Consider the following 54,842-nt stretch of genomic DNA (forward strand, 5'->3'; position numbering starts at 1 on the left):
TATCTTCCTGCCCCTGATCGCGGCGCTCACCGAACAGATCGGCTGGCGAACTGCCCTCACGCTTGTTGTCGGCATCCTGCTGGTCGCCATGCTTGCGGTCCTCGTTCTGATGCGTGACCGCCCCGCCGATCTGGGACTCACCCCTTATGGCGGCACCGCCATCGTCGCGGCCCCACCGCGCGGCAGCATGCTGTCACTTCTCACCTCGCCGATCGCCGCCTTGCGCGACGCCGCTAAGACCTCGGTGTTCTGGGTGCTGTTCCTTACCTTCTTCGTCTGCGGCTTTTCCACCAATGGCCTGATCCAGACCCACTGGATTTCCATCTGCGGCGATTTCGGCATTGCGGCAGTAGGTGCCGCCGGCATTCTCGCCGTCATCGGCATATTTGACTTCGCCGGCACCATCAGCGCCGGCTGGCTCTCCGACCGTTTCGACAATCGCTGGCTGCTGTTCTGGTTCTACTTCCTGCGCGGTCTGTCGCTGCTTTACCTGCCATTCAGCGGGTTCTCGCTAGAAGCGCTGGCGCTGTTTGGTGTCTTCTACGGCCTCGATTGGGTCGCGACCGTCCCGCCCACAGTCAAGCTGGCCGCCGAGCGCTTCGGCCCCGAAAAGGCCGGTCTGGTGTTTGGCTGGGTCTTTGCCGGCCATCAGCTCGGAGCCGCCAGCTCTGCCTTCTTTGCCGGCGCGTCCCGCACCCAGTTCGATAGCTACATGCCCGCCGTCTTCATCGCCGGCGCCCTCTGCGTCATCGCGTCCCTGCTGATCCTGACCGTCGAGCGTCCAGCTTCGTTCAAGGCAAGGCTCCAGACGGCCTGACGCAAGCACTCGTTAACCCCTGTGGCAGCTTGGCGGGAGGAGTTCACCTTCCGCTAAGCTCCGTAGGGGAGATTGCTGCCACAGGCGGGGGCATGGCATGAGCACGACTAAAGCGTCGAAGTGGCAGTTTTCTCACAAGGTCATGCTGCCGGTGGTGCTGGCCATTACCATCACCGTGGTGGCTGTCGCAGGCTTTGTGGTTTGGTCGACGGCCCGAACCGACGATCATGCCCTGACGCGTGAAACGGCGCTGGTCGCCAACGCGCTGGCCGATCAGTTGAAGGCCATGCCCACCATCCAGGTGGATTACGCGGTGTGGGACGAAGCGCTCACCGCCGTGGCGGAGGGCGACACTGCTTGGCTGGACGAAAATATCGGCGGCGCGGTCTATACGGCCTATGGGCAGCAGCGCAGCTACGTTCTCAATTCCAAATTGCGTCCGGTCTATGCCATGCGCGACGGCGGCAAAGTGCCCGCCAAGGCCTTCGAGCCGGTACGCGCCGTCGTCATGCCGCTGATCGACAAGCTCCGCTCGCTGGACGGCATCGCCGCGACATCGGCCTATAATAACAGCGTAAACGGCACCGCGCCGTCCGCCACGGACGTGGCCCTGCTCGATGGCCACCCGGCCATGATCAGCGTCATGCCCATGCTGTCCTACTCCGGCGACATGACCGAGGAGGCCGGCAATGAGCCGATCCTGGTTTCGGGCATGTTGCTGGAAGACGATTTGGCCACCCAGCTCAAGAACCAATACCTGTTCAACGGCGCCCACTTTGCGCTCACCGCCGACGTGACGGGAGGGGAGGCCGCATACCCGCTTCGCAACAATGCCGGCGACACCATCGCCTGGTTCAAGTGGCAGCCCGATCGGCCGGGCGCCCGCATCCTGCAGGATACGCTGCCCGCTCTGCTCGGCGCCTTCGTTGTAGCCGGCATCATCATCGCGCTGCTGCTGCGCAATCTCCAGCGCGCCTCCACCCAATTGCAAACCGAGCGCGCCGAAGCCCAGCATCGCGCCCTGCACGATCCGCTGACGGGCCTCGGCAATCGTGCGCTGTTCCGCGATCGCCTGCACCAGGCCGTCAGCGCCATGCAACGCGGCGAGCCGCAATTGGCGCTGCTGGCGCTCGATCTCGATCGCTTCAAGCAGGTCAACGACACCCTTGGCCACGAAGCCGGCGACGAATTGCTGCGTCAGGTTGCCGGCCGCATCGCCAGCATGTTGCGGCCCACCGATACCCTGGTGCGCCTCGGCGGCGATGAGTTCGCCATCATCCAGACCGGCATCTCCACCCATGCGGATGCCGCCGACCTGGCCCAGCGCGTCATCGACTCCTTGCAGGCGCCGTTCCATCTCTCCGGCACCAGCGCCCAGATCGGCGTCAGCATCGGCATCGTGACGGCGCCGGACCTGGCCCAGACCGAACCCGAACTCGCCTCCCGCGCCGACGACGCGCTCTATCGCGCCAAGGCCAACGGCCGCAACTGCTTCAGCCTCTATGCCGTGCCGGCCAACGAACCGGCCCGGCTCGAACAGGAAATCCGCCAGGCCTTCAGTGTTCGCATTCGCAACGCCGATGCGGCCTGACTATTGATTTCACGACGTTCGTTCGAGCAGGCTTTCGCCGCAGTCGGTGACGGTGACTGTCCCCGGTCGCGGTGAAAAGCCCAGGACGCGCCGCGCCTTGTCTGAGCTGAGGCGGAACTTCCGGCCAATCAGCGGCGCCAGTGTCCGCACGCTTGGCAGGAATGGCAGCAGTAGCCGGACCACAAGGGTCGGCAATTGGCGGGTCGGCGTTTTGCTGCCAAGGCTGCCGAGATTGGTGCGCAGTGTACTGGCGATTTCGTCCATCCACATGAAGTCGCCGGCGGCGATGAAGCGCTCGCCAGCGGCCTCCGGCGAGGTCATGGCTCGAATGTGCAGGTCGGCGAGATCGCGCACGTCCACCACCCAGAATCCGAGCTTGGGCATGGCTCTTGGCCGCCCCTCCAGCAGGTCCTGCAAAATCTTGACCGATCCCAGATTCTCCGCGCTCAGGATCGGGCCGAAGACGGCGCCGGGCAGCACGGTGGTGAGTTCGGTCATGCCGCCGCTGGTCTTCATGAAGTCCCATGCCGCGCGCTCGGCGAGGATTTTCGATACCCGATAGGCGTCGAACTGCGGATCGTCCGGGTCGGCCCAGATCGTCTCGTCGCTGATCCGGTCGGTGCTCAATGGCGGCCTTGCGGTGGCCGCCGCCGAGGTCATCACCACGCGTTTGATCCCGGCGCCGACTGCTGCCTTGAGCACTCGGATTGTGCCATCGCGCGCCGGCTCCACAAACGAGTTCCTATCGCCGGGAATGCCGCCGCCCAGTGGCGAGGCGACGTGCAACACGTAATCGCAACCCGCCATGGCTTCATCCCAGCCGGCGTCCCGCGTCAGGTCGGCAGCCACGAAGGATAGTCCGTCGGTATTGGCTCCTGCGGCAGCGATGGTCGCGCGCAAAGCCGGCGCTTTGGACAGGCTGCGCAGCGTCGTGCGCACCAGATAGCCGCGCTGCAGCAAATCCACGATGCACCAACCCGCGACAAATCCCGTGCCGCCAGTGACCAGAACGGTTTCAGGCATTTGAGCTCTCCAGACCCTCACCAGAGGGTATCGTTGACCTTATATCTACAGGTGTATACCATGAGCGAAGCCATAAGTCTACACCCATATACATGAGGCCCGAATGGAAGAGCCAGCCCACCGACCGCGCAACGCGACCGCCACGCGCGCCGCGATCCTGGCATCGGCCCGAACCGCTTTCGTCCGCTCCGGCTATGAGGGCGCCGGCCTGCGCGAGATCGCCGAAGGCGCCGGCGTGACGGCGATGATGGTCAATCGCTATTTCGGCTCGAAAGAGGGGCTGTTTTCGCAGGTGCTGGCGGCGGCCAATGCCGATCCGATCATCGCCACCGAGGAAATCCTGCACGCGGCCGACCGGGATCGCCGCATCGCCGCGGCTTTGGTTCAGGTGACGACGCCCGAAGCTACCGCGCTGGATGGTTTTCTCATCATGCTGCGATCGGTATCCAGCCTCGGGGCAGCGGCGATCGCGCGTGATGTCATTGAAAGCCAGCATCAGCGCAATGTCACCGCCGCGCTATCGGGTGCGTCCGCCGCTCAACGGGCGGCGTTGCTGATGTCATTGGTCGCCGGCGTGCAGATCATGCGCCAGGTCATCCAGCTCAAGGCGCTGACCGATGTGGAGCCGGAAGCGCTCGCCGACCTGCTGCAGCCGCTGATCAGCGCGCTGATGGACGAAAAAGCCTAGCGCTCGTCCAGCCGCGGCATCAGCTCGACGAAGTTGCAGGGCTTGTGCCGGTAATCGAGCTGGTGGGTCAAAATGCCTTCCCAGGCATCGCGGCAGGCGCCGCGCGAGCCGGGCAGGGTGAACACGAACGTCGTGCCGATCAGCCCCGCCGTCGCGCGGGACTGGATCGAGCTGGTGCCCACCGTGGTGCCCGAATACTGGTGGAACAGCACCGAAAACCCCTCCATCCGCTTGTCGAACAACGGCTCGATGGCCTCGGGCGTGACGTCGCGCCCGGAAAAGCCGGTGCCGCCGGTGGTCAGGATCACATCGACTTTCGGATCGGCGACGAAATTCTGCACTGCCGCGCGGATCAGTTGGATGTCATCGCGCACCACGACTCGCTCGGCACACTTGTGCCCATCGGCCTCGAGAAGCGATTTCAACAGCGCGCCGCCGGTATCTGTTTCCAGCGTCCGCGTGTCCGAAACGGCGATGACGGCGATGGTCAGCGGGACAAAGTTGCGGTCTTCAAACCGAGCTGACTTGAACATCGCTTTTCTCCGCTTCTTCGCTTTCCGCATCGTTTGGCGGAATGTCATCACTATCAGCGCGCGGGTCGAGCGCAACCGATTCCGGGGTCACCTGCTTGTCATTGCCCATCGGCTGGAACGGCGCGCGACCAGCCGCTGCCGGGGCGCTGCGCACCCGCATGCGCAGGAACGCCGTGACCGCCAAAGCGCCATGGAAAGCCGCCGTGACGATGAACAACCCCACCGGCGCAAACGCGCCCATGATGAACGACGCCACTGCCGGACCGATCGCCAGCCCTACGCCCAGGATCAGCAGCATGCCGCCGGCGATCTTGGCGAATTCCCCGTCCTTGGCAAAGTCGTTGGCGTGCGCCACCGCCACCGCATAGATCGGGTTGGCACAGAAGCCGTAGAGCGCGAACAGCACATACATCATCCAGCCTGCGGAGGGATTGATGATGACGGTCAGCCCGCCGATCACCGCCGCCGACCCCGAAAGGCCGATCAGCACGATGCGCCGGTCGATCCGGTCGCTCAGCCGCCCGAAGGGGATTTGCGCCACAGCGCCCAGAATAGCCGCCAATGCAAACAGGAAAGCGATGCCGCTGGCATCCAGCCCCTGCTCATAGCCATAAACCGGCGCCAGCGTGCCGAACGAGCCATTGGCCATGCCCACCGAAAAGGCCGCAATCGCCGCGACCGGCGAGGTCTTGTAGAGGAGCCGCACATCGAGCCGGGCCGAGGCGAGCGGGCGCGGCTGCGGGCTCGAGGTCAGCGCTGTGGGCAGCACGGCGCAGATAAAGCTGATGGCGCCGAGCACGAAGGGGATATAGCCGGCGGTGCCGGTCATCGACATGGCGATCTGCCCCAGCGTCGAGGCCGCCATGTTGATGGTGACGTAGATCGAGAACACCGTGCCGCGGCTCTTGTTGTCGGCCACCTCGTTGAGCCAGCTTTCCACGATCATCGCCGCGCCGGCAAAGCAGAAGCCCGAGAGCGCGCGCAGCACGATCCAGCTCCAGTCGTGAATCATCATCAGGTTGAGCAGGATGGTGACCGTGCCGATGGCCGCCATCACCGAAAATGCGCGGATATGGCCGACTTTGCGCACGATCAGCGGCACGCTGATCGAGCCGGCGACGAAGCCGACCGACCAGCCGGTGCCGATCAGGCCCAGCGACAGCAGCGAAAACCCTTCCTCGGCTCCGCGCACCGAGAGCAGCAGTCCCTGTAGCCCACCGCCGAACATCAGCAGGGCGGATCCCAGGAACAGGGCATAAATCTTGATTACGGAGGACATGGACGCTTCCGGCTGGGATTTGAAATCATCACGCAATGGTGACCATACCCCGGTGTCATTGTTTCGCACGGCAAAAGTGCGGCGGGACGCAAATTTGTTTTGGGCGCCTAGCGTGGGGGACGAAGCCGGCCAGCTAGCTACCCAATCCCCAACGCATCCAGCTTCATCCGCAAACTCAGCATGTCCCGCCAGGCCTGCTGCTTCGCCGCCGGATTGCGCAACAAATACGCCGGATGCAGCGTCGGCATCGCCTCGACGCCATGGCGGCCAACCGTCAGCTCGCTCCAGCGCCCGCGCATCTTGAGAATGCCGATACTGGTGTTGAACACCGTCTGCATGGCCGGACCACCCAGCGTCAGGATCACCTTGGGGGCCACCAGTTCCACCTGCCGGTGCAGGAAGGGCAGGCAGATCGCCAGCTCCTCGGGCGTCGGCGTACGATTACCCGGCGGCCGCCAAGGCACTGTATTGGCGATATAAACCTTGGTGCGGTCCAGCCCGATGGCGCCCAGCATCCGGTCCAGCAATTGTCCCGATTTGCCGACGAACGGCTTGCCCTGCCGGTCCTCTTCGGCCCCCGGCGCTTCGCCAATCAACATGATTTGCGCGTCCGGATTGCCGTCGGCGAAACACAATTGCGTGGCGCGCAGTTTCAGGCCGCACCCGTCATAGTCGCGCACGATGGCTTCGAGTTCGGCCAGGTTTTGTGCCGTTGCGGCGAGCCCGCGCGCTTCGCCCGGATCGGTGGCGAAAGCGGCGGCCGCAGCGGGCGCCGCCTCGGCCAGCCCCTGTGCCATGGGCCGCGATTCTGTCGCTGGTACAGCCACTTCGGCGGGTCGTGCCGGGGGACGTTGGGCGAACCGGTTGACCGGCTCCTCGCCCACCGCCACGTCCACTCCGGCAGCCCGATACCAGTCGAGCACCGACAGCAATTCGCTGGGATTGAGCGGTCGATCTTGAGCCATGGGCCGACTTATGTCACAGCACTGGACGGCCTGCCAGATGCGGCGGGCTGCCGCAACAGCACAATGTGACTGCCTGCACGATGCGCCGAGCTTGCGCGACAGCCGCAAAATCGACACTGTTTGCGCGAAAACCGGCCTGCACCGGCCAAGGAGAACTGAGCCTCGTGACCAAGCTTTTCAACCGTCTCGCGCGCCCCGCCGTTCTGGCGCTGGCTCTGGGCAGTCTGGCAGCGCCCGTCCTGGCGCAGCAAAGCCCACTGCCGCAGCAGGCGATGAACATGCTCTCACTGCTCGGGCCCAGCGAGACCGGCAGTTATTTGGCGGGTCAGCAGGCCCTCAAGGAATTGCGCACCAAAGAGGCCGCAACCTATTTCATGGAGGCGGCGCAGGCCGATTGGGACAATCCGATCCTGGTCGAGCGCGCCTTTATCGGCTTTGCGGCCGATGGCCAGATCGGCCAGGCGGCCTCCACCGCCAAGCATCTGCTCGAACTCGATCCCCACAATGAACTCGCCGAGCTGGTCGTGGCCACCGAGGCGCTCAAGGAGCGTCGCTACCCGGCGGCCGAATCTACCCTGTCCGGCATCGGCCAGGACAGCTTCACCGCCATCACTGGCGGCATCCTGCGTGCCTGGGCCATGGTGGGCGACAACAAGGCCAAGGAAGCCGAAACCACGCTCGACAAGCTGGGGCAAGGCGGTCTTGAAGACTTCCTGCTGTTCCACCGCGCGCTGATGGCGGAGGCCGCCGGCGATACCGACAAGGCGATCGATCTCGCAGGCCAGGCCTTCGATGCCGAACCCAATGTCGCCCGCGTCGTCGAAGTCTATGCGCGCATCCTCGCCAATGCCGGCCATTTCGACCAGGCCAAGGAAGCCATCGCCAAGTTCGAAGGCCAGGGCCTCAATCACCCCGTCGTCACCATCGTCAAGAACATGATCGATGCCGGCCAGAAGCCAGGCGTGTTCGCCTCCAGCGTACAGGTCGGCGCCGCGGAAGTGTACCACGGCATCGGCGTGGCCCTGTCGCGCGATGGCAGCATGGACCTGTCGATCGTGTTCCTGCGCCTCGCGCTCTACCTCGATCCGCAGGCCGACGTGATTTCGTTGGCGCTCGGCCAATTGCTGGATCAGGCCGGCCAGAACGAGGCCGCCAATGCGATCTATGACGGCGTCCCCGCCACCTCGCCGATGAAGCCGACCGCTGTCGTGCGCATTGCGCAGAACTTGGACACCATGGGCGACCGCCCCGAAGCGCTGCGCCGCCTCGGCAATATCGTCGCCACCCGCCCCAATGACCTCGACGCCGTTTCGGTGATGGGCGATCTGCTGCGCTATGACGAGCAATATCCCGAGGCCGCAGACGCCTATACCAAGGCCCTGGCGATCAGCGGCGGCGAAAGCCCGTCGGATTGGCGCTTCTACTATGTACGCGGCATCGCCTATGAGCGCGCCGGCGTCTGGCCCAAGGCCGAAGCCGATTTCCTCGAGGCGCTCAAGCTCAATCCCGACCAGCCGCAGGTGCTGAACTATCTCGGCTATAGCTGGATCGACAAGGACATGCACTTCGACGAGGCGCTGGAGATGATCCAGAAGGCCGTCGCCGCCGTGCCGCAGGATGGCTACATCGTCGATTCGCTGGGCTGGGCCTTCTACAAGCTCGGTCGCACCGACGAGGCGGTGACCACGCTCGAACAGGCCGTGCAATTGCTGCCTAACGATCCAGAGATCAACGACCATCTCGGCGATGCCTATTGGAAGGCCGGGCGCGAACTGGAAGCCAAGTTCCAGTGGAAGATTGCCGCCTCGGTCGACACCATCGGCAACGTCAAGGAACGCACCATTCCCAAGCTGGCCAATGGCCTGACAGCCAGCGCTGCGCCTTAACGGCGTGCTGAGCGTCCAGGCAGCACCCGCCAAGGTCAATCTCGCGCTGCACGTAACCCGGCGGCGCGAGGACGGCTATCACGACCTCGAAAGTCTTGTCGTGTTCGCCGACGTGGCCGACGATATCGAAGCGCTGCCGGCCAAATCCGACACGCTGGTTATCACCGGCCCCTTCGCCAAGGCGCTGGGCAATGGCGATAACCTGATCACTCGCGCCGTTGCCGCTTTCCGCGCGCAATGGCCCGGAGCCGTCGAACAACCGCTGGCCATGACGTTGCGAAAGAACCTGCCGGTTGCCGCCGGAATTGGTGGTGGTTCCGCCGACGCCGCCGCTGCCCTGCGCCTGATGGTGAGCTTGTCGAACACGCCCATCCCCTTGCCTGAGCTGTCGGCACTGGCCCTGCGGCTGGGGGCCGATGTTCCGGCATGTCTGCTCTCGGTGCCGTTGGTGGCGCGCGGCGTTGGCGAAATCCTGTCGCCGCTGCCCGAATTTCCAACCCTGCATATCGTGCTGGTCAACCCGCTGGTGCCGGTCGCTACCGCCGATATCTTCCGGCGCCTGCGCGCTCACGACAATTATACGCTGCCCGCCTTGCCTTCGCCGCTGACGCGCCCGGCCCAGCTCGGCATCTGGCTGGCCGAAACCCGCAATGACCTGCAGCCGCCGGCGATCAAGCTTGTTCCCGCGATTGGCGATCTGATTGAATTACTGGGCCTAACCCAGGGCTGCATCCTGGCCCGCATGTCGGGTTCCGGCGCCACGGTGTTTGGCCTCTTCGGCTCCAGCGGGCAGGCCCACCAAGCCGCACAGGTCATGCGCGCCGCCAATCCGGACCACTGGGTGGCGGCCGCGCCGCTGATTGTGCCGTAGATTGTGCCACGCCCTCGTGGTTCGAGGCTCGCAAGAACTCGCACCTCACCATGAGGGCTACTTTGAAATCGAGCTCCCAGTAGTCCTCATGGTGAGGTGGGAGCGGAGCGACCCTCGAACCACGAGGGCGTGGCACGACGCCTAGTAAGCCCGGCGCACGCTGAATTCGACGACTTCGGCCAAGAGCGTTTTCATTTCCGACGCTGGCAATACCGCCAGCGCATCCACGGCCGCCCGCGCGTGGGCGTCGGCCCGCTCCAAGGTGCGCGTCAACGTGTTGTAGCGGCCCATGATGGTCACCACGTCGCGAACCTGCGCCTCGCTGGCGTCCGCATGGCCGAGTGCCGCCGAAATCAGCGCCTGCTCGGCAGGGGTGCCTTCGGCCAGGGCCAGAATTACCGGCAGCGTCATCTTGCCTTCGCGCAGGTCGTCGCCGGTATTCTTGCCCATGGCGCCGCTTTCGCCGCGATAATCGAGGACGTCATCGACCAGCTGGAACGCATTGCCCAGCTCAAGCCCATAGGCCTTGAGCGCCAGCCGTCCGGTATCGTCGGCGCCGCCCGCCATGGCGCCCACTTCGCAGGCTGCCTCAAACAGCGTCGCCGTCTTGGCGCGGATCACTTCGGCATAATCCTCGGGCGTGGTCGCCAAATCGCCGGTCTTGGCAAGCTGGAACACTTCGCCCTCGGCCATCGCCGCGGCGGCGGCTGCCAGCACACCGAGCGCCGCGATATCCTTGGTCTCGACCATCATCATGAAGGCTTGGCCGAGCAAAAAGTCGCCCACCAGCACGCTGGCCTGGTTACCCCAGATCATCCGCGCTGCCGGCTTGCCGCGGCGCATGTCGCTCTCGTCCACCACGTCGTCGTGCAGCAGCGTGGCGTTGTGCATGAACTCGACCGCAGCCGCGAACTTGATCGCGCTGCCGACACCGCCGCCGAACAAGGCGGCCGCCGCCACCGTCAGCATCGGACGCAGCCGCTTGCCGCCGCTCTCGATCAGATAGCGCGCCAGCTCGGGCACCATTTCGACATGGGAATCGGCGCGCTCCAGGATCAGCGCATTGACCTTGGCCATATCGGGAGCCGTCGCCGTCAGCAGGCGCTCGATCGCGTTGGCGCTGGGAGCCTGTTTTGTTTGCGTCGCCACTGACACCGGCACATCATCCTCGTTTGACCGCATTCGGCAATTCTGGTTGAGCACCTTGTGCCCAGGCATGTAAACTGGCGCCAAACCGGCCATTTCGGATGCGATGTCCCTAGACCAGCCAAACGTCTTTGTAAAACACCAAACGCTTACGCGCGACGCCTTTTTGGGCGGCAGGATCACTGTGTCGCAGCCCCGCCACGGCTTTCGCGCCGGGCTGGACAGCGTACTGCTCGGCGCCGCCGTGGCGAGCGATAGCACTGCATTGCTGGACCTCGGCTGCGGTGTCGGCACCGCCGGCCTCGTGGCGCTGGCGCACAACCCGGCGCTGGCCGCCACAATGGTCGATCAAAATTCCGACATGCTGGCTTTGGCGAGGCTCAATGCCGAAGAGAACCATTTTGCCGCCCGCACCACGGTGATCGAGGTCGATGTCGCCGCCAAGGGCGCCGCCCGCCTCGCCGCCGGCTTGCGCGAGAACGCCTATTCCAGTGTCATCGCCAATCCGCCCTTCTTCGACAGCGCCGGGGGCACCCTCGCCAAGGACGGCGCCCGCGCTGATGCCCGGCATATGGGAGCGGAAAGCCTTGATCTCTGGGTGAAGACCGCCGCTGGGGCTGCCGCCGCGGGGGGCGAAGTCATTTTCATATATCCCGTCGAATCGCTGCCGCCGCTGCTGTCGGCCTTTGCCGCCCGCTTTGGTGCCATCACCATACTGCCGCTCAGCCCGCGCGCCGATGTCCCGGTCACCCGCGTGCTGCTGCGCGCCGTCAAGGGCTCCCGCGCGCCGCTGACCATGCTCTCCACCCGCGCCCTGCACGATGTCGAGGGGCGCGCCTTTACCCCGCAATTCGACGCAATCTTGCGTGGGACGGCGCGGCTCGTCTGGTAATTGGCCGCGATGCGCCCTAAATCTGGCCGCAGCAACATCGGAGCGGGCATGGCGCAGACACCGGCAAAACGGGGCAATTGGTTCAAGCGCCTCATTGGGCGCGACAAGACCGTCATTCCCGTCATCCGCCTGCAGGGCGTCATCGCCGCCGACCAGCGTCAGGGCCGGCTCAACATTGCCAATGTGGCGCCACTGCTCGCCCGCGCCTTCGCCATCAAATCGGCGCCCGCCGTGGCCATCATTGTCAATTCTCCCGGCGGCTCGCCGGTACAGTCGCGGCTGATCTCCAAGCGCATCCGCGACCTGGCTAACGAGCACAACAAGCCGGTGCTGGTTTTCGTCGAGGATGCCGCGGCCTCGGGCGGCTATTTCATCGCGGTCGCCGGTGATGAAATCTTCGCCGATCCATCCTCCATCGTCGGCTCGATCGGCGTCATCATGGCCGGCTTCGGCTTTGTCGACGCCATCGGCAAGCTCGGCATCGAACGCCGCGTCCATACCGCCGGTCGCAATAAATCCACCCTCGATCCCTTCCAGCCCGAAAAGGCCGAGGACGTTGAGCGCATCAAAACCTTCGAATTGGACATCCACCAGGTGTTCATAGACCACGTCAAATCTCGCCGTGGTGCCAAGCTCAAAGGCGCCGACGATGCCCTGTTCACCGGCGAGTGGTGGACCGGCCTGCGCGGGCTCGACCTCGGCCTGATCGATGCCATCGGCGACGTGCATGAAGTGCTGCGTAGCCGCTATGGCAAGGACATCGTGCTCAAGCTGATCGAACCAAAGCGCGGCCTGATCAATTTTCCCCGCTTCGGCTTTTCCGCGCAAAGTCTGGTCGGGGACGTTTCCGCCAGCATCGAGGACCGCGCCGTCTGGGCGCGGCTGGGCCTCTAGATGACCGCAATTTTCATCCGCCTCGCCATCTATGTCGGCATCGCACTGATCATCTATCTCGGCGTCCGCAAGATCTGGCGCGACTGGACCGGCACCTTCAAGAAGGACGAGGAGGAAGCCCGCCGCGTTCGCCGCGAACGTGATCTGCGCGAACGCGCCCAACCCGGCGTCATCGATCTCAAGCGCGACAAGGACGGCACGTTCCGGCCAGGGGACAAGGAGTAGGGCAGGGGCCACAATGCCGATTGACCCCTCGCGGCCTCCCCACTAGGTTCCGGCCGACATTCAGCCGGACCTGACCCATGACCGATCGCCCCTCCTATATGGACCCCCGGAACTCGTTCCAGGGCCTCATCCTGACGCTGCAGCAGTTCTGGGCGGAGCAGGGTTGTGTCATCCTGCAGCCCTACGACATGCAGATGGGCGCCGGCACGTTTCACACCGCCACCACCCTGCGCGCGCTTGGCCCCAAGCCGTGGAAGGCCGCCTATGTGCAGCCCAGCCGCCGCCCCAAGGATGGCCGCTATGGCGAAAATCCCAACCGGTTGCAGCACTATTACCAGTTCCAGGTCATCCTGAAGCCGTCGCCGTCCGACATGCAGGAGCTGTACCTGCGCTCGCTGGCCGCCATTGGCCTCGATATCGCGCTGCATGACGTGCGCTTCGTCGAGGACGATTGGGAAAGCCCGACGCTGGGCGCCTGGGGCCTCGGCTGGGAATGCTGGTGCGACGGCATGGAAGTCAGCCAGTTCACCTATTTCCAGCAAGTCGCGGGCTTTGAATGCTCCCCGGTCCCAGGCGAAATCACCTATGGGCTGGAACGCCTCGCCATGTATGTGCAGGGCGTCGAGAACGTCTACGACCTCAACTTCAATGGCGGCACCGGCGACGACAAGGTCACCTATGGCGACGTGTTCCTGCAGAACGAGCAGGAATTCTCGAAGTACAATTTCGAGGCCGCCGATACCGACATGCTGTTCCGCCACTTCAAGGATGCCGAGGACGAGTGCAAGGCCATCCTGCTCAAGGGCGCCGATGGCAACCGGCAGACCATGGCCGTCCCCGCCTATGAGCAGGTGATCAAGGCATCGCACAACTTCAATCTGCTCGATGCCCGCGGCGTCATCTCGGTTACCGAACGCCAGAGCTACATCCTGCGCATCCGCGACCTGGCCAAGGCGTGTGGTGCGGCGTGGTTGGAGACGGCTGGCGGTGGGGCTGAATAGGGTACGCAACCGTACTCCTGTGGTAGCGCTCATGCAGGACGCTAAGTTATTGCAGTAGCATGTCGCCATGTTTGGCGACGTTGCTCATAATGTCGTCTTGGACGGAGACAAGAATGGCAGTTAACTTGCTCGAGCCTGATCCGTTTAATAAGGCATCGCTAGCGCCTGTTGGGGATGCAGCGGTAGTGCCAATCTATGCTGCTGTTGGATATGCATTACACCGTTGGGAAGGGTGCGAGACTAGTATCGCAACCGTCTACTCTTCTCTTGTGAAGCCAAAAGGCGGGAATCATGTACTCATGCGTTCCTTTGGCACGATCACAGCGCCAAGCACGCGCCAGGAGATGATCAAATACGCCAGCGAGGCCTACTTCGAACAACACGAGAATCCGGCGCTGTTGGCGGAACTTAAGGCCTTTTTGAAGCTCTATCAAAATGCTGGGCAGCGGAGAAATGATATCGCGCACGCGGTGGTGGAGGCGGAAGGGGCATACGCTATAATCGACAATAAGGCAGTGCCACTTCCCGATGAGTGGTTTCTGGTCCCATCAATCTTCACGACAAAAAAGCGAGAAACTAGGATGAGAGGTCCCAAGTATCGGTTCTCCAGTCGAGAAATTAGACATTACGCTGATTGTTTCGAAGCCTTGGGCGAAAAGGCAGGAAAGCTGTCAACGGCAATTCGGAAATTTTACTCGTCGTTTCCAGAGAAGTATCAATCCGATTGGTCATGAGGATGGCAAGTCGAGCGTCGACAATCGCGCCACGGCGACAATCGGTTAGTTCAGCGCAATGCTCCCCGCGCTGCGCGAACTTGTCCGATACCGCTTCGGTGCCATCCCGATTGTGCGCTTGAACGCATTGCTGAACGCGCTTTCGGACGCATAGCCCAGCGTTCGAGCCAGCGCGGACACGGGCACTTCGCTGTCGCGCAGGTCGCGCTCGGCCAGCCGCATGCGCCAACCCAGCAGATAGGCCAGCGGCGCCACGCCAACTGCCGTCTTGAAGCGCAGCGCAAACGTCGTGCGCGACATTGCTACCGCCTTGGCCAGTTCGCCCAGCGTCCAGCTTCGGGCAGGATCGCCATGCATCAGCCGCAGCGCCGGGGCAATCCGCTCATCGCCCAGCGCCTTGAGCCAGCCCTCTTCCATCGGCTCGGCGCTCGCCAGATGCGCCCGCAGCGCCTGCACGAACATCAATTGCGCCAGTTGCGCGGTCGCCACCGCCGCACCCGGCCGGTCCACCGCCATCTCGCGCACAATCTGGTCGACCACCCAATTCAGCGCCACCGCTTCGGCCGAGACGCTGCGCACATGGATCATTGGCGGCAGCACGTCGAGCAGGATGCTTTGTCGCTTCGGATCGGCCGCCACATGCCCGCCGATCATGAGAAAATCCCGCCCGGCGTCGCGTGCGACAATCATGCCGGCCATTCCGTCCAACGTTGCCGTGGCCATTTCGGGCGTTAGCGTCCGCTCGCTGGTCAGGACGAACGAGCGGCTGCCATTGACCAGGATGACATCGCCAGTCGCCAGTCCAACCGGCGCCAGCCCGTCCATGATCACCCAACAGCGCCCCTCGGCCACTGCCATGAACTTGATTACGTCGGGTCGTTCGAAGCGTCGCGCCCAAGCCCCGCCGCCAACCAAGCTGCCCGAAAGCAAGCAGCGCGCATTGACCAGATCGAGAATTTCAGAAAGCGGATCGGAACTCATTGCGTACGATCGCTCAAAAATCACGGACTTTCAAGCATTGGGAATCCGGGTGCTGAGGCATAGATCCTGCTGCGAAACGACAGGAGACCACAATGTCCACTCTTCAAGCGCCCATCGGCTCGGGCTTCGGTGCCGCCACCACCGCCCAGGAAATCGTCGCCGGCACCGATCTGTCCGGCAAAATTGCTATCGTCACCGGCGGTTATGCAGGCATGGGGCTGGAAATTACCAAGGCGCTGACCGCTGCCGGCGCCACAGTCATCGTCCCCGCCCGCGATCGCGAAAAGGCGCAGCTTTCACTTGGCACCGTGCCCGGCGCCGAGCTGGAATCCCTTGACCTGATGGATGCCGCATCCATCGATGGCTTTGCCAGCCGCTTCCTCTCCTCCAACCGTCCGCTGCACATTCTAATCAACAATGCCGGCATCATGTATCCGCCGCTGCAACGCGATGCGCGCGGCAATGAATCCCAGTTCTCGACCAACCATCTCGGCCACTTCCAGCTCACCGCCCGCCTGTGGCCGGCTCTACAGCGCGCCAATGGCGCCCGCGTCGTCTCGGTCTCCTCAATCGGCCACCACCACGCCAGCGTGGATTTCGATGACCCGAACTTCCTCACCCGCGCCTATGATCGGGGCATCGCCTACGGCCAGTCCAAAACCGCCAATGCCCTGTTCGCGGTCGGCCTCGATGCCCGCGGTGCCGCCCATGGCGTGCGGGCCTTCGCCGTCCATCCCGGTGGTGTCATCACCGATCTGGTGCGTTACATCTCGCCCGCCGATCTGCTGGCCTCCGGCTATGTCGATGCGCAGGGAAAGGCGATCATCGATCCGGCCCGCAATATGAAGACTGCCGCCCAAGGCGCCGCCACCAGCGTGTGGTGCGCCACCAGCTCGCAACTCGACTTCATGGGTGGCGTCTACTGCGAGGATTGCGACCTCGCCGTTGCCACGGCCGCGGATTCCACAACCCTGCTAGGAGTCCGCCCCTGGGCCATCGATCCCGCCCTGGCCGATCGCCTCTGGACCCTGAGCGAAAGCCTCACCGGCGCGGCATTCCTCTAACTCTTCCTCGATTTCTCGGTAGAATTGACCAAGCGGCAGAATTAATGCCGCCGCGGCAAGAATGGTGCGTGCCGAGGCCCCAAATCCCGTTGCTTCCCTTCGTCCCCAATGCCACTGTCCCGCCGGGGCATTGGGGCGAGATTCCGCCTCGCATTGGAGGCGTTTATGACCATCTGGATTATTCTTGCTGTCGTCGTCGTCGCGGTCGTCTATGCCATCTCCATCTACAACAGCCTGGTCAAGAACCGGCAGTTGGTGCAGGAGGGATGGTCGGGCATCGATGTGCAGCTCAAGCGCCGCACCGATCTCATCCCCAACCTTATGGAAGCCGTCAAAGGCTACATGTCGCACGAGCGCGATACGCTGCAGGCGGTGACCGATGCCCGCGTCAACGCGCAGAGCGCCGCCAATGCCAGCCCCGAGGAACGCGCCAAGGCCGAAGGCGCCCTGTCGGGCGCGCTGGGCCGCCTGATCGCGGTGGCCGAGGCCTATCCCGATCTCAAGGCCAGCACCAATTTCCTGGAATTCCAGCAGGCGCTGCAGACCATCGAAGACGAAATCCAGCTCTCGCGCCGCTACTACAATGGCGCCGTGCGCAACCTGAACACGACGGTGGAAAGCTTCCCGTCCAACCTGATCGCCAACAATTTCAAGTTCGAGAAGGCTGAGTATTTCGAGCTGGAAAACCCCGCCGATCGCGCCGTCCCGACCGTCAAGTTCTGACGCCATGCGCCCCATCGCCCGGCTTCTGCTTGCGCTGCTTGTCGGCCTGCTCCTGGCGCTGCCCGCCGCGGCGCGCGAGGAAATTCGTGCTTTCACCGCCGATGTGATCCTCGCCACCGATGGGACGGTCAACGTCACCGAAACCATCGATGTGCAGGCCGAGGGTGACGAGATCCGGCGCGGCATCTACCGCGATATCCCCGTCACGCTGCTCGGGCCCGAGGGCGGCAAGATCCGCCCCGGCTTTGATGTCCTGTCTGTCACCCGCGACGGGCAGGACGAGGCGTTCCGCATCGAGCGCATGGGCGATTTCCAGCGCATCTGGATCGGCGATCCCGACGTCTTCCTCAATCCCGGCAAGCATCGCTACGTCATCAATTACACCATGACCCGCATGGCGCGTACCTTCGAGGGCCACGACGAGCTCTATTGGAACGCCACCGGCAATTACTGGATTTTCCCGATCGTCAACGCGGTGGCCAATGTGACGCTGCCCGAGGGCGCAGTCATCGCCAACAGTGCGGGCTATACCGGCCCCGTGGGCTCCACCGAACAAGCCGTTACCATCACCCGCACGTCGGACAATACAGCGACCTTCCGCACTACGCGCCAGCTTGGCGCCGGGGAGGGGATGAGCTTCGTCGTGGCCTTCCAGAAGGGCGTGCTGGTCCTGCCGACCGGCCTCGAAGCGTGGCTGCAATGGCTCTCCGACTTGCGCGAGGTCATTTTCCCCGTCATCGCGGCGCTCCTGGTGCTGGCCTACAATTTCCTCGCCTGGTCGCGCGTTGGCCGGGACCCGGAAAAGGGCACCATCATTCCCCTGTTCCATCCGCCCAAGGACTTCTCCCCCGGTCTCACCCACTACGTGCACAAATGGGGTTTCGATAAGTCCGGCTGGACCGCCTTCACCGCGACCATTTTTGAGCTCGGCGTCAAAGGGCTGGTGACCATCGACAATTCCGGCGACCACCTGCGTGTCACGGCCACCGGCAAGCAGCCCGATGCCCCCCTGCCGTCCGGCGAACAGATCGTTTTCGGTTATTTTGCCGCCGAGGGCGACGTCACCGTCGACAAGTCCACCGGTCTGGCCTTGCAGAAGAAACGCGGCGAATTCGTTTCCGCCATCGAAAAGGAAAACCGCTCAACCTGGTTCAAGGGCAATGTCGGTTATGCGGTGCTCGGCTACGTGCTGGCGTTCGCGCTGCTCGGCGCCATGGTGCTGTTCGATGTCCTCGATCCGCTCTGGCTGATCGGCTCCATCATCATCGGCGTCGTTCTGGGCCTGTTTGGAACCTCGTTCAGTTCGATCTGGAAGGGCGGCATTTTCACCAAGCTGTTCGCCGCCTTCTGGGTCACTGTGGTGGCTTTCAATATCTTCGGCTTTGCGCTCGATTCCCTCACACAGATGACGGTCAATACCGCCGCCATCGCAGCGATTTCCATCGTCCTGATCACCGTGGTCTTCGCCGTTCTGATGCGCGCGCCCACCATTCAGGGCCGCAAAGTCATGGACCAGATCGACGGCTTCAAGATGTATCTGGAAACCGCCGAGAAAGAGCGCCTCAACATTGCCGGCGAACCGCCCATGACCGTGGACCGCTTCGAACGCATCCTGCCCTATGCCATCGCGCTCGGCGTGGAAAAGCCCTGGAGCGACCATTTCGAGGCCGAACTCGCCCGCAACGCCGTCAGTGATGCCACCGGCGGTTATTCCCCGCTCTGGTATAGCGGCGGCAGTGGTTTTGGCGCCGGCAACATGGCCAGCAATATCTCCAACACCGTCAGCGCCGCCGCAGCCGGCATGACCGCCGCCATGGTCGCGGCGCAGCCGGTGCAGGCGTCATCGTCCGGGTTTAGCTCGGGTGGCGGCGGAGGCGGATCGTCCGGCGGTGGCGGCGGCGGCGGTGGCGGCGGCGGGTGGTGACATGGCGCCACGCCCTCGTGGTTCGAGGGTCGGCTGCGCCTCCCGCCTCACCATGAGGACTACTGGAACGATGAGGGCTGTTGGAACACCGCAGTTCTATCAGTAGCCCTCATGGTGAGGTGCGAGCCCTTGCGAGCCTCGAACCACGAGGGCGTGGCACGATACCCCACCTGCGCAATGGACATCCGTCTCCCCCCAAGCTAACAAACCCGCGCCTCTAACGTCTGGTGCGCTGCTATGCCCGAATTGCTGCTCGAACTTTTTTCCGAAGAGATTCCCGCCCGCTTCCAGCGTCGCGCGGCCGAAGATCTGAAGAAGGCCGTCACCAATGCGCTGGTCGATGCGGGCCTAGTCTATGAGGGCGCCCGCGCCTTCGTCACCCCGCGCCGCCTGGCGCTGACCGTGACCGGCCTGCCGGCTCGCTCGCCCGATACGCGCGAAGAGAAAAAAGGCCCCAAGGTCGGCGCGCCCCAGCCTGCCATTGACGGTTTTTTGCGCGCGGCCGGGCTGACCACCATCGATCAGGCCAAGATCGAAAGCGATCCCAAGAAGGGCGATTTCTACATCGCCCAGATTGAAAAGCCCGGCGCCGACGCCGCCACGCTGCTGTCCGCCATCCTGCCCAAGATCCTCACCGATTTTTCCTGGGCCAAATCCATGCATTGGGGCAGCGGCAGCTTCAATTGGGTGCGCCCGCTGCGCGCCATCACCGCCACTTTTGGCAGCGAAAACGAAGACCCCGTGGTCATCCCCTTCGCTAGCAACGAACTGACCTCCGGCCAGACCACCTTCGGCCACCGCTTCCTCGCGCCAGACGCCATCAAGGTGCGCCGCTTCGATGATTACGTGACCGCGCTCGAACGCGCCAAGGTCGTGCTCGATCTCGATCGCCGCAAGGAAATCATCAAAGCCGATGCCGACAATCTCGCCTTTGCCCAGGGCCTGACCGTCATCGCCGACGAGAACCTGCTCGAGGAAGTCGCGGGCCTAGTCGAATGGCCCGTCGTCATGATGGGCGCCTTCGATCCGGAGTTTCTGAAGCTCCCCGAAGAAGTCATCATCGCCACCATCCGCATTAACCAGAAGTGCTTCTGCCTGCGCGATGCGTCGGGCAAGCTGGCGCCCAATTTCATCATCACCGCCAATACCATCGCCAGTGATGGCGGCGCCGTGATCACCGCCGGCAATGAGCGCGTTATTCGCGCCCGCCTCAGCGATGCCGCCTTCTTCTATCAGGGCGATCTGGCGACGCCGCTGGAGCATGGCCTGCCCAAGCTCGAAGACACCGTATTCCATGCTAAGCTGGGCACCCAGTTCGCCCGCGTCGAGCGCATCGTCAAACTGGCCGGCGAAATCGCCCCCATGGTCGGCGCCGACGTGGAGCGCGCCAAGCGCGCCGCCATGCTCGCCAAGGCCGATCTGACCACCGGCATGGTCGGCGAATTCCCCGAGCTGCAGGGCCTGATGGGCCGCTACTATGCCACCGCCCAGGGCGAGCCCGCCGATATCGCCAATGCCGTCGAGTTGCACTACAAGCCCCTCGGCCCCACCGACAAGGTGCCGACCGATCCCACCGCTATCGCCGTCGCCCTGGCCGATAAGCTCGACCTCCTCACCGGCTTCTGGGCCATCGACGAAAAGCCCACCGGTTCTCGCGATCCGTTTGCGTTGCGCCGCGCTGCTTTGGGCATAATCCGCATCATCGCCGAAAACGGCCTGCGCTTCCCGCTCAAGGTCGAGCCCGATCTGCTGGCCTTCTTCCACGACCGCCTCAAGGGCACACTCCGCGATGCCGGCGCCCGCCACGATCTGGTCGATGCGGTGATTTCGGCCGACAGCGACGATATCCTCGAAATCATCCAGCGCGTCGGAGCGCTCAGCGAACTGCTGTCCTCCGACGACGGCGTCAACCTGCTCGCCGGCTACCGTCGTGCGGCGAACATCCTGGCCGCCGAGGAAAAGAAGTTCAACCTGACCTATAACGGCGCGGTCGATCAAGGCCTGCTACGCCTGCGCGAGGAGACCGATCTGGCCTTCGTGGTCGATGCCGTCCAAGCTGCCGTATCGGCCCATGTCGGCCGCAACGACTACAAGGGCGCCATGGCCGAACTCGCCACCCTGCGCGGTCCGGTCGATGCCTTCTTCACCGCCGTCATGGTCAATGATGAAGACTCAATGGTCCGCGTCAACCGCCTGAACCTGCTCAGCCGCCTGCGCGACACCATGCATCTGGTGGCCGACTTTTCGAAGGTCGCGGGTTAAGGCAGCTTCGGGTGCTGCATGGCATGTCATCGCCCCACCCACTGTCCTTCCCGCGGGCTTGACCCGCGGGCCTTTCACCCCACCAGCTGGACGACGCGTTTGCCGCGAGTGGCCCGCGGGTCAAGCCCGCGGGAAGACAGGAAGAGGGGTGATCGTTAAGATCCCACTCAACCCTACCGCACTGGCAACGCGCACAGCACGCTGCCCATATTGGTGGTGAACATGAACGACGCCTCGCCCTTGGCGTCGGTAGTGAAGCTGCCCGTCAGCCCGATATCGGCCAGTGGCCCGCTGAGCGCGTTGACGCTATTGCCCGACGAGGCCACCTGGCCGCTGCCGCCCACCGTGGACTTCGAGTCGAACTGATAGTCGCCAGCCACCTGCAAGGTCAGGATGCCGAAGGCCTTGCCGTTCATGTCGACGCATTGATAAACGCCTGGCGGCGGAAACTGTGCCAGCGCGGGCAACGTTGCGACGAGTATGAAAGCAGCGACGAGCATGATTTTCTTCATGCCCAGGATATTGCGCCCCGGGCCGCGCAATGCCAAGTCACACTGGCGCTACAAAAGGATCGACGATGAGCATCGGACTTCTTGCCCTCCTCGATGACGTCGCCGGCCTGGTCAAGGTCGCCGCGGCCTCGCTTGACGATATCGCCGGACAGGCCGCCAAGGCCGGGGTCAAGGCCGCCGGCGCGGTGATCGACGATGCCGCCGTGACGCCAAACTACGTGCAAGGCTTCAAGGCCGACCGCGAACTGCCGATCGTCGGCAAGATTGCCTGGGGATCGATCAAGAACAAGCTGTTCTTCCTCTTGCCAGCCGCCTTGATCCTGAGCCTGTTCGCTCCGTGGCTGATCACCCCATTGCTGATGATCGGTGGTGCCTACCTTTGCTACGAGGGGGCCGAGAAGGTCTTCCATGCCCTGGCGCCCCACAGTGCCGAGGCCCATGAGGCAGCGCTTGAACCGACCGCGATCGATCCCAAGACAATGGAAGATCAACAGGTCGCAGGCGCGATCAAGACCGATTTCATCCTGTCGGCCGAAATCATGACCATCATCCTGGCCGCCATCGACGTGCCGGATTTCTGGACCCGTGCGGTGATCCTGGCCATTGCCGGCATCGGGATCACGATTGCGGTTTACGGCGCCGTGGCGCTGATCGTCAAAGCCGACGATTTCGGCCTCTGGACCGCCAAGAACGCCCGCACGGGTGCCGGGCGGGCTACCGGCCGCGGCATCGTCGTATTCATGCCGGTCTTCATGCAGGTTTTGAGCGTCATCGGGACCGCCGCCATGACCTGGGTCGGCGGCAGCATCGTCGCGCACGGCCTCGATCAATTCGGCCTCAACGGTCCCGAGCTCGTCATCGAAGCGGCCGCCCATTGGGCCGAGCATGCGCTGCCGGCGATCGCCGGCTTTGCGGGCTGGTTCGCCACGGCGCTGGTCGACTTCATTTTCGGCCTGGTGTTGGGGGCGATCATGATCCCCGTCGCCGGCTACGTCATCGCGCCGCTCTGGAAGACCATCAAGCGGATGTTGCCGAAGCGGGCCAAGGCCTAAAGTCAGGTTCCGAACATCTAACGCAACATGTTTTGAGTTGAGCATCCCCCACCCACCGTCCTTCCCGCGGGCTTGACCCGCGGGCCCCTCGCCCCAGCACCAAGTGCTTGTCGAGAGTGACCCGCGGGTCAAGCCCGCGGGCAGATCGAGTGTGTGGAGGCTGCAGAGGAACGAAGCGCCAGCGTATGCGCTCACCCCCTAAACCGGTGGCATCAGCGGATCACGCTTCTTCTGCTTGAACGGCGCCATGCCTTCATTGGCCAACTGGTCCGCGCGCTCGTTGAGGTCATGCCCGGCGTGGCCCTTGACCCATTTCCACTCGATGGTGTGGCGCTTGGTCGCCTCGTCCAGCGCCTGCCACAGTTCGAGGTTCTTCACCGGCTTTTTGTCGGCAGTCTTCCAGCCGTTTTTCTTCCAGCCCTTCATCCAGCTCTGCACGCCATTCTTGACATATTGGCTGTCGGTATGGATTTCGACGGTGCAAGGGCGCTTGAGGGCATTGAGCGCCTCGATCGCCGCCGTCAGCTCCATCTTATTATTGGTGGTGAGCTGTTCGCCGCCCTTGAGCTCTTTAGTCTTGTCGCCATATTGCAGGATCGCGCCCCAGCCGCCGGGGCCTGGATTACCCGAGCAGGCCCCGTCGGTGTGGATGATGACGGTCTCGCTCATGCCGATAACTGGCCTTTATGCATGATGTGGCATTGCGTCTGCTGTCCGTCGAGCTCGCCAACGTGGGTGCGTACCATGCCGATCTTGGTCAACACCGCCAGCGAAGGCGCGTTGCGCACATCGGCGAAGCCGAGGAAATACATCCAGTCGGTTTCCCGAAAGATCCAGTCTCGCAGTGCGCTGGCCGCCTCGGTCGCATAGCCGTTGCCGTGATATTCGGGGAACATCGCATAGCCGATTTCCGGCTCACCGCGCTCACCGTGCAGGCCAAATCCTGCGCGCCCCACCAGGATACCGTCACTCTTGCGCCGCACGCGCAGCTTGCCCATGCGATGGCCGGCGAAATTGTCCAGCCAGAGCGCCACCCGTGCTTCGCATTTCGCTCGATCCCACGGCGACCCATCCGCCTTCAGATAGCGCGACACATCGGGATTGCCATGCAGGCGCAGCAGGTCATCGACCTGCTCCATCGTCCAGCCGCTGAGCACCAGCCGCGCGCTCTCGATCAAATCCAGGCTCATTGGCCAACGGCCGCCGCGATGGTGCGCAATTCGCGCGGAATGTTGAAGGCGATATTTTCCCGCGCCGTCACCCGCGCCTCCACTTTGATGTCATAGCGCTGGGCGAACGCCTCGATCACTTCGTCCACCAGCTTTTCCGGCGCCGAGGCCCCCGCCGAAACCCCGAGCGTGCGAATACCCTCAAGCCGGCTCCAGTCGATCTCCGCCGCCCGGTCCACCAGCATCGATACCTTGCAGCCGGCCCGTTCGGCCACTTCCACCAGCCGCAGCGAGTTCGACGAATTGGACGAGCCCACAACGATCATCGCATCGACTTCCGGTGCCACCGATTTGATGGCTTCCTGCCGATTGGTCGTGGCGTAGCAGATGTCTTCCTTATGCGGCCCGTTGATTGCCGGAAACTTTGCCTGCAAGGCGCGGACGATCTCGCGCGTATCATCCACCGACAGCGTCGTCTGGGTCACGAAGGCCAGTGTCTGCGGGTCGCGCGGCGTAAACCCAGCCACATCCGCGACCGTTTCGATCAGCGTGATCGCGCCGGCCGGCAATTGCCCCATCGTGCCCACCACTTCGGGGTGTCCCTTGTGCCCGATCAGCACGATCTCGTGGCCCTCGGCAAAATGCCGCTGCGCCTCGACATGCACCTTGCTCACCAGCGGGCAGGTGGCATCGAGGAAGAACATGTTCCGCGTCCGCGCATCGGCCGGCACGCTCTTGGGCACGCCATGGGCCGAAAACACCACCGGCGCCCCGGTGTCGGGGATCTCGTCGAGCTCCTCGACAAAGATCGCGCCCTTGTCGCGCAGGCCATCCACCACATATTTGTTGTGCACGATCGCATGGCGCACATAGACCGGCGCGCCATATTTCTCCAGCGCCAGCTCAACGATCTGGATGGCACGATCGACCCCGGCGCAAAATCCGCGCGGGGCACACAGCAGAATGTCGAGATGTGGCCGCTTTTCCATTCCAGTGAGATGCTTTCTGATCATGGCCAAGTCAAGTCTTGTTGCGGTGACCGGCACTGATGGGCATTATGCAATGCAATTGAAGACAAGGACTTATCGGTGAGTTTGGCGCAGGAAATGTTTGCGATTGCCCCCGCGGTGGGGAAGGCAAACCTGTCGGCCAGCCAGCTCAAGCTGCTCGCCGGCAAGGCCCGCTGGATTTTCCGTGTCGGCGAAACCGGCTTTCCCACCATCCCCACCATTGCCATCACCCGTGGCGCCTGGGAGGCTTTGCAGGCCGAACGCGCCCGCAAGGACACGCGGCTGCGCACCCATTGGATCGCCTGCCTGTTCAAGCTGGTGGGCGAGGATGCCAAGCCGCCGACGCTGGTGGTGCGCACCTCGGCCAGCCACCACAATGGCGGCCTCATGCCCGCCAAGACCGGCATCAGCGCGCCGGCCAGTCCCGAAGATTCGGTCGATCCCAGCCGCCCGTTGGCCAAGGCCATCAAGAACGCGTTTGATTCCTACGGCTTCGGCCAGGCCTGGTCCGGGCCGCGGCAGGACGATGACCGCTCGCGACAAATCGTCCTGGTGCAGACTGCCGCTAGTGGCGAGCTGGAACAATTCCTGACCCGCAATGCCGTCACCGGCGCCCTCGGCCCGGCCCCCGTCGATGGCTCCGCGCTGCCGCGCCTGCCCGAGGACATCCACGCGCTGGTTAGCCTGCTCGACGCCAAGGCCGGCCGCCACATGACCTGCCTCGTCGCTATTCAGCGTGGCCAGGTGCAGTTCGTCTCCGCGCGCGGCATTCAGGCCACCCCGGCCGCCGAACTCGAAGCCGCTGTCGACCGCGTATCGCGCAAAGTCTGGTCGGCCCAGAACGCCGTCAGCCGCGTCGATCCGGCCCGCATGGCCCAATTGCTGCATCCGCGCCTGCGCTCCACCGAAAACGCTGCGCCCATTGCCATCGGCCTTGGTGTGGCACCTGGCGCCGCCAGCGGCATCATCGTCTTCAATCCCGAGGACGCGGCGCGCCTGCGCGCTCGCGGCAAGCACTGCATTTTGGTGGTGAACGAAACCGGCCCCGCCGATATCGAGGGCATGAAGGCCGCCACCGGTATCCTGACCGCCCGTGGCGGCATGTCCAGCCATGCCGGCGTCATCGCCCGCATCACCGGCAAGCCCTGCGTTGCCGGTGTGCGCAACCTCTCCGTCGATGCCACCGAGATGGTCGCCCGCATCGGCGACCGCGAATTCCGCAGCGGCGACCGCCTCACCATCGATGGCAGCGACGGCCACGTCTATGCCGGCGTACTGCCGCTGGCGCAGCCGCATATCGGTGGCGCTATCGGTAAGCTGCTCGGCTGGTCCGATGCCTCGCGCACCATCGAAGTGCGCACCAATGCCGAAACCGTCGAATCCGCCCGCACCGCGCTCAGCTTTGGTGCCGAGGGTATTGGCCTGGCCCGTTCCGAGCACATGTTCTTCTCCCCCGAGCGCATGGTGGCGTTGCGCCGCATGATCCTTTCCGAGGACGAAGACGATCGTGCCCGCGCCGTCGATGGGCTGGTGGGCTTTCAGACCGGTGATTATTCCGACCTGTTTTCGACCATGAAGGGCCTGCCGGTCACCGTCCGCCTGTTCGATCCACCGCTCCACGAATTCCTGCCGCGCACCGATGAGGATATCGAGGAAACGGCGCAGTCGCTGGGCCTTGCCGTGCGTGCTTTGCGCCTGCGGCTCGAGCGAATTGCCGAGATCAATCCCATGCTCGGCCATCGCGGCGTGCGGCTGGCCATCACCTATCCAGAAATTCTGCAGATGCAGATGCAGGCTGTCATCGCCGGTGTTCGCGCCGCGACCGAAACGCAGGACAAACCAGTCGAGTTCGAGGTTATGGTCCCCTTCGTGTCGACCGTCAGCGAAGTCGCCTGGGTACGTGACAAGGTCAACACCATCATCGCCAATTCGGGTGTGCTGCGCTCTGGCAAGGTCAAATTCTCCTTCGGCACCATGATCGAGCTGCCACGTGCCTGCCTCCGCGCTGGCGAGATCGCCCCGCTGGTGGATTTCTTCTCCTTCGGCACCAACGACCTGACCCAGACCACGTTCGGCATTTCCCGCGATGACGCGCCGACCTTCCTCGCCGCCTATCAGCGCAAGGGCATTTATGAGCGCGACCCCTTTGTCAGCATCGACGAGAAGGGTGTCGGCGAGTTGATCGCCATGGCAATCGCCCGCGGCCGCGCCACCAATCCAGGCCTCAAGATCGGCATTTGCGGCGAACATGCCGGCGATCCAGCCTCGCTGCGCTTCTTTGCCGGCCTGGGCATCGATTACGTGAGCTGCTCACCCTATCGTGTTCCGGTCGCCCGGCTGACCCTGGCGCAGGCCTTGGCTTAACTAACGCCGTCACACCCCCTATATACACTGGGCGCAGCGCGGCACGAGACCGCGCACACGATAGGGATGTTGCTTTGAAACTTTTGCCGGTTCTGGCGCTGCTGCTCTTGCCTCTGCTGCCCGCAACTCCCGCCTTCTCCCAGGCGAATGGCGCGACCTGCGCCGCCGTCACCGACGATCCCGAACGACTGGCCTGCTACGACGCCATCTTCCGCGCCGCCCCCGGCGATACCGCCAACAGCGTGTCGTTCAATTCCGAGCAATTGATCCCCGCCCGCCCCAGCGGCCGCCAGCCCGCAGTGATGACCGTGGCCTGTGCCGCCAAGGCGCTCTCGGTCAAATTTTCTTTTGCGGGCAATACCATGTCGCCGATCGGCAGCGACGCCGGCATCAGCCTGCAGCTCGATTTGCAGGCCGCCCGCAACCTGACCTTGCCGACCACCGACGCCAACACCGCCCTGCTGGTGACCCGCGACGCCAAGACCTTCCTCGAGTCTTTCCAAGGCGCCACCAACCTGACCGTCCGTGTCACCCCCGTCAGCACCCGTTCCCTCACCGTGCGCTTCCGCGTCCAGGGCCTCGACCAAGCCATCGCCCCCATCATCGCCGCCTGCGAGTAGCGGGTGGCCCCTCTGCGACAAAATCCCCCGCCACATCCGTGCCCGCATTTCCCCACGCTGTCGTCACATCCTCCGTTTACCGGCTGCTAACCCTAATCAGACATCATCACGATCGTCGGCATTTTAGCGTCACTTTCGCCGGCGATTAGTTTTGTTGCGTAAGTGTTGAGTAGCGTTGATGGCCCATCCACACCGGCCCGTCGTCCGAAAGGGCGCGGCCAGAGCGGTTGCTCGGCGACACCCTTTTGCCCGTCTGTTGGCATTGGGCGTCATCGGCACAATGAGTTTTGCCGGCCTCACCGCTGCCGCCCACGGACCCGCGTCCGGAGATTTGGGCGATCTGGGCAAGCCCATGCCTGCGCTCGCCGAGGCCAGCATGGCCAGTTCCAGCACCGACGCGATCATCACTGGCTCGGTCAATACCCTGGCCGATACCGCCAGCTTCTCTGGCCCCAACCGCGCCGAAAAATCCGATCGTCACCGGCCCACGCCGACTGCGATGGCTATCGCCATGAGTTTTGAGCGTGCCCGCATGCACATCGCCGACCTGCGCGTCGGCCCCGTCGATCCGGCCAAGCCTGCCGCGACCACCCAGCTTGCCGACGCCGATCCGATCATCGTCGGCAAGGGTGAGGACCAGCCGCGCATTTCCGTCGCCGCGCTCGATCCCGCCATGGATTCCGATGCCCTGCGCGCCATTGCGGGTCTGGCCCCCGAGGCGGCCGCGACCCCAATGCCGATGCTGGCCTCTGACCAGTTGGCCTATGCGCGCGCCAATGCGCCCGCCACCGGCGCTTATGCGGCCGGCGCCGTCATGACAGCCGATGCCAAGCAGCTTTGGTGCCTGTCATCGGCGATCTATTTCGAAGCGCGTGGCGAGAGCTATCGCGGGCAGGTGGCGGTGGCGCAGGTGGTGCTCAACCGGGTCAAGGATCATCGTTATCCCAATACCATTTGCGGCGTGGTCTACCAGAACCAGACGCGACGCAATTCCTGCCAGTTCTCCTTCGCCTGCGACGGCATTCCCGAACGCATCAACGACGAGAAATCTTGGGCTCAGGCGCAGGATATCGCCAGCAAAGTTACCGCAGGCGAGCTCTACCTGACCGAAGTCGCCGATGCGACGCACTACCACGCCAGCTATGTCCGCCCCGCCTGGGCTCCCCGCATGACCAAGGTCACCCAGATCGGGCTGCACATCTTCTACAAGTTCAAGCGCGGCTGGCTGTTCGGCTAATTGCGGCTTCGCTGAAGGTCAGCAGCTCGCTGTATGCCGCGTAAACACGCAGGTCACGTCATTGCTAATGAAGGTCGAGTGGTTGCGGCCACGGATATGAACGAACGAGTTGCCGCGCACCAGCGGCAGCACCGTCCAGTGCCGGCCAATGCCGAGGACGGAAATCGCGCCGGCATTGTCCGACGGCACTTCGTTCACCGCGATGCCCGGATACTGGATATTGTTGGAAAACATCGCGTCGGTTGAATAGGTGCCCGTGGCGGTGGTGGTGATGTCCACATAGCTGACGCGGCCGAACTCGATCTTCTTGACCCGGCTCTTGCTGGTGGGTGTGGTGTCGACCCAGTCCTCGTACTGGACGTCGTAGGCGCTGCCCTCGAACTTCACCAATCCATCCGGATCGATGCCAGTGCGGCTTTCGTCGGCGAAGACTGAAACAATGGCGCCCGGCCCGATTGCGGCGACGCCCATGCCGCAGAGCACGCCTACGGCCATTCCCAACAGCACTTTACGATCTGGCAGACCCATGGCTCATGTCCCGAAATGAAGCGAACGCTCACGCCTTCTTAACACTTCATTAGCCATAGGTGCCCCGTCAGGGCAAAGTTCATCCTTTGTTAGGGTTAATCTCCGCCGGATTTTTGAGGCTGGTTAGAGAGATATGGCGTGGAACGCGGCGACGAAGCGGTCATGCGCTTCGCGCGTCGGCCAGGGCCGGATCAGCCGGTCGAAAGCGTCCACGTCAAAGGTCGGCATGCTGGGCTCGCCGAAGAATTTGCGCGCTTCGGGCGGCGCGAAACCGGCCAGATGCACCGCTTCGAAAAATGCCGCCTCGCGGTCGGCCTTCTTGATCAGCTTGGTCAGCGCCGCGCTGGGTATCGCCGGCAGCGTGAAACGCAGGTGGATCGCGCCGAGCAGCCGATTTTCCACGTCCTTGTAATTGCCGCCCATGGCGGCTTTGAACGGGGAGATGATGTCGCCCATCACATATTCGGGTGCATCGTGCAGCAGCGCCTGCAATTGCGCGGCGCCGTCGGCATCTGGATTGTGGGCGCGGAACAATTCCAGCACCAGCACCGAATGCTGTGCCACCGAAAAAGGATAATCCCCAATCGTCTGCCCGTTCCAGCGCGCCACGCGCGCCAGCCCATGGGCAATATCGCTTAGTTCCACGTCGAGCGGGGAGGGGTCCAGAATATCGAGCCGCCGTCCGGACAACATCCGTTGCCAGGCGCGGTCTTTTCCGCGTGCCATGCTGCCCCCAAAACTGATTGAGCCTTGAGGGTAGGGCAGGGGCCGCGATTCTTCAAACTCCGACCCGTCCCGCAGGGCAAATCGCTCCAGTGGAGCGACTTAAGGGGAGGAGGCCATGAGAGCTATGCTCTAATGGCCGAGCCGGGCACTCAACCACGCCCACCGCTCCTTCCCGCGGGCTTGACCCGCGGGCCTTTGGCCACACCACTGATTACGTGTTGCGGGCCGCGACCCGCGGGTCAAGCCCGCGGGCAGATCGAGTGTGTGGAACGGGTCTGGCCGTTAAGCCTCCTCGACGCTGACCTCGCCGAACGCGTAGGTGGCCCAGCCCGGCAGTTCCAGCGCCACCGCCTTCCCGTCCACCACCGCTTCGATCCCCGGCCCAAACCGATCCAGCCGCAAAATCCCCACTGCGGCGCCATCCACCACCCGGCCAATGGTCCCGCTATCGCGCCCATTCGCCAGCACCGGCGCAGCCGTCTCCACCCCACGCACGATCACCGGCCGTCGCCGCGCCGTGCCGCGATGCTTCATCCGGCTCACCACTTCCTGGCCCACATAGCAGCCCTTGTCGAAGTCGATGCCATCGAGAATATCCATGCCGATATCGTGGGCAAAGACGCTGTCCGGCGCGAAATCCTGTCCCAGTTCGGCGATGCCCGCCGCGATGCGCGCGCGCGCATAGTCGCTGTCGTCTGCTACCCAGCCCTTGGCCTCGTCGGCGCTATCGATCACCCGATAGCCGACGCGTCCTTGATGCACGATCTGACCCGACTCCGCCTCGCTGGCCCAACCCGCGCGATGGCTCGCGCGTAGATCATCGATCACCACGTTGGCGCGCAACCGATACATCTTCATGCGTTTGAAGAAATCATCCGCCACTGAGGCATGCACATCGAGCCACAACGCCTCTTGCGCCCAGCCCGCGAGCCCCTCGGCCAGCACTTTCCCCTGCGGCGACAGCAGCGCCCACCAGGCCGCCATGTTCCCAGCGCTGGGGATTGGCCCGGTCACCACATCATTGAGCAATTTATGCGCATCCGGCCCAGAAAACCGGAACACGGCACGATCGGCACGCAAATGGATGGTCATGTTCACTTGCCCCTGAGGCGCAGCTTCCGCTAAATCGGCCACAACGATTGGCGAGCGGACCCAAGACATGGCGCACTACGAGCAGATTTTCAAGAACGGTACGCTGGTCAACCACGATGGCACGGGCCTCGCTGATATCGGCATCCGCCATGGCCGCATCGCTGCCCTTGGCAATCTGTCAGGCGATACTGCCGATCACATTACCGATTGCCATGGATTGCACATTCTCCCCGGCGTCATCGATACCCAGGTGCATTTCCGCGAACCCGGCCTGACCCACAAGGAAGACCTGGAATCCGGCTCGCTCTCGGCCGTGATGGGCGGCGTCACCGGCGTGTTTGAAATGCCCAATACCAATCCGCTGACCACGACGCGCGAGACCTTCGACGCCAAGATCGCCGCCGGCACCAACCGCATGCACTGCGATTTTGCCTTCTATATCGGCGGCACCCACGAAAATGTCGGCGAACTTCCTGTGCTGGAACGGCTCCCGGGTTGCGCCGGCATCAAGGTGTTCATGGGTTCATCCACCGGCTCGCTGCTGGTGCCCGATGATGACGGCGTCGAAGCTATTCTCCGCGCCATTTCTCGCCGCGCCGCCTTCCATTCCGAAGACGAATACATGCTGGAGGAGCGCAAGCATCTGCGCGTTCCCGGTGATCCGTCCAGCCATCCGGTCTGGCGTTCGCCCGAAGTGGCGCTGAATTCGACCAAGCGCCTGGTCGCGCTAGCCCACAAGACCGGCAAGCGCATCCATGTGCTGCATATCTCGACCGGGGAGGAAATGGTCTTCCTTGCCGACCACAAGGATGTCGCCAGCGTCGAGGTGACGCCGCACCACCTGACCCTGGACGAAACCGCCTACACCAAGCTGGGCACCTATGCCCAGATGAACCCGCCGGTTCGCGACGCCGCCCACCGCGCTGGCATCTGGGCCGGGGTGGACAATGGCGTCGCCGATATCCTCGGCTCCGATCATGCTCCGCACACGCGCGAAGAAAAGGATCATGCCTATCCGGCATCCCATTCCGGTATGACCGGCGTGCAGACGCTGGTGCCGATCATGCTCGACCACGTCAATGCCGGCCGCATGAGCCTGGCCCGGTTTGTCGATATGACCAGCGCCGGGCCGAACCGCCTGTTCGGCATCGCCAACAAGGGCCGCATCGCCGTGGGCTATGATGCCGACCTGACCATTGTCGATCTCAAGCGCACCGAGACCATCCGCAACGCCGACGTCAAATCCCGCGCCGGCTGGACCCCCTATGACGGTGTCTCCGTCACCGGCTGGCCCGTCGGCACTATTGTCCGCGGCAACACGGTGATGTGGCAGGGGGAATTGGTCAGCCCGTCGCTGGGGCAGCCGATGCGGTTTCTGGAGGCGTTGCGCGCCAGCGCTGACTGATCACAAAACCCAACCACCCACCTGGTCATCCCCGCGCAGGCGGGGACCTCCGTTTTTTTGCAGAGCAGTCCAACAGAGGTTCCCGCCTGCGCGGGAATGACTCCGTGGGGTAAGTGTCTGGCTGTCCCCTTCTCAGTCCCCCGCCACAAACGCGCTCCAGTCGCCGTTCGGCTGAATGAACACGCGCCAGTAATACCATCCGCCCATATCCGCCAGATCCACGACATGGTCCGACGGCATCAGCCGATAGGCGTCCACCATCTGGCCCGGCGTCAACGTGGTAACATCTGCTACCGCCAGATAGGGCCACACATAGCTCGGCTCGGCGCTGGTCGCGCCGATCATCGCATAGGGCGCTTCCAGCATGTCGCGCAGGATCGCCAGCGTCTCCAGCCCCGTGCCGTCCACCGATTCGGTCTTCAAATAGGCGATCGCATCGTCCGGGCCGCCAAAACTCACCTGTGGCGGCGTCTTCTGCGCCGTGATGATGGCGCGCAGCCCTTCGATGTCGCCCGACTTTGTCACGGCGATCAGCGCGGCGCGCTTGTCCTGAACCGCCTGCGGCAGCTTGGATAGGTCGTCGCTGATCACCAGGTCCGCATACGGATCGTAGGGCGCCGCATCCTCCGCCAGCGCCACTTGCCCCGCCGCAAAAACCAACAATCCCGCCAAAGCCACTCCACGCATCCGCAATCCTCCAAGGCCCCTTGGCCCGGATCATCACCAGATACGCTCGCGCTTCAAGTCTATTGCAGGACGCGGTCCAGATTGTATTCGCCGGTGCGGATGCGCGCGGGCAGCATTTTCACCAGTTCGGCGGTGGCGTCGTCGCCATGCAGCTTGACGAAGGTCGCCAGCGCCGCAAACAGCGAGGCATGGGCCAGGGCGACACTGTCCACCCCATCATCCTCGGCGCTATTCCAGGCCTCGGCCAGGTATTCGAGCGCCAACTGCCGCTCGCCATGGTCGTGGTCCACCGTGCCGATGTCGTCGGCTGCTGGAAATGGGGTCTTGCTGATTGACATACCGGCTGGGTTAGCATGGGTCTGGCGGACGCGCAGGCGAGAAGTAACCCGAAGGTTAACACTGGCCTAGGAATTAGACTTAACGGGGAAACAGGCTATTCGGCGAAGCGCGTATGGATATCGCGCGCCACCTGTTCGGCCTCCGTCAAAAGCCGCGTCAGCGCTTCCTTGGCGGCGGGCGTGCAGGCATGGTGAAACCGCGCGAACGCCGTGTAGCCGCCATTGAACGCCCCGGCCAGGCGTTGCCGCCGGTCCTCGTCGGGCTCATCGAGGTTGATCAGGTCTTCCATCTGCGCGCGCCAATCGGTGGTCCCCGCCTGGCAGAGCGGCTGCAGGAAATAGAGGCTCCCCATAATCTCGGCCAACCGCTCCATCTGCGGCTGATAGAGCGGATCGATGGCCCAGGCCGAGGGGCTTACCAACAGCATTGCCGCCGTCACGAAAGTTCTGAAAAGCTTCAATTGTGCATCCGCATGCTGGCTCGCTTCGTCTCTATCAGCTTCGCTCGAACAGCGCGAATGCCTTGGCAAGCACAAGATCGAGATGCGACGTGGTGCGCAGGGTGCCGATTTCGTCCGCGCCGACCCATTGGGTGCCAGCGATCTCGTCGGATGGCACAATCTCGCCCTCGAAGCCCTGCGTGGCGAACACCGCTAGCCGAAACGCCTTGTCCTTGCCCAGCCACTGCTCCATCACCGGATGCAGCCCAAACACGGTTAGCCCCAGCTCTTCCTTGATCTCGCGGGCGGCGCATTGCTCGATGGTTTCACCCGGCTCGATCCGCCCGCCCGGCAGCGTCCACAAATGCTGGTAGGGCGCGTAGGCGCGCTTGATCAGCAGCACCTTTTGCTTGTGGATAAGGGCGACGCTGGCCGCATTGGCTGGACTGCTCATCATCGCTCCATTTGCGATTCTGCTGGCTCGGCACTACCTGTAACCCAGGCGTAAGGAGACCCCAAGCATGTGCGGACGCTACGCATCCACCCTGCCGCCCGAAATGATGCAGGAACTGTTCAAGACGCTGAACAGCATCGAGCTGATCCCGCGCTTCAATATCGCGCCGACGCAGCCGGTCGCCGCCATCTGGGAAGAATCAAAGCGCCGCGAGGCTCATTTCGCCCGTTGGGGGCTGGTGCCTCGCTGGGTCAAGGACCCGCGCGAATTCCCGCTGCTGATCAATGCGCGGGTCGAAACCATGGCCGAAAAGCCGGCCTTCCGCGACGCCCTCAAGCATAGCCGCTGCATCATCCCCGCCAGCGGCTATTACGAATGGCGGACTAATCCCGACAAGTCCAAGCAGCCGTTCTATATCACCCACGAGGACGGCCAGCCGATGGCCCTCGCGGGCCTCTACGCCACCTGGTCCGGCCCCGAAGGCGAGGAAGTCGACACCGTCGCCACCATCACCGTGCCCGCCAATGGCCAGCTCTCCGCCATCCACGACCGCATGCCGGCAATCCTCGAAGGCGACGCCATCGAGCAGTGGCTCGACGTGAGAGGCACCGATGCCAAGACCGCCTATCAACTGGCACTGCCGCTCGCCGATGGCGCGCTGAAATTCCACCCGGTCTCCACCCGCGTCAATTCCGCCCGCATGGACGATCCCGGCCTGATCGAGCCGGTCGCTGACGTTCGCCCCGAACCCGTCCCCAAGAAGAGAGCCGCCGGTGGCGGTTCGCAGATGGATTTGTTCTAGCCGCCCGCCACATTGTCGCGCCGCCGTGCTAGACACGCCACCACACCATTCGACTGCGAGTCCCCGTGTCCGCCCCCATCCGCCTTGCCGATACCGCCTCCCTCAAGGGCATGGCTCTGGGATTCCTCGCCTATTCGCTGTTTGCCGTGCATGACGCCGTGGTGAAGGGCATCATCATGGAACTGCCCGTGGTGCAGATACTGTTCCTGCGCAGCCTTGTTATCGTGGTCATCACCCTATCCATCGGACGCGCCGGCGTGCTGACCGGCCTGCGCCTGTCGCCCAACAAGCACATGATGCTCTATCGCGCGGCGCTGACGCTGGCCGCCTGGTGCATGTATTATTCCACCGGCCGATACCTGCAACTGGCCGAGATGACGACGCTCTACTATTTCGCGCCGGTGTTCACCATCGTGCTGGCGGTCATCTTCCTCGGCGAACGCCTGACCCTGGCGCGCGTCAGCGCCGCCGCCATCGGCTTTTTCGGTGTCATCGTCGCCTGCAATCCGGTCGGCATGAGCCTGGGCTGGCCGTCGCTGCTGGTGCTCGCCGCGGCGTTCTGCTGGTCGGTGGCGATGATCCTGATGCGCACCATTTCCAAAAGCGAAGGCACGCTGGTGCAGACCCTGGCGATCAACCTTTGCTACGTGGTCGTCATGGGCATAGCCTCGATCTTCTTCTGGCAACCCATGGATGCCCGCAGCATCGCCTTCGTTATTGTCGCCGGTCTCATCGGCGGCGTGGCGCAATATGCGCTGGTGGATGCCGCGCGGCTGGTGCCAGCGGGTGTGCTGGGAACGGTCGAATACTCGGCGCTGGTCTGGGCTTTTGTGTTTGGCTACCTATTCTGGAGGGAAGTGCCGTCCACCTCGGTCTATCTCGGCGCCGCGTTGATCGCGACCGCGGGCTTATTGGTCGCCTGGAACGAGCGCCGTCGCGCGCCCGTCCTCGAAATGCCCTAGCCGCCGATGCCGAAATAGCCCAGCGCGTCGCCGATCTCTTCTTCCTCGTAACCGAGATGCGACAGCAGCACCCGGCCGAGTGCCTCGTACACTTCCTTTGCGTCCTCGAACCGCGACGTGCTGGGCTCGCGCGCCAGCGCATTGAGCGCATCCACCTGCCGCACCAGCAGTTCGTGCACCACCACATGCTCGGCCTGCAGCCGCTCCGCCACCTTGCGGAACGCCTCGCCTTGCTTGCTCAACTCGGGAAAAACCGCGTAATCTTCGATCGAATGGTGCGTATTGACGATCTGGCAGTGCCGCCCGCACAAATTGCCGAACCGCCGGTAATTGCCGATGATCTCCAGGTCCGCCGTCTGCGCCGCGACCTCCTCGACCGAAACCGCTCCCGCCGACGCCCGCTCGATCAACTCGCCAATGGCCTGCATGTTCTCGCGCAGATGGTCGTGGATCATCTTGAGATGTTCCCCCGGCGCCCGCTGCGCCGCCGTCAGCCCTCCAAGCCTGGGCGCCTTGGGGCGCGTGGCATCGTCTAGAAATTCAATATCGAGCAGCATTGGGTCTCCGAAACGGGAAAATGGATTGTTTCCCCGAAATGGGACCAGCGCCGGATCCGATCAAGTAGGTACATTTTAGTGACGATCACCCCAGCATCTTGCCCGGGTTCAAAATCCCCTTCGGATCGAGCGCGGTCTTGATGGCGTGCATCATTTCAAGCGCCACCGGGTCCTTGATCCGCTTGAGCAGGTCGACCTTGAGTTGGCCGATGCCGTGTTCAGCCGAGAACGAACCGCCCAGCTTGAGCACGATCTCGTAGATCGCCTCATGCACGGCGTCGTCCTGGGCCATCACCCATTTCGGATCGGCGCCAATCGGCTGGCTGAAATTGAAGTGGATATTGCCGTCGCCCATATGCCCGAACGGCACTGGGCGAATGCCCGGCATCACCCGCTCCGCCGCCGCCGATCCCTCGGCGATTAGTTGCGGAATGGCCGCGATCGGCACCGACACGTCATGCTTGATCGAGGCGCCTTCGCGCGATTGCACCTCGCTCATCTGCTCGCGAAAAGCCCACATATTGGTGCGGTCGGCGGCAGACTGGGCCATTGCCGCTGTTTCCAGCAGACCCTGTTCCAACCCTGCTTCAAGCGCTGCCTCTAGCGCGCCGGGCTCGGTGCCCTTCATCCGCGACAGTTCAACCAGCGCATACCATGGCGATGGCCCCGCCGTGGGGTCACGCGTCAACATGCCGTGCCGTAACTGGAATTCCAGCCCGATCTGCGGGATCAGCTCAAATGCATTCAGCCGCGAGCCGGCCCGCGCCCGCAGCAGTTGAAACAGCTCCAACGCCATGTCCGGGGAGGCCACGCTGACCAGCGCCGTCTCGTGGTCTTCCGGCTGCGGGAAAATCTTCAGCGTCGCCGCCGTGATGATCCCCAGCGTTCCCTCGGCCCCGACGAGCAAGTCCTTGAGGTCGTAGCCCGTATTGTCCTTCTTGAGCGAAGTGAGCCCCTGATAGAGCCGCCCATCCGCCAGCACCGCCTCGACGCCCATGCACAATTCCCGCGCATTGCCGAACGCCAGCACATTCACCCCGCCCGCATTGGACGACAGCACGCCGCCAATCCGTGCCGAGCCCTGCGAGGCCAGCCAGAGCGGAAACATCGCCCCCTCCGCCTCCGCCGCCTTATGCGCGTTTTCGAGAATGACCCCGGCTTCCGCCGTCATCGTCCCCGCCGCGATATCGATCGCGCGCACCTTGTCCAGCCGTTGCAGGCTGACAATCACCTCGTCGCCGCGCAATGGCACTTGCGCGCCCACGAGCCCGGTATTGCCGCCCTGCGGAATGAGCCCAATGCCCTGCGCATTGGCCCAGCGCACCACCGCCTGCACCTGCGCCACGTCCGCCGGCCGCACGATTGCCGCGGCCGGTGTGTGGAAGCGCTTGCGTGGCTCGTTCAGATAGGGCGCCATGTCGCCGGCATCGGCGATGACCGCCGTCGGGCCTAGCAGGCTGCTCAGTTGGGCGGCAATTTCGGCGGTGCTCAGGGCCATGAAATACCTAAATTCTTGCATTGGTTTCGCGAGGCAGTGAACTTGCCGGTCAGGACACCCTGTGCCACAACCGGTATGGTGGCTCCAACGTCGTTAGCATGAAATTGCTCGACAATGTCGAACCCCGGGCGGGCGAATAGTCGCTCGTTTGTAACTATGCTGCGGCAGGCGGGTGCGCGCCTGCAAGAGAGATCGAACATGACCGCCTTGATCTGGCCAGAGATCTATTTCGTTCGCCATGGGGAAACCCCCTGGAACGCCGAGCGCCGCTATCAGGGGCGCAAGGATATTCCACTCAACGAAAAAGGGCAGGGCCAGGCCGATCAGAACGGGGTGGCGCTCGCCGCCCTGTTCGCCGCGCGTGGCCTCGATCCGATGGCCTTCGAATGGCACGCCTCGCCCCTCAACCGTACCCGCGACACCATGGACCGCGTCCGCGCGGGTTTCACCACGCCGCTGCCGCCGGTCAAGTATGACGTGCGCCTGATGGAAATCTCCTTCGGCGTGCTTGAAGGCATGCTGTTCGAGGAACTGCCCGCCAACATGGCACATGCCCCGGGCCGACGCACCGAATCCTATTGGGAATACCGCCCCGAAAACGGTGAAAACTACCGCGACGTCGAGGCCCGCCTCGAACAATTCGCCCACACCATGACGGGCCCCTCCATCGTCGTCGCACACGGCGGCATCGCCCGCACCCTGCGCGTGCTGATCGAGCGCGCCCCCATCCTCGAAGTCATCAACTGGGCGCCTCCGCAGGACGCCATCATGCACTTCACTCCGGGCAAGATGGAGTTGCTGCGCGCCGAATAGGTCTTGATTTGGTGCCAAATTCAGGTCATTTTATGGGTCTGAATTGAGGTGCCAAAATGAATGAGCATTTTCAGCGTGTGGAAGCTGATCTGGTGGTGAGCGTCTCGGAGCTCAAAAAGAACCCTTCGGCCGTCTTCACCAAGGCGTCTGAGAACGCGATGGGTATTGCTGTCCTAAACCACAACAAAGTGGTCGGCTATGTTCTGCCCCCGGACGTTTATGAGGCCCTTCTGGAAGAACTCGACGATTTCAGGCTGGTCGAGATCGTCAAGGAACGAATGAACGAACCAACCGTCTCCGTCGACATTAATGACCTATAATCTGGACTTCACTCGAAGCGCTAGGCGGGAATGGGACCGTATCGACGCTGCCTTGCGCGAGCAGTTCAAAAATAAGTTGGATGAGCGGCTGCGCAATCCAAGGGTGGTTGCGGATGCGATGCGCAGGATGCCAAGCTGCTACAAGATAAAACTTCGGAAATCCGGCTTTCGACTGGTCTATCTCGTACAGGACGAGCGCATAACGGTTCTGGTGCTGTCCGTCGGCAAACGAGATGCCGACAAAACCTATCTCAAAGCGGCACGCGAGCTCGACGACCTCGATTGACCTTCCCGCCGACGGCTCCTAAAAAGCCCGCACGCAAAGGGCCACACCATGTCTTTCAATACCTTCGGACAGCTTTTCCGCTTCACCACCTGGGGTGAAAGCCATGGTCCTGCGCTCGGCGTGGTGGTCGATGGCTGCCCGCCCGGCATCGCGCTGACGCCAGAAATGATCCAGCGCGATCTCGATCGCCGCAAGCCCGGCCAGTCCAAGTTCACCACCCAGCGCCGCGAGGACGACGCCGTGCGCATCCTGTCCGGCGTGTTCGAGGACGAGCGCACCGACGGGTCGCGCACCACCGGCACGCCCATTTCGCTGATGATCGACAATACCGATCAGCGCTCCAAGGATTATGCTGAAATCCGCGATAAATACCGTCCGGGCCACGCTGACTATACCTATGACCAGAAATACGGCATTCGCGATTATCGCGGTGGTGGGCGCACCTCGGCCCGCGAAACGGCCGCACGCGTCGCCGCCGGTGCCATCGCCCGCGCTGTGCTTGCCGGCATCACCATCCGAGCCAGTCTGGTGCAGATCGGCCCGCACAAGATCGATTACGCCAATTTCGATTGGGACCAAGTCGATCAGAATCCGTTCTTCTGCGCCGACGCGACAGCCGCCGCCATGTGGGCCGACTATCTCGATGGAATCCGCAAATCGGGCAATTCGGTTGGTGCCGTCATCGAAGTCGTGGCCGAAAACGTCCCGGCCGGCTGGGGCGCGCCGATCTATGGCAAGCTGAGTGCCGACCTGGCCTCCGCCATGATGAGCATCAATGCCGTCAAGGCCGTCGAAATCGGCGCGGGCTTCGAGGCCGCTAGCCTGACCGGCATCGATAATGCCGACCAAATGCGCGCCGGTCCCGACCGGCCATATTTCCTGTCCAACCATGCCGGCGGCATTTTGGGCGGCATTTCCAATGGCGATCCCATCGTTTGCCGGTTTGCGGTGAAGCCGACATCATCGATCCTGTCGGAACGCCAGACCGTGACGACCGCCAACGAGAACACCGACATCATCACCAAGGGCCGCCACGACCCTTGCGTGGGCATTCGCGCGGTGCCGGTGGGTGAGGCGATGATGGCGTGTGTTCTGGCCGATCACTATCTGCGCCATCGCGGGCAGACCGGTCGCGAGGGCGCGGTGGGGTTTGAGCGGAACTAGTCCCGCGCGAACACCATCACGGTTTCCTGATTGCCGTCGCCGCCGGTGATCGGGGAGGCCACCGACATGCGGTGGGTAAAGCCTTGCGCAGCCATGAAGGCCACGACCTCGCCCAGTGCCTCGGCGATTGCCTCGGCGCTGGTCACGATGCCGCCCTTGCCGACATTCTTGCGGCCGACCTCGAATTGCGGCTTGAACAGGATTACCGCCGAGGCGCCTGGCGCACACAGGCCCAATGGTGCCGCCAGCACTTTGGTCACCGATACGAAGCTGACATCTGACACCAGGACTTCGATGGGGTCGGGGACCTGCTCTGCGCTCAAATCTCGCGCATTGAAGCCTTCGATGTTGACCACCCGGTCACTGCCGCGCAGCCGCTGGTGCAACTGGTCATGACCCACATCCACGGCGTAAATCCTGGCTGCTCCGCGCTCCATCAGCACCTGGGTAAACCCGCCCGTGGATGCCCCGACATCGAGGCAAACCTTGCCGGTCACGTCGATCGCGGCCGCTTCGAGCCCCGCGACCAGTTTCAGCGCCGCACGCGACACATAGTTGGAGGCCGGATCGCTCAGCGCCAGCTTATCGTCCTTGCCGACCATCTGGTTCTGCTTGACGGCGGTCACGTCGTTGATCGTTACCGTGCCGCGCAGGATCGCGTCGCGCGCCCTGGCGCGGCTGGGTACGAGGCCGCGTTGTTCCAGCGCCAGGTCGAGGCGGATGCGTTCGCTCATCCCCCGATCAATCGCTGGATTTTGCCCTCGGCGGTGTCGCTGGCCTCGTCATAGGCGATGGTGCCCTGGAACGTGCCGTCGGCCTTCATCAGATAGACCAGCGCGGTGTGGTCGACGAGATAATACGGGTCACCTGCCTCCCCCTTCTTTTCGGAAAACACGCCGAATGCCTTCTTGACCGCGTCGGTCTGTGCCTGATCACCCACCAGCCCGATGATCGAGGGGTCGAACCCTTCGACATAGCCCTTGACCTTGTCCAGAGTGTCGCGATCTGGGTCGACGGTGACGAAAATGATACGCAAATCATCAGCACTAGCGCCCAATTTCGCTCGCCATGCTGTCGTCTCCGCCAGCGTTGTCGGGCACACATCGGGGCAGAAGGTGTAGCCGAAGAATACCAGGCTCGGCTTGCCCTTAAGGTCAGCCTGCGTGAACTCGCCGCCCTTGGTGGAGGCCAGCTCGAACGCCTGCCCGGTCACGCCGAGCGGGCGGGCGGGGGGCTTGAACAGATAGAGGCCCGTGGCGCCGATGGCGACCAGGACCACGAGGCTCCACAAGACGATGCGGAAGTTGCGCAGGGTTTTTGGGTTTTGGGTCATGCTTTACTTTCTATGGGACGGCCAGCGCCCCCTCATCCGCCCTTCGGGCACCTTCTCCCACGAGGGGAGAAGGGGATGGAGCTGAGAGTTCTCAGTCGTCACCCCTCGCCCCTTGTGGGAGAGGGACCGGGTTTCTGCGTTCAGCAGAAACCCAGGGTGAGGGGGCCTTAAGCGTCCAGCGGCTCCGTTCCGGTCGCCTTGCCGTCGCGGCTCAGAGTGATCTTTTCGATTCGCGCTTCCGCCGTGCGCAGCAGGCCCTCGCAATGGGCCTTAAGTGCCTCACCGCGCTCATAAATTGCGATCGATTCCGCCAGCGGCGCGCGGCCGCTTTCCAGCTTGCCGACGATTTCCTCAAGCTGGGCCAGCGCCGCCTCGAAGCTCAGCGCCTTGATGTCCTCGTTGGCCTCAGCCATGGTAAAATCCTATTCTTCCAGTCGCCCGATGGCGCCGTCCATCAGCATGGCGACGTGGTGCGAAACGCCCCCGGCCAGCCCTTTGAGGTCATAGCCACCTTCGAGCAGTGACACAATCCGGTTGCCGCAATGGCGCTCGGCGACGTCCATCAGCTTGCCGGTGAGCCAGCCGTAATCCTGCGCATTCCAGTTGAGCTGGGCCAGGGGATCGCGCTCATGAGCGTCAAAGCCAGCCGAAATCAGGATCAGGTCGGGCGAAAAATTGATGAGTGCCGGGAAAATCCGCCCGATATAGGCCTCACGCATGGCCTGACCATCGGTATCGGGATCGAGCGGAGCATTGGTGATATTGCCCACGCCGGTTTCGCTCATCTTGCCGCTGCCCGGGTAGAGGGGCATCTGGTGGCTCGAGGCGTAGAACACGCTGGGATCGCCCTTGAAAATGTCCTGCGTGCCATTGCCGTGGTGCACGTCGAAATCGACGATTGCCACCCGCTCGGCGCCATATTTGCGCTGCGCCTCGCGCGCCACCACGGCGATAGTGTTGATCAGGCAAAATCCCATCGGGCTGTCGAATTCCGCGTGATGCCCCGGTGGTCGAATGGCGCAGAAGGCGTTGTCCGCCTCGCCCAGCAAGACGGCATCCAGCGCCGCCAGCGCGCCGCCCAGGGCCGTGCTGACCGTGTCGAGCGAAGTCGAGGAGATGAAGGTATCGCCATCGATCTGGCCGATTCCTTCGGCCGGTCGTGCATCGCGCAAGATGCTCATATATTTTGGCGAATGCACCAGCTCGGCCAGCGTCAGGTCGCCCGATGGGGCGGGTCGGCGCAGTAGCGCGTCGAAACGTGATTTGGCCAGCGCCTCGTCCACGGCACGAATGCGATCGGCGCGTTCGGGATGGCCTGCCGGCGTAACGTGGCCGTCGAAATTGGGTTGGTTGATGAGAAGTGTGGTCACTCTTCTACTCTTCTCGTGGGTTCACTCCGTCTTGACGTGCCGCCGCCCGGTTGTCAAACAGCCCTCATGAGCGCTTTCCTCGATATCGCCGCCGGTGCCGCACTTCTGCGTGAGGGAAAGCTGTGTGCCTTCCCCACCGAAACCGTCTATGGCCTGGGCGCCGACGCTACCGATGCCGATGCGGTGTTGTCGATTTATGAAACCAAGGGCCGCCCGCGGTTTAACCCGCTGATTGTCCACGTCGCTGATCTGGCAATGGCCAAGACCCTTGCCGAGTTCCCGCCGCTAGCCGAGCGGCTTGCCGAATTCTGGCCGGGCCCGCTGACTTTGGTGCTGCCCGCCAAGCCTGGGAATGGCCTGGCCGATGTTGCTACCGCTGGGCTGGATAGCGTCGCTATCCGGGTTCCAAACCATCCGCTGGCGCTGGAATTGATCCGTGCAGCGGGGCGTCCGCTGGCCGCGCCCTCCGCCAATCCATCTGGGCGTCTGTCGCCGACGACGGCGGAGCAGGTGGTGACCGGCTTTGAGGGTCGCGTCCCGGTGGTTGATGGCGGTCCCTGCAGGTCGGGCGTGGAATCCACGATTATCCGCGTTGATGGCGGCCGCTTGATCCAGTTGCGGGCAGGGGCGCTGGCCCGGTCTGACGTCGAAGCTACGATTGGGCAGGCTGTTGAGCTTGCGCCGAAGGACAGCGCTATCGCAGCGCCTGGAATGATGCTCAGCCATTACGCTCCGAGCGCAGGCGTGCGGCTGAACACGGTGCCGGAGGCTGGGGAGGCTTATCTGGCGTTTGGGGATGCGGCGGGTTTCACCGGCCCCACGCGCAACCTTTCACCGTCCGGCGACCTGCATGAGGCGGCGCGGAATTTGTTTTCGATGTTGCATGAGTTGGATGCGTCGGGGGCAGCGATGATCGCGGTCGCGCCGGTTCCAATGGAGGGATTGGGCGAAGCGATCAATGACCGGCTGGAGCGGGCTGCCGCGCCACGTTAGTGCCACGCCCTCGTGGTTCGAGGCTCGTGAAGAACTTGCACCTCACCATGAGGGCTACTGGAACAGCTCATGCCGAAAAGTAGCCCTCATGGTGAGGTGCGCCTCTCGGCGCCTCGAACCACGAGGGCGTGCCACAATCAGTCCCGCACCTTGTACGGCTTGCTTTCCCGCATGAACCGCATCAGGGCTTCGAGGTCCGGATCGCCGCCCGGCGGAAGCACCACCTTCAGGTTCACATAAAGGTCGCCGTCACCGTACAGCCCCTTGCCCTTGAGGCGCAGCGCCTTGCCGGTATCGACGCCCGGCGGCAGGTTTAGCTCGACCGAGCCGCCCAGCGTGGGCACGCGGATTTTGGTGCCCAGCACGGCTTCATAGAGCGCCAGCGCCACGTCGGTGCGCAAATCGGCGCCGTCGCGGCGGAACTGCTTGGACTTCTGGAATTTCACCGTCACCAGCGCATCGCCGGGCTCGCCGAATGGATTGGGCGCGCCCTGGCCTTTGAGCCGGATCTGCTGGCCTTCCTCGACCTTCTCGGGCAGCTTGACCGACAGCACCTTGCCGCTCGGCATCCGCACCGGGACCGAGGCGGCATTGTGGGCGTCTTCAAGCGACACCGCCGCCATGACCACGATATCCTCGCCCTTGCGGCCAGCGCCGCTTGGCTGCTGTGCTGCACCCGCAAACGGGTCCCATTGAGCGCCGCCGGGGCCCGGACGGGCACCGCCGCCGCGCTGTGTGCCGCCGAAGCCGCTCATGAATTCCTTGAGAATGTCCTCGGCCGAAAACCCGCTCTGCGCCGTGCGCCCGCCGCGTGCCGCGCCAGCGGCGCCCGGATTGAAGCCGGCGAATTTCGGATTGCCGTCCGCATCGATTTCGCCGCGATCGAACTGGCCGCGCTTTTCGACATTGTTCAGCAGGTCATAGGCATGCGTCGCCTCGGCAAATTTTTCATGTGCCGCCGGGTCTTCCGGATTCTGATCGGGGTGAAATTTCTTGGCCAGCTTGCGATAGGCGGATTTGATGTCCTTCTCGCTTGCCGAGCGGGTCACCCCCAGCACGGTATATGGATCGCGCATCGTGTCCTGTCGATTGAGTCTTGGCGTTGCTTCGCCATGGTTTCCCGTCCTATATGGCGAGCGTCCCCCGCCTTGTCCAGTTTTACGGCTGTCATCATGCTGCAGACCCTGACCGAACGCCTGTTTGATGATGGCGACCGCACCGATCTCGATCCTTTTGCGCTGTTCGAGGAATGGTTCGCGCTGGCGCAGGAAGCCGAGCCCAACGACCCGCACGCTTTGGCGCTCGCCACCGTCGATGCCGATGGAATGCCCGATGTGCGCATGGTCCTGCTCAACCAGCGCGATACCCGCGGCTTCGGCTTTTTCACCAATTTCGAGAGCGCCAAGGGCGAGCAACTCCATGCCCATCCCAGCGCCGCCATGCTGATGCATTGGAAGTCGCTGCGCCGTCAGGTGCGGGTGCGCGGCCCGGTCGAGGTGGTCACGCCAGCCGAGGCCGACGCCTATTTTGCCTCGCGCCACCGCGGCAGCCAGATCGCTTCGTCCGCTTCCGAACAGTCGCGTCCGCTCGATAGCCGCCAGGCGCTGATGGATCGCGTTTCGGCTCTTGAGGCGCAGGTCGGCGACGGCCCGGTCACCCGCCCGGCGCACTGGTCCGGCTTCCGCATCGTCCCTGTCAGCATCGAGTTCTGGAAGGACGGCCAGTATCGGCTGCACGACCGCGTCCGCTTTACCCGGCAAAGCCCCGATGCGCCCTGGGCAAATACTCGCCTCTATCCCTGATCAAGACATCTCCATCTGTCTTCCAAAACCCCCGGCGCTCGCATAGACAGTATGCGGGGCATCTGGGGACGCGTAATGGTCTTGGATAATGAGGGGGAACGGCCGGTACAGGTCGTTTTTACCGGCACGCGCCGTGAAATGGCAGGCATTCTATTGCGCGGCTATGCGCTGATGCTGCCCACCATTGGGCTTTACCGGTTCTGGGTCACCAGTTGGAAGCGCCGATTCTACTGGTCCAATACCGAAATCGATGGCGATCCGCTCGACTATACCGGCCACGCACTGCAATTGCTGATCGGCTTCATGCTGGCGCTGATCGTCTTCGTGCCGATCTATGCGCTGTTCTTTTATCTCTCGACCCAGAGCGGGGAAGTCGCAGTCACCGGCTATGGCATTGTGGCCGTGGTGCTGTGGTTCCTCACCGGTTATGCGGGCTATCGCGCGCGCGATTTCCGCCTGTCGCGCACCCTGTGGCGCGGCATCCGCTTCGATCAGGCCGGCAATGCCTTCGGCTATGCCTTCCGCCGCTTCGGCTGGACCATCCTGATGCTCCTCACGCTGGGCATCGTCTATCCGTGGATGAGTTCCAATCTCTGGCGCTATCGTTGGAACAACACTTGGTATGGCGACCGCCAGTTCAGCTTCACCGGCCGGGCTCGGGCGCTGCTTGGGCCGTATTACCTGGCCTATGGCGTCGTCGTGGTGGTAGGCAGCGTCGGCGTTTTGACTAGCGCCGGCATGGGCGCTTTCACCCCCGGCGGCCCGAGCGATCCGCTCAGCGTCATCCCCGGCCTCGTGGCTGCGCTGATCTGTGGCGCGTTCATCCTGATCTACCAATCGCGCGAAATGACCCGCTTCTGGTCGCAGGTGCATCTCGGAACCGCCAACCTGGCCGTGACCGTGCGCGCCCGCAGCCTGATCGGCCAATATCTTCTGTTCGGCCTGGCGCTATTGGGCATCTACATCGTCCTCGCCATCGGCGGCATCGTGGTGCTGTTCGTGCTCGCCAGCGACGCCTTTGCGGGCGGCGAGTTCGACACGGCCCTGTTCATGAGCCACCTGCAGGGCAGCGCCGGCGTGCTGATCGCTGTGGTGATCGGCTACCTGCTGATCCTGGCGGCCTTCAGCTTCATGCATGAGCTGTTCATCGGCCTCGGCTTCTGGAAGCTGGTGGCCCGCAACGCCAGCATCAGCGATGTCGCGTCGCTGCGCAGCGTGCGCGCCCGAGGCGAAGACAAGACACTGGCCGGCGAGGGCCTAGCCGATGCTCTCAACGTGGGAGCCTATTGATGAGCGTGCCCGCCCGCTACCAGGATGGCCTCGTCGCGCTGGTTATCGACGTCGCCCTTGATTATGAAAGCGTCGGCAGCGCCGGCAACCTGCTGCTGCGCGATCCGCAGAGCAATGCCATCCTGACGCGCTGGGCGGCCGCCGATATCCATCCCGCCTATGGCCGTAGGAACGAGCTGCGGCTCAGTTCGATTACCCAGAATTCCGGCGCCCGTATCATCGTCACCGGGCCGGCCGAAATCGGCCAGGTCCGCGCCATGCTGCCGGACCTGAGCGCCAAGCATCGTCTGGAGTTCGGCAAGCAACTGCGCATCGGCGCCATCGCCACCGTGGCGCTGGCCACTGTCATCCTCGCCTATCTCTATGGCGTGCCGCTGTTGGCTGCGCGGGTGGTCAATTACGTGCCGGCCGATTGGGAGCGCACCATGGGCGACACCGTCGCCACCCAGATGGAGGCGAGCCTCAAGGAAACCAACAATTTCGCTATCTGCGATCCCGATCCGAACAGCGTCGCCAATGCGGCGATTGCCCGTTTCGGCGCCGCGGCGCTGGGCACCGGCTCGCCGTTTACGCTCGATATCAAGGTGGTCCGCACCGACGTGGCCAACGCCTTCGCGCTGCCGGGCGGTAAGGTCTATTTCTTCTCGGCGCTACTCGACCGGGCGGAGTCCCCCGATGAGTTCGCCGGGGTGCTGGCCCATGAAATCGGCCACGTGGTGCATCGCCATGCCATGGAGGGGCTGATTTCTAGCGCCGGCACCGGCGCCCTGGTGGGCTTCATCCTCGGCGACATGACCGGCATTTCCATCGCCGCAGGTCTGGGCTCGACCATGATCGACACCCATTTTTCGCGCGAGGCCGAAAGCCAGGCCGATGCCTATGCTGCCGACGTCGCCAGCCGCATGGATTTCCAGCCCGCCGGCCTTGCGGACCTGCTCAACCGCGTCGCCGAAGACGACGATTTCAGCAAGGCCCTGGCCCTGTTCAGCACCCACCCGCTCACCGAGGATCGCCGCTTACATCTGCAGGCCCTGACCCACGAAACCCCAGCCGGGCTGGAGCCGCCCTTTACCGCCGCCGAATGGACCGCGATCAAGACCATGTGCGGCGGGCCGCTGAAGAGCCCGCCGCACAAAACCAAGCTAGGCACCTGATGGCACGCCCGCTTTCGGCAAATTGATTCAAACTCGCGCAATGGTTTGCCGCTAGTCTGGCTGAGCTTGGGAGACATCGCGACTTTTGCGCATACTGATCCGAACATCGAAATGGGCAAGTCTGGCGCGCCGCCTCGGCAGCCTGGCTATTCCCCTGACCGTGATCCCGGTGCTGCTGCACCGCGAACGCCTGATCCCCAGCGATATCTTTCTGATCGCGGCGCTTTTGGCCGCGCTAGTGGCGGCGCTGGCGGTCTGCGTGGCGCTGATTGCTTTCGTCCGGCTTTGGTTTGCCGGCGACAAGGGCTGGGGCCTCACCTTTGCGGGCCTGTTCCTGGGGCTGCTGTGCCTGGCGCCGGTCGCCTATGTCGCCATGCTGGCCGTGCGTTATCCGCCCGTCACCGATATCGCCACCACCGATCGCGGCCGCATGCCGCTGGTGCTGGAACCCGACACCACGCTGATGCCGCCGCCCAAACTGCTGTCGCTGGCGCAGATCGACGCCATTTTCCCCAATGTGCGGACCCGCACGTATCCGCTCGATGCCCAGCAGGCCTATGACATCGTGCTGCGCATGGTCACCGACCGCGGCTGGGACATTCGCCGGCAACAGGCGCCCACCACGCCCACCGGCACCGGCCAGATCAATGCCCGCATCGTCACCCTGTTCGGCTGGCGCGAGGAGGCGGTCCTGCTGATCACCGGCACCGCAGAAGGCGTCAACGTCGACATGCGGTCCGCCTCCATCAACGCCGTCCACGATTTCGGCTCCAACGGCCAGCGCGTCGAAGACTTTCTGGTCGCCCTCGATACCGAAATCACCACCCTGCTGCGCGACAACCCCAATGCGGACCAGCCGGTCGAGGCCGATCCGGATGACGGTGCTACTGACGATGGCGCGCCCGTCAACCAGGCGCCGACCCCCAGCCAGCGTCCACCAGCCGCCGAAGACGCTCCCGATGAGATTGTCGATCGAGGCTGAGCTGGCGCTAATCCGCCTTGAGCCGCGCCCCGAACGGACCGCGCCGGACGGTGAGTTTGCCGAGGCCCTCCAGATATTCCACGTGCGCGGTCACGGTCATCCGCGCCGCAATCCGCAGTGCCAGGCCGATATTCGGATAGACCGCCGACACTACCTTGCCGAGGCTATCCGCCCCCGCCTTTACGGCCGCCAAAACCTGCTCGTTGCGCGCCTCGCGATGCGCCTTGAGCGTCCTAGCATAGCCCACCCCATCGGCGATCGGGCCGCCATGCGCCGGTACGTAGTGGGAAAATTCCAGCGGGATCACCTTGTCCAGCGACGCCAGATAATCGGCCATCGATCCGTCCGGCACCGAGACCAATGTCGAATTCCAACCCATGATGTGATCGCCGGTCAGCAATGTCGGCGTTCCCACCAGCCCGAATGCCAGGTGGTTGGCGCAATGCCCCGGCGTCGTGTGCACGCCGATGCGCACCCTGCCTACCTCTAGCACCTCGCCATCGGCCAGCTTTCTGTCCGGCACCAGGTCCCAGTCGCAAGAATTCTGGATCGGGTTGCGCTCGAAACGCCGCAAGGGCCGGGAGGGCCGATGCCGCCCCTCGAACCACAGCGGTACGCCCCATACGTCGGCCAACCGCCGCGCCGAAGCGCTGTGGTCGCGATGGGTATGGCTGAGGATGATGGCCTCGATCGACCGTCCCGCCACCGCGCGCTCCAGCGCCGCTTGATGAGTGGCACTGTCCGGACCGGGATCGATCACCGCGACGCTGTCATGGCCGATAATAAAGCTGTTGGTCCCGGTGAACGTATAGGCGCTGGCATTGGGCGCCGTAACCCGCACCAGTCCTGGCACGACGGGCACGGCCTCCCCGGTCTGCGGATCGAAGTCGGTATTGAAGATCAGGGCCGGGGCAGGGGATGCCATTGCGCGAAATATTCCAACGGATTATGAAGTTCGGGTTCTGAATCGAGATGCTCCCGGGAGGGGTGCCGGTTCACCAGATGCACGGAAGGTATAAAATGGCTGTGACTTTGACCACGCCCAATACGTTGCTCGGCACATTTCAGCCGAAATCGGACGCCGCCAAGCTCGCCATGGGCCTTGTCACCGTGGTTCTCGGCACCGCGCTGCTGACCGTCGCCGCCAAGATCAACGTGCCAGTCTGGCCGGTTCACATCACCCTGCAGAGCATGGTCGTTGCCGCTCTGGCTGCCGCCTTCGGCGCGCGCATCGGTGTCGCCACCGTCATGCTCTATCTGGTCGAAGGCCTGTCCGGCCTGCCGGTTTTCTCCACCGGCGGCGGGTTCGGCTACATCATGAGCCCGTCCTTCGGCTTCATCATCGGCTGGTTGCCGATGGCCTATATCATCGGCATGGCTGCCGACCGGGGCGCCGCCAAGCGCCCGCTGACCATGTTCGCCACCATGCTGGTTGCCGACGCTGTCTCCTTCGCTTTCGGTTTCGCCTGGCTGATGGTGGTTGCCAACCTGATCACCCAGGGTGGCGGCGCGCTGCCTGCCTGGCTGTCTGGCGGCAATCTGCTCACCGTGGCCTTCGATGGCGCCATCAAGCCGTTCATCATCTGGGACGTGCTCAAAATGGCCTTCGCCGCGCTGACCGTCACCGGTGCCTGGAGCCTGTTCGGCGCCAAGCGCTGATCCCAACAAGATTATTGATCAAGGCCGGTCCTTCGGGGCCGGCCTTTTTGTTTGTGCATCAGGCGGAACCCGCAGTGCCAGCGCACGTTGCTCCTGCAGTTCATCAGGAGAAGCGTCATGGGTATCATCTGGACGATCATTATCGGATTTGTCGCCGGCATCATTGCCAAGTTCATCATGCCGGGCAGCAATGAGCCCTCTGGCTTCATCATGACCACGATCCTGGGCATCGTCGGTGCCTTCGTCGCTTCCTATCTCGGCCAGGCCCTGGGCTGGTATGCGCCCGGCGAAGGCGCGGGCCTGATTGGTGCCGTCGTCGGCGCGATAATCGTGCTGTTTGTCTGGGGCATGATCGCACGCCGCCGCGCCTGATCCGCACAGAGGAGACTGAAATGGCTAAGGGAATGCCTTCCATGGTTGCCTTGCTCGGCCTGCTGGCCGTCGCCGGCTACCAGAACCGCGACAAGCTCGGCGGTCTGCTCAATGGTCTGGGCAACCAGCCAGCGGATCCCGCCAACCCCAATCGTGCACCCGGTGGGCTCGGCGATATTCTTGGCGGCCTCGGCGGGGCGCTTGGCGGCGCCTCTGCTGGTGGCGTGCTCAGCGGTGGGCTTGGCGACCTCGTCGATCGCTTCCGCGAAACCGGCCGCGGCGACAAGGCCGATAGCTGGATCAATACCGGCGCGACCAATGCCACTGTGGATCCAACAGATCTTGAAGAAACCCTGGGCGAAGACACCATCACCGAGCTGACGCAAAAGACCGGCCTCTCGCGCTCCGACCTGCTCGAGCGCCTCTCCAGGACGCTGCCCGAAGCGGTCAATAACCTGACCCCCGAGGGCCGCCTGCCAACCGAAGCCGAAGCCCAGCGTTTCGCCGGCTAGCTTTCGTTCAAGCCCCTTTGATCGCCATGGCCGAATCACGGCCAAACAAAAACCCCGGCCTCTTGCGAGACCGGGGTTCTGATTGGTCGGAGTAGAGTGATTCGAACACTCGACCCCCTGCTCCCGAAGCAGGTGCGCTACCAGGCTGCGCTATACTCCGTCATGGGTCGTGAGCCCAAGGGGCTTGCGATGCGGCGGGTTATACCCGCGCTTCCCCTCCCGTTCAAGCGCTTCCACAGGTGAATTATCCTTGGCTCCGTCATTATTGCGAAGCACCCGCAAACCGTGTAGGAACCGCGCCAGTTGGGGCGTCGCCAAGCGGTAAGGCAGCGGCTTTTGATGCCGCCATTCCCAGGTTCGAATCCTGGCGCCCCAGCCAAATTCCATACAAATGTCCGCACCGCGAATAACTGCGACGCTTGAGCTTTAAGACTGCGACGCTGATTGCTAGTTGTTTGTCCGTCGAGCTCGTCTCCGGGTGACCCGGTGGGCTCCCTCTCAAAGGCCCGCAGGTTTCGAGAAAAGCAAAATTTTGCTGGTGGTCGGAAATCCAACCGGCAAGAGAGCTTGGCCCTAACGGCTCCAAATTCCGCACGCTCGGTGTTTCGATACAAGCATCACCTGACCGCCACTATCCTTTGAACGAAGGATTACGCAGTGGAAATCCTTGCTCAGGTGGCGGGGCTGATGGATTGTAGTATTTGACGATCAAAGATTGGTTCAAGGAGCTGAGATCATCGAGCAACGCATCGATTATCTCAACGAATTGAGCGAGTTCGTCAGCCAGTAGGAGGAGGCAGCAAGGTCACTCCACGACCGCCCACACTGCCCGCGCGTTGACGAGGCATTCAGTCCGGGTTCAGCCGCCGAAGATGTATTGGGGCCAAACGCCGTCACCTATTTGGATCTTACTTTATGCGTCAGTCTCGTCCCTTGGCTTACACATTGCTCGCCGGCTCAATGTTCCTTGCTGCTGCCCTTCCGGCAATGGCCGCGCCCAATGTCTGTGCGTTCCGCGCCTATTCTGATGCTAGGGATCCGGGCGGCACCAATGTGCGGAGCGGCCCAGGCACCAGCTTTGGCATCGTTGATGTCCTCATGCCGGAAAAGGACGATAGCGACTATGTATGGTCGCCTGAATTTGCCGTGACCAAGTTCGAGAATGGCTGGTTCCAGATTGGCGATGCCACTGCAGGTCAATATGGCGATGGTCCCGAAGTGCAGGTCTTTAAAGGTCCCGGCTGGGTTTCGGCCAAGCTGGTGAAGTTCGCCATTGAGGACTGGAACCTGCGCGATGGCCCTTCATGGGATGCGAAAGTGATCCTGGAGATGGCCTCTGATACGCCTTGGTACATTGATAGCCTTCGGGTCCAAACCGTTCATGCCTGCGATGGCGGGTTTCTCGATGTCACGCTCGTCAACGACGCTAGCGACACGCGGCGCGGCTGGGTCAATAATATCTGCGGCAACCAGGCCACCACATGTTCCATGGGCAGCGAACGCTTCGATGACGAGGCGGAGTAGCGCTCGCTATGTCGGTGACAGCCTGCCACGAATGTTCAGGCAGCGCTCACTCGTCGTTGCAACGGCAGCTTTCAGGAACAGATGCCGGGCGGTCCGAATGACCTCTGTGGATGGCTCCCGCATTGCAAGAGAAAATTCGGTGTTCTGGCGCATTGGTCGGGTGCAGTCTTCTGTCCGGCCTGTTGATGCAGCCACTATAGACTGCTGGCCCTGATGGGGTCGGCGAACAGGGTCCCAATCTGAAATTCAGGCTATTGCGCCTCGGTCATTCGACGGGTTGTCCCTGTTTCCGGCCTGACCGGTTTCGCCATCACAT

General features: G+C 63.4%; 58 protein-coding genes, 2 tRNA genes and 1 pseudogene (1 of these 61 only partly in view). 35 read left to right on the forward strand and 26 right to left on the reverse strand.

Features of this window, described 5'->3' with window-relative positions; translation table 11 throughout:
* Together JWR51_RS10050 and JWR51_RS10055 are read left to right on the forward strand one after the other, a co-directional pair.
* Positions 1 to 817, forward strand: partial view of an MFS transporter gene (locus tag JWR51_RS10050; RefSeq protein WP_299746960.1) — the 3' portion only. It extends 476 nt beyond the left edge of the window; the window shows 817 of its 1,293 coding nt (coding positions 477–1,293); its start codon lies beyond the left edge, outside the window; its stop codon occupies positions 815 to 817.
* Between the two features lie 97 nt (positions 818 to 914).
* Entirely contained in the window at positions 915 to 2,408 is a 1,494-nt protein-coding gene (locus JWR51_RS10055) for a diguanylate cyclase (protein ID WP_299746963.1), read from the forward strand.
* A gap of 9 nt (positions 2,409 to 2,417) precedes the next feature.
* On the opposite strand, the gene JWR51_RS10060 is transcribed toward JWR51_RS10055, so the two are convergent.
* A complete protein-coding gene (locus JWR51_RS10060) occupies positions 2,418 to 3,431 on the reverse strand; it encodes an aldehyde reductase (protein WP_299746966.1) in 1,014 nt (337 codons plus the stop codon).
* A gap of 103 nt (positions 3,432 to 3,534) precedes the next feature.
* Between JWR51_RS10060 and JWR51_RS10065 the strand changes: the two genes are divergently transcribed.
* A complete protein-coding gene (locus JWR51_RS10065) occupies positions 3,535 to 4,119 on the forward strand; it encodes a TetR/AcrR family transcriptional regulator (protein ID WP_299746969.1) in 585 nt (194 codons plus the stop codon).
* On the opposite strand, the gene moaB is transcribed toward JWR51_RS10065, so the two are convergent.
* The 3 genes from moaB to JWR51_RS10080 form a co-directional block, all read right to left on the reverse strand.
* Complete coding sequence (gene moaB, locus JWR51_RS10070) at positions 4,116 to 4,652, reverse strand: molybdenum cofactor biosynthesis protein B (protein ID WP_299746971.1); 537 nt, start codon at positions 4,650 to 4,652, stop codon at positions 4,116 to 4,118. The genes JWR51_RS10065 and moaB overlap by 4 nt on opposite strands.
* A complete protein-coding gene (locus JWR51_RS10075; protein ID WP_299746973.1) occupies positions 4,630 to 5,931 on the reverse strand; it encodes an MFS transporter in 1,302 nt (433 codons plus the stop codon). The genes moaB and JWR51_RS10075 overlap by 23 nt, the downstream gene beginning before the upstream one ends.
* 137 nt (positions 5,932 to 6,068) lie before the next feature.
* Positions 6,069 to 6,896 carry a uracil-DNA glycosylase gene (locus JWR51_RS10080; RefSeq protein ID WP_299746976.1) on the reverse strand — a complete coding sequence of 276 codons (828 nt, stop codon included), beginning with the start codon at positions 6,894 to 6,896 and terminating at the stop codon, positions 6,069 to 6,071.
* A gap of 164 nt (positions 6,897 to 7,060) precedes the next feature.
* Here JWR51_RS10080 and JWR51_RS10085 point away from each other — a divergent pair, with 164 nt between their 5' ends.
* Both JWR51_RS10085 and JWR51_RS10090 read left to right on the forward strand, forming a co-directional pair.
* A complete protein-coding gene (locus JWR51_RS10085) occupies positions 7,061 to 8,782 on the forward strand; it encodes a tetratricopeptide repeat protein (RefSeq protein WP_299746979.1) in 1,722 nt (573 codons plus the stop codon).
* 4 nt (positions 8,783 to 8,786) lie between these two features.
* Positions 8,787 to 9,653, forward strand: a complete 867-nt coding sequence (locus JWR51_RS10090) for a 4-(cytidine 5'-diphospho)-2-C-methyl-D-erythritol kinase (protein ID WP_299746982.1) — start codon at positions 8,787 to 8,789, stop codon at positions 9,651 to 9,653.
* 141 nt (positions 9,654 to 9,794) lie between these two features.
* On the opposite strand, the gene JWR51_RS10095 is transcribed toward JWR51_RS10090, so the two are convergent.
* Positions 9,795 to 10,730 carry a polyprenyl synthetase family protein gene (locus JWR51_RS10095; RefSeq protein WP_299747087.1) on the reverse strand — a complete coding sequence of 312 codons (936 nt, stop codon included), beginning with the start codon at positions 10,728 to 10,730 and terminating at the stop codon, positions 9,795 to 9,797.
* Positions 10,731 to 10,983: 253 nt separating this feature from the next.
* Here JWR51_RS10095 and JWR51_RS10100 point away from each other — a divergent pair, with 253 nt between their 5' ends.
* The 5 genes from JWR51_RS10100 (at position 10,984) to JWR51_RS10120 (ending at position 14,545) form a co-directional block, all read left to right on the forward strand.
* Positions 10,984 to 11,691 (forward strand): methyltransferase, encoded by a 708-nt coding sequence (locus tag JWR51_RS10100; RefSeq protein ID WP_299746985.1) that lies wholly within the window; start codon positions 10,984 to 10,986, stop codon positions 11,689 to 11,691.
* A gap of 48 nt (positions 11,692 to 11,739) precedes the next feature.
* Positions 11,740 to 12,585 (forward strand): S49 family peptidase, encoded by an 846-nt coding sequence (locus JWR51_RS10105; RefSeq protein ID WP_299746987.1) that lies wholly within the window; start codon positions 11,740 to 11,742, stop codon positions 12,583 to 12,585.
* On the forward strand, positions 12,586 to 12,810 hold the full coding sequence (locus JWR51_RS10110) for a hypothetical protein (protein ID WP_299746989.1): 225 nt from the start codon (positions 12,586 to 12,588) through the stop codon (positions 12,808 to 12,810).
* A 98-nt stretch (positions 12,811 to 12,908) separates the two neighbouring features.
* Positions 12,909 to 13,811 carry a glycine--tRNA ligase subunit alpha gene (locus JWR51_RS10115; protein WP_299747088.1) on the forward strand — a complete coding sequence of 301 codons (903 nt, stop codon included), beginning with the start codon at positions 12,909 to 12,911 and terminating at the stop codon, positions 13,809 to 13,811.
* 113 nt (positions 13,812 to 13,924) lie between these two features.
* Complete coding sequence (locus tag JWR51_RS10120) at positions 13,925 to 14,545, forward strand: hypothetical protein (RefSeq protein ID WP_299746991.1); 621 nt, start codon at positions 13,925 to 13,927, stop codon at positions 14,543 to 14,545.
* Between the two features lie 45 nt (positions 14,546 to 14,590).
* On the opposite strand, the gene JWR51_RS10125 is transcribed toward JWR51_RS10120, so the two are convergent.
* Positions 14,591 to 15,526, reverse strand: a complete 936-nt coding sequence (locus JWR51_RS10125) for an AraC family transcriptional regulator (RefSeq protein WP_299746992.1) — start codon at positions 15,524 to 15,526, stop codon at positions 14,591 to 14,593.
* Positions 15,527 to 15,618: 92 nt separating this feature from the next.
* Between JWR51_RS10125 and JWR51_RS10130 the strand changes: the two genes are divergently transcribed.
* From JWR51_RS10130 to glyS, 4 genes are all read left to right on the forward strand, one after another.
* Positions 15,619 to 16,590: an oxidoreductase gene (locus JWR51_RS10130; protein WP_299746995.1), complete on the forward strand. Its 972-nt coding sequence runs from the start codon at positions 15,619 to 15,621 to the stop codon at positions 16,588 to 16,590.
* 171 nt (positions 16,591 to 16,761) lie between these two features.
* Complete coding sequence (locus tag JWR51_RS10135) at positions 16,762 to 17,313, forward strand: LemA family protein (RefSeq protein WP_299747090.1); 552 nt, start codon at positions 16,762 to 16,764, stop codon at positions 17,311 to 17,313.
* A gap of 4 nt (positions 17,314 to 17,317) precedes the next feature.
* Positions 17,318 to 19,237, forward strand: a complete 1,920-nt coding sequence (locus JWR51_RS10140; protein WP_299746998.1) for a DUF2207 domain-containing protein — start codon at positions 17,318 to 17,320, stop codon at positions 19,235 to 19,237.
* A gap of 237 nt (positions 19,238 to 19,474) precedes the next feature.
* Complete coding sequence (glyS, locus tag JWR51_RS10145) at positions 19,475 to 21,499, forward strand: glycine--tRNA ligase subunit beta (RefSeq protein WP_299747000.1); 2,025 nt, start codon at positions 19,475 to 19,477, stop codon at positions 21,497 to 21,499.
* Between the two features lie 173 nt (positions 21,500 to 21,672).
* On the opposite strand, the gene JWR51_RS10150 is transcribed toward glyS, so the two are convergent.
* Positions 21,673 to 21,999: a hypothetical protein gene (locus JWR51_RS10150; RefSeq protein WP_299747002.1), complete on the reverse strand. Its 327-nt coding sequence runs from the start codon at positions 21,997 to 21,999 to the stop codon at positions 21,673 to 21,675.
* A gap of 77 nt (positions 22,000 to 22,076) precedes the next feature.
* Here JWR51_RS10150 and JWR51_RS10155 point away from each other — a divergent pair, with 77 nt between their 5' ends.
* Complete coding sequence (locus tag JWR51_RS10155; RefSeq protein ID WP_299747004.1) at positions 22,077 to 23,063, forward strand: DUF808 domain-containing protein; 987 nt, start codon at positions 22,077 to 22,079, stop codon at positions 23,061 to 23,063.
* A gap of 198 nt (positions 23,064 to 23,261) precedes the next feature.
* On the opposite strand, the gene rnhA is transcribed toward JWR51_RS10155, so the two are convergent.
* From rnhA to ispH, 3 genes are read right to left on the reverse strand one after another with little or no spacing between them, the layout of a single operon-like run.
* Positions 23,262 to 23,732, reverse strand: coding sequence for a ribonuclease HI (gene rnhA / locus JWR51_RS10160; RefSeq protein WP_299747007.1), 471 nt, complete (start codon positions 23,730 to 23,732; stop codon positions 23,262 to 23,264).
* A complete protein-coding gene (locus JWR51_RS10165) occupies positions 23,729 to 24,253 on the reverse strand; it encodes a GNAT family N-acetyltransferase (protein WP_299747009.1) in 525 nt (174 codons plus the stop codon). The genes rnhA and JWR51_RS10165 overlap by 4 nt, the downstream gene beginning before the upstream one ends.
* Complete coding sequence (gene ispH / locus JWR51_RS10170) at positions 24,250 to 25,245, reverse strand: 4-hydroxy-3-methylbut-2-enyl diphosphate reductase (RefSeq protein ID WP_299747092.1); 996 nt, start codon at positions 25,243 to 25,245, stop codon at positions 24,250 to 24,252. Before ispH ends, JWR51_RS10165 begins: the two co-directional genes overlap by 4 nt.
* Before the next feature lie 93 nt (positions 25,246 to 25,338).
* Between ispH and JWR51_RS10175 the strand changes: the two genes are divergently transcribed.
* From JWR51_RS10175 to JWR51_RS10185, 3 genes and pseudogenes are all read left to right on the forward strand, one after another.
* Complete coding sequence (locus JWR51_RS10175) at positions 25,339 to 27,606, forward strand: putative PEP-binding protein (protein WP_299747011.1); 2,268 nt, start codon at positions 25,339 to 25,341, stop codon at positions 27,604 to 27,606.
* Positions 27,607 to 27,680: 74 nt separating this feature from the next.
* A complete protein-coding gene (locus JWR51_RS10180; RefSeq protein ID WP_299747014.1) occupies positions 27,681 to 28,226 on the forward strand; it encodes a hypothetical protein in 546 nt (181 codons plus the stop codon).
* An 823-nt stretch (positions 28,227 to 29,049) separates the two neighbouring features.
* Positions 29,050 to 29,463, forward strand: a pseudogene (locus JWR51_RS10185) (cell wall hydrolase); the annotation flags it as partial.
* Positions 29,464 to 29,481: 18 nt separating this feature from the next.
* Here JWR51_RS10185 and JWR51_RS10190 read toward each other — a convergent pair.
* The 3 genes from JWR51_RS10190 to JWR51_RS10200 form a co-directional block, all read right to left on the reverse strand.
* Positions 29,482 to 29,991 carry a hypothetical protein gene (locus JWR51_RS10190; RefSeq protein ID WP_299747017.1) on the reverse strand — a complete coding sequence of 170 codons (510 nt, stop codon included), beginning with the start codon at positions 29,989 to 29,991 and terminating at the stop codon, positions 29,482 to 29,484.
* Between the two features lie 123 nt (positions 29,992 to 30,114).
* Positions 30,115 to 30,717, reverse strand: coding sequence for an HD family hydrolase (locus tag JWR51_RS10195; RefSeq protein ID WP_299747019.1), 603 nt, complete (start codon positions 30,715 to 30,717; stop codon positions 30,115 to 30,117).
* 282 nt (positions 30,718 to 30,999) lie between these two features.
* On the reverse strand, positions 31,000 to 31,809 hold the full coding sequence (locus JWR51_RS10200; protein WP_299747022.1) for a folate-binding protein: 810 nt from the start codon (positions 31,807 to 31,809) through the stop codon (positions 31,000 to 31,002).
* 67 nt (positions 31,810 to 31,876) lie between these two features.
* On the opposite strand from JWR51_RS10200, the gene JWR51_RS10205 reads away from it, so the two are divergent.
* A complete protein-coding gene (locus JWR51_RS10205) occupies positions 31,877 to 33,214 on the forward strand; it encodes a dihydroorotase (RefSeq protein WP_299747025.1) in 1,338 nt (445 codons plus the stop codon).
* Between the two features lie 132 nt (positions 33,215 to 33,346).
* Here the strand turns inward: JWR51_RS10205 and JWR51_RS10210 are convergent, their stop codons facing one another.
* The 4 genes from JWR51_RS10210 to JWR51_RS10225 all read right to left on the reverse strand — a co-directional run bounded on the left by JWR51_RS10210 (position 33,347) and on the right by JWR51_RS10225 (position 35,133).
* The gene (locus JWR51_RS10210) at positions 33,347 to 33,901 is read right to left on the reverse strand and encodes a hypothetical protein (RefSeq protein ID WP_299747028.1); all 555 of its coding nucleotides are present in this window, start codon (positions 33,899 to 33,901) and stop codon (positions 33,347 to 33,349) included.
* A gap of 59 nt (positions 33,902 to 33,960) precedes the next feature.
* Positions 33,961 to 34,239 (reverse strand): hypothetical protein, encoded by a 279-nt coding sequence (locus JWR51_RS10215; protein WP_299747030.1) that lies wholly within the window; start codon positions 34,237 to 34,239, stop codon positions 33,961 to 33,963.
* Positions 34,240 to 34,334: 95 nt separating this feature from the next.
* Complete coding sequence (locus JWR51_RS10220) at positions 34,335 to 34,700, reverse strand: TIGR02301 family protein (protein WP_299747032.1); 366 nt, start codon at positions 34,698 to 34,700, stop codon at positions 34,335 to 34,337.
* Between the two features lie 34 nt (positions 34,701 to 34,734).
* Positions 34,735 to 35,133 carry an NUDIX domain-containing protein gene (locus JWR51_RS10225; protein ID WP_299747034.1) on the reverse strand — a complete coding sequence of 133 codons (399 nt, stop codon included), beginning with the start codon at positions 35,131 to 35,133 and terminating at the stop codon, positions 34,735 to 34,737.
* 67 nt (positions 35,134 to 35,200) lie between these two features.
* Here JWR51_RS10225 and JWR51_RS10230 point away from each other — a divergent pair, with 67 nt between their 5' ends.
* Together JWR51_RS10230 and JWR51_RS10235 are read left to right on the forward strand one after the other, a co-directional pair.
* Positions 35,201 to 35,935 (forward strand): SOS response-associated peptidase, encoded by a 735-nt coding sequence (locus JWR51_RS10230; RefSeq protein WP_299747035.1) that lies wholly within the window; start codon positions 35,201 to 35,203, stop codon positions 35,933 to 35,935.
* Positions 35,936 to 36,000: 65 nt separating this feature from the next.
* On the forward strand, positions 36,001 to 36,897 hold the full coding sequence (locus tag JWR51_RS10235; protein ID WP_299747037.1) for a DMT family transporter: 897 nt from the start codon (positions 36,001 to 36,003) through the stop codon (positions 36,895 to 36,897).
* Here the strand turns inward: JWR51_RS10235 and JWR51_RS10240 are convergent.
* Both JWR51_RS10240 and JWR51_RS10245 read right to left on the reverse strand, forming a co-directional pair.
* Positions 36,894 to 37,454, reverse strand: coding sequence for a hemerythrin domain-containing protein (locus JWR51_RS10240; RefSeq protein ID WP_299747039.1), 561 nt, complete (start codon positions 37,452 to 37,454; stop codon positions 36,894 to 36,896). The two genes, JWR51_RS10235 and JWR51_RS10240, sit on opposite strands and share 4 nt — an antisense overlap.
* Before the next feature lie 85 nt (positions 37,455 to 37,539).
* Entirely contained in the window at positions 37,540 to 38,952 is a 1,413-nt protein-coding gene (locus JWR51_RS10245) for an FAD-binding oxidoreductase (protein ID WP_299747041.1), read from the reverse strand.
* Positions 38,953 to 39,150: 198 nt separating this feature from the next.
* Between JWR51_RS10245 and JWR51_RS10250 the strand changes: the two genes are divergently transcribed.
* The 4 genes from JWR51_RS10250 to aroC are packed head-to-tail and all read left to right on the forward strand — an operon-like array spanning position 39,151 to position 41,535.
* A complete protein-coding gene (locus tag JWR51_RS10250; RefSeq protein WP_299747043.1) occupies positions 39,151 to 39,765 on the forward strand; it encodes a histidine phosphatase family protein in 615 nt (204 codons plus the stop codon).
* Positions 39,766 to 39,821: 56 nt separating this feature from the next.
* Positions 39,822 to 40,085, forward strand: a complete 264-nt coding sequence (locus tag JWR51_RS10255; RefSeq protein WP_299747045.1) for a type II toxin-antitoxin system Phd/YefM family antitoxin — start codon at positions 39,822 to 39,824, stop codon at positions 40,083 to 40,085.
* On the forward strand, positions 40,075 to 40,371 hold the full coding sequence (locus JWR51_RS10260; protein WP_299747047.1) for a type II toxin-antitoxin system RelE/ParE family toxin: 297 nt from the start codon (positions 40,075 to 40,077) through the stop codon (positions 40,369 to 40,371). The genes JWR51_RS10255 and JWR51_RS10260 overlap by 11 nt, the downstream gene beginning before the upstream one ends.
* 48 nt (positions 40,372 to 40,419) lie before the next feature.
* Positions 40,420 to 41,535, forward strand: coding sequence for a chorismate synthase (gene aroC, locus JWR51_RS10265; protein ID WP_299747049.1), 1,116 nt, complete (start codon positions 40,420 to 40,422; stop codon positions 41,533 to 41,535).
* Here the strand turns inward: aroC and JWR51_RS10270 are convergent.
* The 4 genes from JWR51_RS10270 to JWR51_RS10285 form a co-directional block, all read right to left on the reverse strand.
* Positions 41,532 to 42,269 carry a TlyA family RNA methyltransferase gene (locus JWR51_RS10270; RefSeq protein WP_299747051.1) on the reverse strand — a complete coding sequence of 246 codons (738 nt, stop codon included), beginning with the start codon at positions 42,267 to 42,269 and terminating at the stop codon, positions 41,532 to 41,534. The genes aroC and JWR51_RS10270 overlap by 4 nt on opposite strands.
* On the reverse strand, positions 42,266 to 42,868 hold the full coding sequence (locus JWR51_RS10275) for an SCO family protein (RefSeq protein WP_299747053.1): 603 nt from the start codon (positions 42,866 to 42,868) through the stop codon (positions 42,266 to 42,268). Before JWR51_RS10275 ends, JWR51_RS10270 begins: the two co-directional genes overlap by 4 nt.
* Positions 42,869 to 43,035: 167 nt before the next feature.
* Complete coding sequence (locus JWR51_RS10280; protein ID WP_299729731.1) at positions 43,036 to 43,281, reverse strand: exodeoxyribonuclease VII small subunit; 246 nt, start codon at positions 43,279 to 43,281, stop codon at positions 43,036 to 43,038.
* Positions 43,282 to 43,290: 9 nt separating this feature from the next.
* Positions 43,291 to 44,238, reverse strand: a complete 948-nt coding sequence (locus JWR51_RS10285) for a histone deacetylase family protein (protein ID WP_299747055.1) — start codon at positions 44,236 to 44,238, stop codon at positions 43,291 to 43,293.
* A 66-nt stretch (positions 44,239 to 44,304) separates the two neighbouring features.
* On the opposite strand from JWR51_RS10285, the gene JWR51_RS10290 reads away from it, so the two are divergent.
* Positions 44,305 to 45,231 (forward strand): L-threonylcarbamoyladenylate synthase, encoded by a 927-nt coding sequence (locus JWR51_RS10290; RefSeq protein WP_299747057.1) that lies wholly within the window; start codon positions 44,305 to 44,307, stop codon positions 45,229 to 45,231.
* A 137-nt stretch (positions 45,232 to 45,368) separates the two neighbouring features.
* Here the strand turns inward: JWR51_RS10290 and JWR51_RS10295 are convergent, their stop codons facing one another.
* A complete protein-coding gene (locus JWR51_RS10295; protein ID WP_299747059.1) occupies positions 45,369 to 46,307 on the reverse strand; it encodes a DnaJ C-terminal domain-containing protein in 939 nt (312 codons plus the stop codon).
* A gap of 96 nt (positions 46,308 to 46,403) precedes the next feature.
* Between JWR51_RS10295 and pdxH the strand changes: the two genes are divergently transcribed.
* The 4 genes from pdxH to JWR51_RS10315 all read left to right on the forward strand — a co-directional run bounded on the left by pdxH (position 46,404) and on the right by JWR51_RS10315 (position 50,459).
* A complete protein-coding gene (gene pdxH / locus JWR51_RS10300; protein ID WP_299747093.1) occupies positions 46,404 to 47,033 on the forward strand; it encodes a pyridoxamine 5'-phosphate oxidase in 630 nt (209 codons plus the stop codon).
* A 75-nt stretch (positions 47,034 to 47,108) separates the two neighbouring features.
* Positions 47,109 to 48,323: a DUF898 family protein gene (locus JWR51_RS10305; RefSeq protein ID WP_299747060.1), complete on the forward strand. Its 1,215-nt coding sequence runs from the start codon at positions 47,109 to 47,111 to the stop codon at positions 48,321 to 48,323.
* Positions 48,323 to 49,477, forward strand: coding sequence for a M48 family metallopeptidase (locus tag JWR51_RS10310; protein ID WP_299747062.1), 1,155 nt, complete (start codon positions 48,323 to 48,325; stop codon positions 49,475 to 49,477). Before JWR51_RS10305 ends, JWR51_RS10310 begins: the two co-directional genes overlap by 1 nt.
* Positions 49,478 to 49,562: 85 nt before the next feature.
* The gene (locus JWR51_RS10315; protein WP_299747064.1) at positions 49,563 to 50,459 is read left to right on the forward strand and encodes a DUF1499 domain-containing protein; all 897 of its coding nucleotides are present in this window, start codon (positions 49,563 to 49,565) and stop codon (positions 50,457 to 50,459) included.
* 7 nt (positions 50,460 to 50,466) lie between these two features.
* Here the strand turns inward: JWR51_RS10315 and JWR51_RS10320 are convergent, their stop codons facing one another.
* Entirely contained in the window at positions 50,467 to 51,384 is a 918-nt protein-coding gene (locus tag JWR51_RS10320; protein ID WP_299747066.1) for an MBL fold metallo-hydrolase, read from the reverse strand.
* Between the two features lie 95 nt (positions 51,385 to 51,479).
* Between JWR51_RS10320 and JWR51_RS10325 the strand changes: the two genes are divergently transcribed.
* The 3 genes from JWR51_RS10325 (at position 51,480) to JWR51_RS10335 (ending at position 53,002) form a co-directional block, all read left to right on the forward strand.
* Positions 51,480 to 52,118: a biotin transporter BioY gene (locus JWR51_RS10325; RefSeq protein ID WP_299747068.1), complete on the forward strand. Its 639-nt coding sequence runs from the start codon at positions 51,480 to 51,482 to the stop codon at positions 52,116 to 52,118.
* 117 nt (positions 52,119 to 52,235) lie between these two features.
* Positions 52,236 to 52,490 (forward strand): GlsB/YeaQ/YmgE family stress response membrane protein, encoded by a 255-nt coding sequence (locus JWR51_RS10330; RefSeq protein WP_299747070.1) that lies wholly within the window; start codon positions 52,236 to 52,238, stop codon positions 52,488 to 52,490.
* A gap of 20 nt (positions 52,491 to 52,510) precedes the next feature.
* Positions 52,511 to 53,002: a YidB family protein gene (locus JWR51_RS10335; RefSeq protein ID WP_299747072.1), complete on the forward strand. Its 492-nt coding sequence runs from the start codon at positions 52,511 to 52,513 to the stop codon at positions 53,000 to 53,002.
* An 83-nt stretch (positions 53,003 to 53,085) separates the two neighbouring features.
* On the opposite strand, the gene JWR51_RS10340 is transcribed toward JWR51_RS10335, so the two are convergent.
* Positions 53,086 to 53,162 (reverse strand) — tRNA-Pro (locus JWR51_RS10340).
* A 144-nt stretch (positions 53,163 to 53,306) separates the two neighbouring features.
* Between JWR51_RS10340 and JWR51_RS10345 the strand changes: the two genes are divergently transcribed.
* Positions 53,307 to 53,381, forward strand: a tRNA-Gln gene (locus tag JWR51_RS10345).
* Between the two features lie 566 nt (positions 53,382 to 53,947).
* On the forward strand, positions 53,948 to 54,526 hold the full coding sequence (locus tag JWR51_RS10350; protein WP_299747074.1) for an SH3 domain-containing protein: 579 nt from the start codon (positions 53,948 to 53,950) through the stop codon (positions 54,524 to 54,526).
* Positions 54,527 to 54,842: the final 316 nt, after the last annotated feature.

Origin of the sequence: Devosia sp., assembly GCF_028290625.1 — a bacterium.
GTDB lineage: Bacteria > Pseudomonadota > Alphaproteobacteria > Rhizobiales > Devosiaceae > Devosia.

Coding starts and splice junctions, on each gene's coding strand:
- JWR51_RS10055 (WP_299746963.1), top strand. CDS start 915: ATGAGCACGACTAAAGCGTCGAAGTGGCAGTTTTCTCACAAGGTCATG.
- JWR51_RS10060 (WP_299746966.1), bottom strand. CDS start 3,431: ATGCCTGAAACCGTTCTGGTCACTGGCGGCACGGGATTTGTCGCGGGT.
- JWR51_RS10065 (WP_299746969.1), top strand. CDS start 3,535: ATGGAAGAGCCAGCCCACCGACCGCGCAACGCGACCGCCACGCGCGCC.
- moaB (WP_299746971.1), bottom strand. CDS start 4,652: ATGTTCAAGTCAGCTCGGTTTGAAGACCGCAACTTTGTCCCGCTGACC.
- JWR51_RS10075 (WP_299746973.1), bottom strand. CDS start 5,931: ATGTCCTCCGTAATCAAGATTTATGCCCTGTTCCTGGGATCCGCCCTG.
- JWR51_RS10080 (WP_299746976.1), bottom strand. CDS start 6,896: ATGGCTCAAGATCGACCGCTCAATCCCAGCGAATTGCTGTCGGTGCTC.
- JWR51_RS10095 (WP_299747087.1), bottom strand. CDS start 10,730: ATGGCCAAGGTCAATGCGCTGATCCTGGAGCGCGCCGATTCCCATGTC.
- JWR51_RS10105 (WP_299746987.1), top strand. CDS start 11,740: ATGGCGCAGACACCGGCAAAACGGGGCAATTGGTTCAAGCGCCTCATT.
- JWR51_RS10110 (WP_299746989.1), top strand. CDS start 12,586: ATGACCGCAATTTTCATCCGCCTCGCCATCTATGTCGGCATCGCACTG.
- JWR51_RS10115 (WP_299747088.1), top strand. CDS start 12,909: ATGGACCCCCGGAACTCGTTCCAGGGCCTCATCCTGACGCTGCAGCAG.
- JWR51_RS10120 (WP_299746991.1), top strand. CDS start 13,925: ATGGCAGTTAACTTGCTCGAGCCTGATCCGTTTAATAAGGCATCGCTA.
- JWR51_RS10125 (WP_299746992.1), bottom strand. CDS start 15,526: ATGAGTTCCGATCCGCTTTCTGAAATTCTCGATCTGGTCAATGCGCGC.
- JWR51_RS10130 (WP_299746995.1), top strand. CDS start 15,619: ATGTCCACTCTTCAAGCGCCCATCGGCTCGGGCTTCGGTGCCGCCACC.
- JWR51_RS10140 (WP_299746998.1), top strand. CDS start 17,318: ATGCGCCCCATCGCCCGGCTTCTGCTTGCGCTGCTTGTCGGCCTGCTC.
- glyS (WP_299747000.1), top strand. CDS start 19,475: ATGCCCGAATTGCTGCTCGAACTTTTTTCCGAAGAGATTCCCGCCCGC.
- JWR51_RS10150 (WP_299747002.1), bottom strand. CDS start 21,999: ATGCTCGTCGCTGCTTTCATACTCGTCGCAACGTTGCCCGCGCTGGCA.
- JWR51_RS10155 (WP_299747004.1), top strand. CDS start 22,077: ATGAGCATCGGACTTCTTGCCCTCCTCGATGACGTCGCCGGCCTGGTC.
- rnhA (WP_299747007.1), bottom strand. CDS start 23,732: ATGAGCGAGACCGTCATCATCCACACCGACGGGGCCTGCTCGGGTAAT.
- JWR51_RS10165 (WP_299747009.1), bottom strand. CDS start 24,253: ATGAGCCTGGATTTGATCGAGAGCGCGCGGCTGGTGCTCAGCGGCTGG.
- ispH (WP_299747092.1), bottom strand. CDS start 25,245: ATGATCAGAAAGCATCTCACTGGAATGGAAAAGCGGCCACATCTCGAC.
- JWR51_RS10175 (WP_299747011.1), top strand. CDS start 25,339: ATGTTTGCGATTGCCCCCGCGGTGGGGAAGGCAAACCTGTCGGCCAGC.
- JWR51_RS10190 (WP_299747017.1), bottom strand. CDS start 29,991: ATGGGTCTGCCAGATCGTAAAGTGCTGTTGGGAATGGCCGTAGGCGTG.
- JWR51_RS10195 (WP_299747019.1), bottom strand. CDS start 30,717: ATGGCACGCGGAAAAGACCGCGCCTGGCAACGGATGTTGTCCGGACGG.
- JWR51_RS10200 (WP_299747022.1), bottom strand. CDS start 31,809: ATGACCATCCATTTGCGTGCCGATCGTGCCGTGTTCCGGTTTTCTGGG.
- JWR51_RS10205 (WP_299747025.1), top strand. CDS start 31,877: ATGGCGCACTACGAGCAGATTTTCAAGAACGGTACGCTGGTCAACCAC.
- JWR51_RS10210 (WP_299747028.1), bottom strand. CDS start 33,901: ATGCGTGGAGTGGCTTTGGCGGGATTGTTGGTTTTTGCGGCGGGGCAA.
- JWR51_RS10215 (WP_299747030.1), bottom strand. CDS start 34,239: ATGTCAATCAGCAAGACCCCATTTCCAGCAGCCGACGACATCGGCACG.
- JWR51_RS10225 (WP_299747034.1), bottom strand. CDS start 35,133: ATGAGCAGTCCAGCCAATGCGGCCAGCGTCGCCCTTATCCACAAGCAA.
- JWR51_RS10230 (WP_299747035.1), top strand. CDS start 35,201: ATGTGCGGACGCTACGCATCCACCCTGCCGCCCGAAATGATGCAGGAA.
- JWR51_RS10240 (WP_299747039.1), bottom strand. CDS start 37,454: ATGCTGCTCGATATTGAATTTCTAGACGATGCCACGCGCCCCAAGGCG.
- JWR51_RS10245 (WP_299747041.1), bottom strand. CDS start 38,952: ATGGCCCTGAGCACCGCCGAAATTGCCGCCCAACTGAGCAGCCTGCTA.
- JWR51_RS10250 (WP_299747043.1), top strand. CDS start 39,151: ATGACCGCCTTGATCTGGCCAGAGATCTATTTCGTTCGCCATGGGGAA.
- JWR51_RS10255 (WP_299747045.1), top strand. CDS start 39,822: ATGAATGAGCATTTTCAGCGTGTGGAAGCTGATCTGGTGGTGAGCGTC.
- JWR51_RS10260 (WP_299747047.1), top strand. CDS start 40,075: ATGACCTATAATCTGGACTTCACTCGAAGCGCTAGGCGGGAATGGGAC.
- aroC (WP_299747049.1), top strand. CDS start 40,420: ATGTCTTTCAATACCTTCGGACAGCTTTTCCGCTTCACCACCTGGGGT.
- JWR51_RS10270 (WP_299747051.1), bottom strand. CDS start 42,269: ATGAGCGAACGCATCCGCCTCGACCTGGCGCTGGAACAACGCGGCCTC.
- JWR51_RS10275 (WP_299747053.1), bottom strand. CDS start 42,868: ATGACCCAAAACCCAAAAACCCTGCGCAACTTCCGCATCGTCTTGTGG.
- JWR51_RS10280 (WP_299729731.1), bottom strand. CDS start 43,281: ATGGCTGAGGCCAACGAGGACATCAAGGCGCTGAGCTTCGAGGCGGCG.
- JWR51_RS10290 (WP_299747057.1), top strand. CDS start 44,305: ATGAGCGCTTTCCTCGATATCGCCGCCGGTGCCGCACTTCTGCGTGAG.
- JWR51_RS10295 (WP_299747059.1), bottom strand. CDS start 46,307: ATGCGCGATCCATATACCGTGCTGGGGGTGACCCGCTCGGCAAGCGAG.
- pdxH (WP_299747093.1), top strand. CDS start 46,404: ATGCTGCAGACCCTGACCGAACGCCTGTTTGATGATGGCGACCGCACC.
- JWR51_RS10305 (WP_299747060.1), top strand. CDS start 47,109: ATGGTCTTGGATAATGAGGGGGAACGGCCGGTACAGGTCGTTTTTACC.
- JWR51_RS10310 (WP_299747062.1), top strand. CDS start 48,323: ATGAGCGTGCCCGCCCGCTACCAGGATGGCCTCGTCGCGCTGGTTATC.
- JWR51_RS10320 (WP_299747066.1), bottom strand. CDS start 51,384: ATGGCATCCCCTGCCCCGGCCCTGATCTTCAATACCGACTTCGATCCG.
- JWR51_RS10325 (WP_299747068.1), top strand. CDS start 51,480: ATGGCTGTGACTTTGACCACGCCCAATACGTTGCTCGGCACATTTCAG.
- JWR51_RS10330 (WP_299747070.1), top strand. CDS start 52,236: ATGGGTATCATCTGGACGATCATTATCGGATTTGTCGCCGGCATCATT.
- JWR51_RS10335 (WP_299747072.1), top strand. CDS start 52,511: ATGGCTAAGGGAATGCCTTCCATGGTTGCCTTGCTCGGCCTGCTGGCC.